Below are 46,191 nucleotides of genomic sequence, written 5' to 3' on the forward strand. Positions count from 1 at the left end.
GCGGCGTCAGATTCCCCGAAGGCGACCTTCACGGACCAAGGCCCCGACGGCTCCACGCATCCGCCACCCACCTCACCGGAACCGACGCGCACACATCCGCGCACACATCACTGTGGCTTTTCCGGGACTCCGGCGCCACCTTCGCGGGCATCTGGCCGGGTCTGTTTCCTGCCCCGAAGGAAACGTTTCCGCTCGTGCTCCGCAGGTGGCTTCATCGGCGTGGATGTCGTGGAGGTGGCCTTCGCGGGCGTGCGCTGTCCCGGGGTGGATGCCCTGAAGGGGCCCTTGGGGGAATGGGGTGCCGTGAAGGGAGCCTTCGGGGCATGGGGGTGGCGGTGTCGTATGCCGTGAGGGGCGGGATTGTGGCGTCAGATTCCCTGAAGGCGTCCTTCGGGGACCAAGCCCCGGGGCGGCTCCACGGTTCCGCCGCCCCTCGCACCGGAATCGACGCGCGCGCGTCAGCCGCGCATCATCGCTGTGACCTCCGGGGCGCCGCGAGCCCCGCCTCATGAGTGCCCGGCGGCACTCATGAGTGGCACCGCCGACGTTCACCAGAACCACATTCCCTACCCTCATCAGGGTGAACGCGGTTTCGGAGCTGGCCACCTCGGGGCCGCTGCTGCTCGCCGCCGGTGTCGCGCTGCTCGCCGGGGCGATCTCGTTCGCCTCCCCGTGCGTCGTCCCGCTGGTCCCCGGCTACCTCGCCTATCTCGCCGCGCTCGTCGGCGCCGAGGCGCCCGCGGTCAGCGCCGGTGAGGAGCGGAAGAAGGGCCGCTACGCGGTCATGGGGGCGTCGCTGCTGTTCGTGCTCGGGTTCACCGTCGTGTTCGTCGCGACGCTCGGCACGCTCGTCTGGCTGAGCGACGCGCTGACCCTCAACCAGGACCTCATCCAGCGCATCGGCGGCGTGCTCACGATCGGCATGGCGCTGGTGTTCCTCGGCTGGATCCCCTGGCTCCAGCGCGAGGTCCGGTCGCACCACGTGCCGCGCGGCGGACTGTGGGGCGCGCCGCTGCTCGGCGCGATCTTCGGGCTCGGCTGGACCCCGTGCCTCGGCCCGACGCTGTCCGCGGTCACCAGCATGGCCAGCGCGACCGGCGGCGTCGAAGCGCGCGGCTACCTGCTGATCCTGGTGTACTGCATCGGGCTCGGGGTGCCGTTCCTCGTCATCGCGCTCGGCGCCCGCTGGGCCGTGCGCGCCACCGACTGGGTGCGCCGCAACGGCCGCAAGGTCCAGATCTTCGGCGGGGTGCTGCTGCTGATCGTGGGCGTGCTGCTGGTCGCGGGCCTGTGGGGAGATCTGATGGGCTGGATCCGCAACGAACTCGCGAGCGAACTCGAGCTGCCGCTGTGACGACGACCGAAGCGCCCCCCGCGCAGCCGCGCAAGCCGTACCGCCCGTCGCCGCTCAAGCGCGTGCTCGCCTTCCTCCGCAACACCTGGCGCGGGCTGACGTCGATGCGCACCGCGCTCATCCTGCTCTTCCTGCTCGCGCTCGCGGCGATGCCCGGCGCGCTGCTGCCGCAGCGGGTGCTGAACGCGACGAAGACCGACGAGTACATCGCCGCGCACGGCTGGTGGGGCGAGCTCCTCGACCGGTTGCAGTTCTTCGAGGTCTATTCGAGCGTCTGGTTTTCCGCGATCTACCTGCTGCTGATGGTGTCGCTGATCGGCTGCCTGACGCCGCGCAGCTTCGAGTTCGTCAAGCAGATGCGCGCGAAGCCGGTGCTGACGCCGCGGAACCTGGCGCGCATGCCGCACCACCGGAAGGCCGAGCTGGACGGCGGCGTGGACGACGTGCTCGCCACGGTCCGCACGCGGCTGCGCGGCTGGCGCCGGGTCGAACGCGAGGAGCCGGGCGGGGTTCGCACCGTCAGCGCCGAGCGCGGCTACCTCCGCGAGACCGGCAACGTGATCTTCCACTTCGGCATCCTTGGCGTGATCGTGTTCTTCGCGCTCGGGAAGATGTACAGCTACGAGGGCGACGTGCTGGTCCAGGCGGACGGCTCCTCGTTCTGCAACTCCGGCATCTACGCCTACGACAACTTCCGGCCCGGCCTCAGCATCGACGGCACGAGCCTCACCCCGTTCTGCCTCAAGGTCGACGGGTTCAAGGCCGGTTACACCGCGGACGGGCAGCCGGAGCACTACGAGTCGGACATCCAGTACCAGGCGGGCGCCGATCTCGACAGCGGCACGTGGCGGCCCTACCACCTCGAGGTCAACGAGCCGCTGCGCACCGACGGCGACCGCGTCTACCTGATCAACCACGGCTACACGCCCGCGTTCACGGTGACCTACCCCGACGGCAAGTCGAGGACGATGAGCACCCAGTGGCGGCCGGTGAACCCGCAGACCTACCTGTCGGAGGGTGCGACGAAGTTCGACGAGCCCGGGATCGGGGACTCGGCCCAGCGGCGGTCGCGCCAGATCGCGGTGACCGGGCTGTTCGCGCCGACGCCGTTCCTGCACGGCAACGTGCTCACCTCGATCGCGCCGGGGCTCAAGGACCCGAAGGTCGCCGTCGACGTGCTCCGCGGCGATCTCGGCCTGGACACCGGGAAGCCGCAGTCGATCTACGAGGTCGACCAGCAGATGGTCGACGACGGCAGGCTCAAGAAGGTCGCGCGTGAGAACCTCGCCGTCGGCCAGTCGATCGCACTCGACGACGGCACGAAGATCCGGTTCGACGGCGTCAAGCAGTGGGTGATGCTCCAGGTCTCGCACGATCCGACGCAGGTGTACGTGCTGGTGTTCGCGGTGGCCATGCTGCTGGGTCTCGCGGCGTCGCTGCTGGTCAAGCGGCGGCGCGTGTGGGTGCGGGTGACCCCGGTGGACGGCGCCGAGGATGTACGACGTACCGTAGTAGAAGTCGGCGGGCTCGCCCGCACGGATCAGGCAGGCTACGGCGAGGAGTTCACCCGGATCGCGCGCGATCTCCTCGACGGGAAGAACGGGAACTGACATGCCGATCAACGAGAACCTGTCGCGCTTCAGCGACTACGCCTACACGACCGCGGTCGCGATCTACGTGCTCGCGTTGATCTTCCTGCTGATCGAACAGTCCTTCGGCGTGCGCGGCCGCCAGGCCGCCGAACGCGCCAAGACACGCGAACTCGCCGGCGCGGGCGGCCCCCCGGTCGTCGAAGAGGTGCCGTCGAAAGTCGCGAACACCGGCCTGATCCCGCCCGCGAGGGCGGCGCGGATCGGCCGGATGGGCGCCGCGCTCGTGGTGCTCGGCGTGCTGCTGCACCTGTCCGCGCTGGTGCTGCGCGGCCTCGCGGTCAGCCGCGCGCCGTGGGGCAACATGTACGAATACATCATGGCGGTCACCTTCGTCGCCATGGCCGCCTGGCTCGTCGTGATCAAGAAGTTCGACGTCCGGCACCTCTCCGGGTTCGTGCTGCTGCCCGTGGTGATCCTGATGTTCATCAACGGCACGATGCTCTACACGACCGCGGCTCCGGTGCAGCCGGCGCTCCAGTCGTACTGGCTGGTCATCCACGTCTCCGCGGCGATCCTCGCGTCCGGTGTGTTCCTGATCCCCGGCGTCGCGAGCGTGCTGTTCCTGTTCCGCTCCGCTTACGAGCGCGACAACGCCAAGTTCGCGAAGTTCGGCCCGAAGCTGCCGTCGTCCGACGTGCTCGACCGGGTCGCCTACCGGACCACCGTGCTCGCCTTCCCGGTGTTCACCTTCGGCGTGCTGTGCGGCGCGGTGTGGGCGGAGGCGGCGTGGGGCCGGTTCTGGGGCTGGGACCCGAAGGAGACCGTCGCCTTCATCGCGTGGGTCGTCTACGCCGCGTACCTGCACTCGCGCGCGACGGCGGGCTGGCGCGGCACCAGGGCGGCGGTCATCAACACCATCGGGTTCGCGCTCACCGTGTTCAACCTGTTCTTCGTCAACCTCGTCACCGCGGGCCTGCACTCGTACGCCGGGGTCAACTGACATCGCGCGCGCTTGCCGACTACCGTCGTCACTGAAGACCACCGGGCGACCGGCACGACCGGCGGGGCAGCGCGAGGAGGATGGCACTGGTGACGGGAACCAACGACGAATCGGTGCCTGGCCACCAGGAACAGGACGGCATCTCCGCGGACTCGCCGACGCAGTGGGCGCCGCCCCCGCCGCCGGAGCATTCGGCCCCCACCGCGCAACCGGGTGAATCCGGCCCGCTGTTCGCCGAGGACCGGACCGATTCCGCGCCGCATCCGCCCGCGCAGGCGGCCCAACAGCCACCCGCGCAGCAGGCGCAGCCCGCGCCGCCACCCGCCGACCCGGCGAAGCCGGCCGACCCGTCGTCCGGGCCGTTCCCGGTCGCCGGCAGCCAGCCGCAGTACGCGCCCGGCTACCCGGCGGCCCAGCCGCAGGCCGGGTACCCCGAGCAGCAGCAGCCCGTCTACCAGGAGCAGCACGGGTACACCGAGCCGCCGCCTCCCGGCCAGCAGCCGCCACCGCAGCCGCAGTACGCGGTGCCCTACGACCAGCAGCTCCCGCCGCTGCAGCCGCCGCAGTACGCCGCGCCCCCGCCGCAGCAGTACGAGCAGCAGCCATACGAGCAGCAGCAGGCCCCGCCGGGGTACCCGCCCCTGCCGCAGCCGACCGCGCAGCAGCAGGGCGGGGGCAGGCACGCGCTGGCCGGTGGTGACGACCTGACCAGCGCGCACCTGGTCAAGCAGGTCAAGCGGCGTCCGCAGTCGGGCTGGCGCAAGGCCGTCTACCTCGGCTCCGGCAAGCTCATCAACCCCGGTGAGAGCCCGGCCGACCGCCAGCAGCGCGAGCTGATCGCGCGCGTCAACCAGCCGCTGCGCGGGTGCTACAAGATCGCGATGCTGAGCCTCAAGGGCGGCGTCGGCAAGACCACCACGACCACCACGCTCGGCTCGACCTTCGCGTCGCTGCGCGGGGACCGGGTCGTCGCGGTCGACGCGAACCCGGACCGCGGCACGCTGTCGCAGAAGATCCCGATCGAGACCACCGCGACCGTCCGGCACCTGCTGCGCGACGCGGACAAGATCACCAGGTACAGCGACGTCCGGTCCTACACCTCGCAGGGTTCGAGCCGCCTCGAGATCCTGGCCAGCGAGCAGGACCCGGCGGTCTCCGAGGCGTTCTCGGAGGAGGACTACCGGCGCACGGTCACCCTGCTGGAGCACTTCTACAACATCGTGCTCACCGACTGCGGCACCGGCCTCATGCACTCCGCGATGAAGGGCGTCCTCGACGTCGCCGACGCGCTGGTCATCGTGTCCTCCGGCTCGGTCGACGGCGCGCGCAGCGCGTCCGCGACGGTCGACTGGCTCGACGCGCACGGGTACGGCGAACTGGTGAAGCGCTCGGTCGCGGTGATCAACTCAGTGCGCCCGAAGGGCGGCTCGGTCGACCTCGACAAGCTGTCCGCGCACTTCGGCGCCAGGGTCCGCGCGGTGTGCCGCATCCCGTTCGACCCGCACCTCGAAGAGGGCGCGGAGATCGAACTCGACCGGCTCCAGACCGGCACCAGGCTGAGCCTGCTCGAACTGGCGGCGACGGTCGCGGACGCGTTCCCGCGCAAGTAAGGGTAAAACCCACCTTTACCGTATCCGGGGTGTCCTCGGCGGAACCGCCGCGTTCGCGGCTGTGAAACGGGTCTCAAACGACGACGCCGCGCCGGTCCGGGGTGGACGGGCGCGGCGTGTCGGCTCCGCTGGGTTCAGCGGTCCTTCTCGTCGTGGGGCTTGTGCTGGTCCTCGGCGAGTTTACGCAGGAAATCCGGGTCGTCGTCCGGCGCGACGGAAGTGCGCCGGGAGGGCACACCCACTCGCTCCGCACCGAAGGCCCGCCAGAGAAGTACGGCGATGGTCAGCGCGCCGATCGCCGCGAGCAGGTAGATCATGCTCGGCTCCCTTCCGGTATGCCGCGCGGTCGTGGTCCCCCGAGGTTAACCCTTTTGTCGGGATTCGGGGACGCGGCACCCTCACGGTTCGCCTGCGATCTCGCCGCAACCGTGCCGGGACTTCTCCGGGGTGTCGCGCGCCGGGGACAACCAGCTCGCGTTCCCGGGACGAGAACGCGGCGCGGTGGGCTGTCAGACGGCGCGGGTCGGCTCGCTGGCGTCGGTGGTCAGCTCGGCGAGCAGTTCGTTGACCTCGGACTCGCGGAACCTGCGGTGCCCGCCGGGGGTGCGGATCGAGCCGATGCGGCCCGCGGTGGCCCACCTCGTGACCGTCTTCGGGTCGACCCTGAACAGCGCGGCGACTTCGCCCGGGGTGAGCAGACGTCCTCCCATGGTCGCGGTCATCTTCCGCCTCCTTTACGACTTCGGTGCTATACCGGAAATCGTCAACGGTCGTCCAGGCCGTCGGCACCGGTAGCCAACTAGGGCAATCGTGGCATCTCACCCGTCAGGTACTCGAACGGTTGGCTAAGAGTAAAGAGCCCTTAAAGGACTAAAGGGACATTTCTCGTCCGCCGCAGGTCAAGGGCTCGCGGGTGGTGCCGGGGGCCGGGATGGTTAGGGTCTGTCCATGGATTCGGTTGACCGGCGGATCATCGCTGCCCTGCGCCTCGACGGGCGCGCGACCTACGCCGAGCTCGGGCGCTCGGTCGGACTGTCCGCGTCTTCGGTGCACGAACGGGTCGGCAAGCTCGAAAGCGCGGGTGTGATCACCGGCTACCACGCGACGGTGGATCCCGGCACTGTCGGCCTCGGGGTGACCGCGCTGGTCGGCATCCAGCCCACCGACACCGCCTTCGACGACGACGTCGCCGAGGAGCTGGGCAAGCTCGCCGAGGTGGAGAGCTGCTACGCGGTCGCGGGCAACGACGCGTTCGTGGTGAAGGTCAGGGTCGCGACCGTCGACGATCTCGAGCGCAGCCTCGGCAGGCTGCGCCGCATCGACGGCGTCGCCCGCACGCACACCACGGTCGTGCTCTCGACCCGCTTCGAAGGCAGGCCGAACAACGTCGCTTTGGAGGCCAGGGAAGGCGGCGCGTAATCTCGACGGCGTGAGTGAAGCGCCCGATGAACGGCCAGCGAGCACCCTCGGCCGAGACCTGACGCTGTACGTGCTGGCGCGGTTCGCGATCGTCGCGGTGCTGGCCGTGCTGCTGGTCCTGGTCAAGGTCCCGCTGCTGGTCGCGCTCGCCGTCGGCCTCGTGGCGGGCCTGCCGATCGGCCTGCTCGCGCTCCGCAAGCTCAACGCCCGCGTCACCGCGGGGCTCGCCATGCGTAACGAGCGCCGCGCCCGCGAGCGCGCGAAGCTGCGTGCCGAGCTGCGCGGTGAAGTGTGAGCCTGCTGAAGAACCGCGCCTGGGTCCGTGAAGCCGTCCGCATCATCGAAGCGGACGCGAACCGCAGTGCCGACACGCACCTGCACACCTTCCCGTTGCCGCCCGAATGGGGCGTCGACCTCTACCTGAAGGACGAGTCGGTGCACCCGACCGGCTCGCTCAAGCACCGGCTCGCCCGGTCGCTGTTCCTCTACGGCCTGGTCAACGGCCAGATCGGCCCGGACACCGTCCTCATCGAGGCGTCGAGCGGCTCGACGGCGGTGTCGGAGGCGTACTTCGCGCGCATGCTCGGCCTCGAGTTCGTCACCGTGGTGCCGAGGAAGACGAGCCCGGAGAAGATCGCGCTCATCGAGTTCTACGGCGGCCGCTGCTACTACGTCGACGTCCCGCTGGCCATGTACGACGAGGCGGAACGGCTCGCGGCGGAGTGCGACGGGCACTACCTAGACCAGTTCACCTATGCCGAGCGCGCGACCGACTGGCGCGGCAACAACAACATCGCCGAGTCGGTGTTCGCGCAGATGCGGTCCGAGCGGCACCCGGTGCCGGCCTGGATCGTGGTCGGCGCGGGGACCGGCGGCACCAGCGCGACGTTCGGCCGGTACGTCCGCTACAAACGGCACACCACCAAGATCGGCGTCGTCGACCCCGAGAACTCGGCGTTCTACGGCGCGTGGCAGACCGGCGCGCTCGACTACGGGACGGGGATGCCGTCGCGGATCGAGGGCATCGGCCGCCCGCGCGTGGAGCCGTCGTTCGTGCCGGGCGTGATCGACGAGATGTTCCCGGTGCCGGACGCGGGCTCGATGGCGGCGATCCGGCTGCTGCGCGAGCGCACCGGCCTGTGGGCGGGCGGATCCACCGGGACGAACCTGTACGGGGCCTTCCAGCTGATCTCGCGGATGGTGGCCGAGGGGCAGGCGGGCAGCATCGTCACCCTGCTGTGCGACGGCGGTGACCGGTACGCGCACACCTACTACAACGACGAGTGGCTCGCCGAGCACGACCTCGACATCGAGCCGCACCGGCTTGCCATGGACGAGTTCATGACCAGCGGGAAGTTCCTGCCCGCGGGGTGAGGCGCGGTCAGCCCCCGTGCCCCGCGGTTTCCCGCGGGCGGGCGCGGACGTGCACGCGTTCGCCCTGGCGCCCGAAGAGGCTGAGCATTTCGACCGGCCCGTCCCCGGTGCTGCCGAACCAGTGCGGCAGCCGCGTGTCGAACTCGGCGGCCTCGCCGGGGCCCAGCACCAGGTCGTGGTCGGCCAGCACCAGCCGCAGGCGGCCGGAGAGCACGTACAGCCATTCGTAACCCTCGTGGGTGCGCAGCTCCGGCGTGCTCCGCTTGGCGGGCAGGATCATCTTGTAGGTCTGGATCGGGCCGGGCTGGCGGGTCAGCGGCAGCACGATGTTGCCGTTCGCGCGCCTCGGCCGCACGCGGACGCGCGGATCGCCGACCTCCGGCGCGCCGACGAGTTCGTCGAGCGGGACCTGGTGCGCCAGTGAGATCGGGAGCAGCAGTTCGAGGCTCGGGCGGCGCCGGCCGGACTCCAGGCGGGACAGGGTGCTCTTCGAGATGCCGGTCGAGGTGGCCAGCGCGTCCAGCGTGACACCCCGCTGGGTGCGCAGCCGCTTGAGCCGTGGCCCGACTTCGGTCAGTGCGCGGTCTACCGCGGCGGAATGCTGCACGCCGCGAGTGCAGCACGCCCGTCGCGAAAACGGCAACTCCTGTTGCTGTTACTGGAACTTGACCGTGCTCAGCCGATGGCGAGCGCGGCGGCGGTGAGGACCGCCCAGGCGAGCATCGCCAGCCCGGTGTCGCGCAGCGCCGGGATCAGCTCGCGGCCGTGCCCGGTGCGGATCGCCCTGACCGATTTGACCAGCATCGGCGCGGTGACCAGCGCGACCCAGGCGAACGTGCCCGTCGCGATCAAGGCCAGGCTGACCAGGTACGGCACGGCGACCAGCGCCAGGTAGAGGCGCCGCGTGCCCCGGTCGCCGAGCCGCGTGGCCAGCGTCCGCTTGCCCGCTTCGACGTCGGTCGGGATGTCGCGCAGGTTGTTCGCGGTCAGCACCGCGCACGAGAACGACCCGACCGCGACCGCGCAGCCGAGTGCGACCCAGCTCACGCGCCCCGCCTGCACGTAGACGGTGCCGAGCACGCCGGCCAGGCCGAAGAAGACGAACACCGCGATCTCGCCGAAGCCGTAGTAGCCGTAGGGCTTCTTGCCGCCGGTGTAGAACCACGCGCCGAGGATGCAGACCGCGCCCATCGCGAGCAGCCACCAGCGGCCGCTCGCCGCGACGAGCACCAGCCCGAGCACCCCGGCGAGGCCGAGGCTGGCGAGCGCGGCGGCGAGGACCCTCTTCGGCGCGGCGGTCCCGGAACCGACGAGCCGCAGCGGGCCGACCCGGTTCTCGTCGGTGCCGCGCACACCGTCGGAATAGTCGTTCGCGTAGTTCACGCCGACGATCAGCGCCAGCGCCACCAGCAGGGCCAGCAGCGACTGCCACCAGGTGAAGGCGTCGAGGGCGGCCGCGGCGCCGACACCGGCGACGACCGGGGCCACGGCGTTCGGCAGGGTGCGCGGCCGCGCGCCTTCGATCCATTCCGACACGGTTGCCATGACGATCATTCTTTCCGGGGACGCGCGGGGTCAGGGCAGCAGGGTGTCGCGAACCGAGCGCCGGTCCACCTTGCCCGGTCCGCGCAGGGGGAGCGCGTCGAGGAATTCGATCCGCTTCGGGGCCGCGGCGGCGCCGAGCGCGTCGCGGACCGCCGCGCGCAGTGGTGCGATGCCGGTTCGCGGGCCTTCGGCCACGATCGCGGCGGCCACGGCCTCGCCCCACTGCGGGTCCGGCACGCCGACCACGCAGGCTTCGCGCACGCCGTCGCAGGCGGCGAGCACGCGTTCGACCGCACCGGCGGGCACCTTCACCCCGCCGGTGTTGATCATGTCGTCCACGCGGCCGAGCACTTCCAGCCGCCCGTCGGCGTCGAACCGGCCTTCGTCGCTGGTCCGGAAGGCCCCGTCGACGAAGGATTCCGCCGTCTCGTCCGGCCGGAGCCGGTAGCCGCCTGCCAGCACCGGGCCGGAGATCAGCACGCGGCCCTCCGCCAGTGATACGTGCACGCCGTTCAGCGGCACGCCGTCGTAGACGCAGCCGCTGGCGGTTTCGCTCATGCCGTAGGCGGGCACGATCCGGACGCCCGCGTCCGCCGCGCGCTCGCGCAGCGCGGGCGGGGTCGCGGCGGCGCCCAGGATGATGCGGTCGAACGCGCGCGCGGCGTCCAGACCGGCGCCGCCCGCGTCGAGCAGGCGGACGAGCTGGGTCGGCACCATCGCGGTGTAGCGCGGGCCCGGGGACTTCAGCAGCGGCGCGGCGGCTTCGGCGAACCCGTCGGGACGGAACGGCCCCGGCGGCAGGATCGCGGGCTCGGTGCCCGCCAGCAGCGCGCGGACCAGGACCTGGAGCCCGCCGATGTAGCGGGCGGGCGTTGCCAGCAGCCAGTGCCCGTCGCCGCCGAGCCGCTCGTGGGTCGCGCGCGCGGACGCGGTCAGCGCGGCGGCGGAGAGCAGCACGCCCTTGGGGGCACCCGTGGAACCCGAGGTCGCGATGATCGCCGCGGTACCGGGTTCCACTGGCTCATCGGGCGCCATGCTGTCGCGCAGCGCGGGCGCCGACGGGTCGTTCGCGTCGAGCGGCAGGACGGCGGGGCCCCCGGCGAGCGCGTCGGAAAGGGCCCGGCGGAGGCGGTCGATGGATGCCGGTGCGTCGTCGAGCCAGACTTCCCGCACCGCCGACCTCCCGGATTCACCCGCCTCCGGCCGAGTCTAGATGGCGTGTTCGACGGCGTGCGGCAGGACGACGCGGGCGGCGGACTCGTCGATCCCGGCCTGGTGCCGGGTGACCTCGGGGCGGAACGCTTCTTCGTAGCGGGCGAAGGCGGCACGGTGGTCGCCGGTGGCGAGCCCTTCGGCGAGCGCGTCCGCGCCGAGCATCGCCAGGCTCGTGCCCATCCCGGTCAGGAACGACGCGCAGTACGCGGCGTCCCCGAGCAGCGCCACCCGGCCAGCGGACCAGGACGGCAGGTGGATCTGGCTGACCGCGTCGGCGTAGATGCCTTCCGCGGCCTCCAGTTCGGCCAGCAGCTTCGGCACCTGCCAGCCCATGCCCGCGTAGGCCTCGGTGACCAGCTTCTTCTGCTGCGCGGTCTCCCGGAGGTCGCCGGGGAACTCCCGCGGCCGGAACGCGAAGAACGCGGCGGCCTTGCCCCGGTAGCTGTACACACCCGCCGTGCGGCCCGGCTCCTGGTGCAGCACCCCCCGGTTTTCGCGGCCGAGCCCGGGATCCACCCCCACCGACGCCGAGTACAGCCCGAGATACCGCGCGAACGAGGACTCGGGGCCGAAGACGAGGCGGCGGACCGTCGAATGCAGGCCGTCCGCGCCGAGCACGAGGTCGAACCGGCGGGGCGCACCGCGCTCGAATTCGACGTCGACCCCGGCATCGTCCTGCGCGAGGGCGCGGATCGAATCGTCGAAAACGTATTCCACGTCGTTTCTGGTGGCGTCGTGCAGGATTCGAACGAGATCGTCGCGCTCCAGTTCCAGGTCGCCGGACACGGCCGGGTCGACCGCCAGCACCGTGCGGCCGTCCGCGTCGACGAAGCTGACGCCCTCCGTATGCGTCCGGACGGCCTCGACCTCGTTCAGGATGCCCATGCGGCCGGCGAGTTCCACGGTCCGGCCGCGCAGGTCGATCGGCCCGCCGCCGCCCCGCCGCCCGTCGGAGCGCTCCACCACCGTGCTGCGGATCCCCAGCCGGGAGAGCCTGTGGGCCAGTGTCGGACCGGCGATGCCCGCCCCGGAAATCAACACGTGCACGTCATTCCCCTTTGTTTTACTGACCGTCGGTCAGAACAACAGAAGGCTACGCTACTGACCAACGGTCAGGCAAGTCTAGGCTGAGCGGGTGCTGACCACGCGTGCGCGGATACTGGACACCGCCCGGCGGCTGTTCGCCGAGCGCGGCTTCCAGAACACCTCGGTGCGGGAGATCGCGGAGCGGCTGGGGCTGACGAAAACGGCCGTGCTGTACCACTTCCCGGCCAAGACGGACATCCTCGCCGCGCTCGCGGATCCCTACCTCGAAGACCTGGAAGCGGTGCTGGACTCGCCGAAGTCGCCGGACGGGGTCATCGAGGCACTGCTCGACGTACACCTCAAGCACCGCCACATGATGCGGAGCAACCTCATGACCGACGTGTCGCTGCAGACCAGCATCGCGCTGCGGTACGCCCGGATCATGATCAGGGCGAACCGCCTCATCGCGGGGGACGACCCGGATTTCGACGAGCGGATCCGCGCCGCCCAGACCGTCGCGATGCTGAGCGATCCGGTGATCGCCTACGCCGACGAGCCGCCCGAGAAACTCCGTGCCGCCGTCCTGCGCGGCGTCCGCGCACTGCGCGAGAACACCTAGCCGGTGCTTACGCGTAGGCGAGCGTGAGCGCGCGGCCCTGCGCCCGGCCCGCTTCGGCGGCGGGGCGGCGGGTGCCGGGGTCGAGCGGGTTGGTGCCCATCGCGGCGAACGACGCCTCGTCGGGGGCGACGACCGCGACCGACGTGCCGGAGGACCGCAGGTCGTCGATGACCTCGGGCAGCGGGTGCTCGGCGGGGAACGGCGACTCGACGCCCATCGGGGCGACGATCAGCACGCGGTTCGCGCCCGCCGCGTAGTCGGCGTTCTCGCCGGAGCGCATGCCGCCGTCCACGTAGCGCCTGCCTTCGATGGTGACCGGCGGCCAGATCCCGGGGACCGCGCAGCTCGCGGCGACCGCGTCGACGAGCGGGACGCCGGAGCCGCGCTCGAACACGCGCGGCTCCCCGGTCCCGGCGTCGACGGCCACGATCAGGATGCGCCGCGACGGCCACTCGGGGGAGGGCAGGCGGGATGCGATGGCGGCGCGCCGATCGGCTTCGGGCACGGTGTCGGCGGCCAGCGCGAACTCGCCGATGGCCCGCCGGACCTCGGCATAGGTCGGCTGGGTTTCGAAGATCGCCCCGAAGGCGCCGGCGAAGGCCTCGAGATCGAGTTCGGCCGCGATCTCCGCGGCCTGCAGCGACGGCTCGGTCTGGCGGGCGTAGAGGTCGCCGAGGGGGAGCCCGCTGCCGAGCTGGGCGGCGACGGCCGAGCCCGCGGACGTGCCGACGAGCAGGTCCGCGCCGGTGACATCGGTCCCGCGGTCGGCCAGCCCGGCCAGCAGCCCGGTGGTCCAGGCGATCCCGGCCACCCCGCCGCCACCGAGCACCAGCGCCTCTTCAGCCACGGTCCACTCCCTTTCGTCGACTTCCGTGACGACAGTTTGCCCGCGAAACGTCGTCGGGGCGGCTCAGCGGAGGAAGGCCAGCAGGGCTTCGGTGACCTGGCCGGGGTGGGTCAGCGCGGGCGTGTGGGCGGCCCCTTCGACGACGTGGACCGCGGTCGCCGACGGCAGGCGGTCGCGCAGCAGCTCCATCCGGTCGCGCGGCAGCGAACGGTCCCGCGAACCCCAGAGCAGCAGCGCCGGGCAGGTGATCTCGCCGAGCCTGCCGGAGACGTCGTCGCGGTCGAGCAGGCAGCGCGCGGTTTCGCCGAGCGGCAGGCTCGCGCGGGCACGCCAGCGCTCCCGCCACGCGGCCGCGTGCACGTCGTCGCCTCGGTGTCCATCAGCACCAGGCCGGTCACGCGCTCCGGCGCGAGCAGTGCCGTGCGCAGCGCGATGAAGCCGCCCTGCGAGATGCCGCCGACGGTCGCGGACGGCAGGCCGAGCGCGTCCATCATGGCCAGCACGTCGCGGGCGGCGTCCCAGTAGGTGAAGGGGCCGTCGACGTCGGGGGATTCGCCGTGCGCCGGCGCGTCCCAGCGGATCACCCGCCACCGCGGCGCGAGCGCTTCGGCCTGCGCGTCGAAGACGGTGTGGTCCAGGAAGTAGCCGTGCCCGAGCAGCAGCGGCGGTCCGGTACCGCCGGTGTCGGCGACGTGCAGTTCGCGTCCGTTGACCCGCATGTCAGTAGTGGTACGGGTAGCCGGACCAGTCCGGGTCGCGCTTCTGGAGGAACGCGTCGCGGCCTTCGACGGCTTCGTCCTGCATGTACGCCAACCGGGTGGCTTCGCCCGCGAACAGCTGCTGGCCCATCAGGCCGTCGTCGGCGAGGTTGAACGCGTACTTGAGCATGCGCTGCGCGGTCGGCGACTTGCCGTTGATCTCCCACGCCCAGGTCAGCGCCTCGGACTCCAGCCCGGCGTGCGGGACGACGGCGTTGACCGCGCCCATCGCGTGCATCTGCGCCGCGGTGTAGGCCCGGCCGAGGAAGAAGATCTCGCGGGCGAACTTCTGCCCGACCTGCTTCGCCAGGTAGGCCGAGCCGTAACCGCCGTCGAACGAGCCGACGTCGGCGTCGGTCTGCTTGAACCGCGCGTGCTCCTCGGAGGCCAGCGTGAGGTCGCACACCACGTGCAGCGAGTGCCCGCCACCCGCCGCCCAGCCGGGGACGACCGCGATCACCACCTTGGGCATGAACCTGATCAGCCGCTGCACCTCGAGGATGTGCAGCCTGCCCGCGCGCGCCGGGTCGACCGTGTCCGAGGTCTCGCCGTCCGCGTACTGATAGCCGGACCGTCCGCGAATACGCTGGTCACCACCGGAGCAGAACGCCCAGCCCCGGTCCTTCGGCGACGGCCCGTTGCCGGTCAGCAGTACCGCGCCCACGTCGGAGCTCATCCTGGCGTGGTCGAGCGCGCGGTACAGCTCGTCCACGGTGTGCGGGCGGAAGGCGTTGCGGACCTCCGGCCGGTCGAACGCGATCCGCGCGACGCGCTTGCCGGATCGGCTCTCAGCCGAGCGGTGGTAAGTGATGTCAGTGAAGCTGAACCCCTCGGCTTCGCTCCACACGGACGGGTCGAACAGCTCGGAAACCTGGGCGTCATCCACGTTTGGGAGAATAGGACGTGTGCGTGTGAGTAGGGAGACCACATCCGGCGACTCGTGGCTGCGCGGCCGCCGGTGAACCCGTCGACCGCACAGGCACGGGTCGTCGCCGACGAGCTCGTCCGCAACACCGTTTCGCACGTGGTGCTCTGCCCCGGCTCACGGAACGCGCCGCTGTCGATCGCGCTCTACGACGCCGCGTCGGCCGGGAAACTGCGGCTGCACGTGCGGATCGACGAGCGGGGCGCCGCCTTCCTCGCGCTCGGGATCGCCGCGCGCACCGGCCGCCCGGTCGCCGTCGTGTGCACCTCGGGGACGGCCGCGGCGAACTTCCACCCCGCGGTACTGGAGGCCGACCGCGCCGGGGTGCCGCTGATCGTGCTGACCGCGGACCGCCCGCCGGAGCTGCGCTCGGCCGGCGCCAGCCAGGTGATCGACCAGCAGAACCTCTACGGCAACGCGGTCCGCTACTACGACGAGCTCGCGGTCGCCGAGCGGCGTGCCGGGCAGAACGCGTACTGGCGCAGCCAGATCTGCCGCGCGTGGAACGCCGCGTACGGGGAATGGCGCTGCGGGCCGGTGCACCTGAACGTGCCGTTCCGCGAGCCGCTGGTGCCCGACGGGGGCGAGGACTGGTTCGAGTCGCTGGAAGGCAGGGCGGGCGGCGCGCGCTGGACCGAGCTGCCCGACTACGGCGCGCTGCCCGCGTTCGTGGTGCCCTCGGCGCGCTACGGCCTGGTCATCGCGTGCGACTCCGGGGTGCGCGCGGCGAGCGAGTGGGCGCAGGCGCACGGCTGGCCGGTGGTGTCCGAGACGGGTGGGCTCGGCCTGGCCGGCGACACCGCGATCGGCACCGGCGCGTGGCTGCTCGGCGTCGAGGACTTCATCGCGCGGCACAAGCCGGAGCAGGTGCTCTGCATCGGGCGGCCGACGGTGTTCCGGCAGGTGCAGGGCCTGCTCTCGGATCCGGACGTCGAGGTGCTGCTGGTGCGGCCCGATTCGGACTGGCCGGCCCCCGCGCACAACGTGCGGCAGGTCGGGCAGTGGTTCGCCGAGCCGACGAAACCGGCGGACCCGGACTGGCTGCCCGCGTGGCAGCGCGCCGACGCCGCCGCGAAGGCCGCGGTGGGCACCGCGATCGCCGAGGAGCCGTGGCCGAGCGGACTGCGGCTGGCCGCGGAGCTGGTCGGCGCGCTGCCGCAGGACTCGCTGCTGGTGGTCGGCTCGTCGAACCCGACGCGGGACGTGGCGCTCGCCGGCGGGATCCGGCCGGACGTGCTGGTGCACCGCAACCGCGGGGTCGCCGGGATCGACGGGATGGTGTCGACGGCGATCGGCGCGGCGTCGGTGCACCGGGGCCCGTCGTACGCGCTGGTCGGCGACCTGACTTTCCTGCACGACGCGAACGGACTGCTCGCGGGCCCGGTCGAGGAGCGGCCGGACCTGACGTTCGTCGTGCTGAACGACGACGGCGGCGGCATCTTCTCGCTGCTCGAACAGGGCGCGCCGGAGCACAGCGCGAGCTTCGAGCGGGTGTTCGGCACCCCGCACGGCGCCGATCTCGGCGCGCTGTGCGCCGGGTTCCGCGTGCCGCACGTGCTCGCCGAGACGCTGACGGAGTTCCGCGCGGCGTTGCGGCCGCGGCCGGGGCTCAGGGTGGTCGAGGTGCGGGTGGACCGCTCCCGGCACCGTGATCTGCACGCCCGCGTGCGTGCCGCGGTGTCCGCCGCGGTCGAGAACGCTTGAGCACCGTTCAGGAACGTTGGGACACGGTTCGGGGCCAGGTCGTCCCAGATGGCAAGACCCGCCCTTCGGACGGTGCTCGCCAGTCGATCACGGGGATAGGTTCAGCGCGCTTCGAGTGAACAGATGGAGGATTCGATGCGCGTCAGAACTCGTGCGGGTCTGGGGGCGATCGCCACTTCGGTCGCGACGGTCCTGCTCGCTTCCACCGCCAGCGCGGCACCCGCCCCGGGCGCCCCCGGCGCGGGGGACCCGTACTACCCCGGTGCCGGGAACGGCGGCTACGACGTCGCCCACTACGACATCCGCCTCACCTACCAGCCCGCCACCGACCAGCTCGCCGGGACCACCACGATCCTCGCGACCACGACGCAGGAGCTGTCGAGCTTCAACCTCGACTTCGGCCTGAAGGTCAACTCGGTGCGCGTGAACAACGCGCCCGCGAAGTTCGCGAACGACCCCAAGGACCCCAGCGAGCTGGTGGTCACCCCGGCCGCGCCGCTGGCCGCGAACCAGCCGATCACGGTCGCGGTCAACTACGCCGACACGCCGTCGAAGGTCGCCATCGACGGCGTCACCGCGTGGAAGAAGACGCCGGACGGCGCGCTCGCCGTCGACGAGCCGCAGAGCGCCGAGTGGTGGTACCCGTCGAACGACCACCCCACCGACAAGGCCACCTTCGACGTGTCGGTCGAGGTGCCCGACGCCGTCTCCGCGCTGTCCAACGGCACGCTGGTGAGCAAGACGAAGCACCGCGCGGGCTGGACGAGGTGGAACTGGCGCAGCACCAACCCGCAGGCCACCTACCTGTCCTCGCTCGAGGTCGGCAACTTCGAGGTGCACCAGGCCACCACGCCGGACGGCAAGCCGTTCGTCACCGCCTACGGCGCGGACCTCGGCCCGTCGCTCGACGCGGCGAAGGCCAGCGTGGAGCGCACGCCGGAGGTCAACGAGTTCCTGGCGAGCAAGTTCGGCCCCTACCCGTTCGAGGCGGAAGGCGGCGTGGTCACCACCGGCATCCGGTTCTCGCTGGAGGACCAGACCCGTCCGGTCTACGGCGCGCGCAACTTCGCGGCGGGCTCGAACACCACGCTCATCGCGCACGAGAACGCCCACCAGTGGTTCGGCGACAACGTGTCGCTCGGCAGGTGGAGCGACATCTGGCTGAACGAGGGTTTCGCGAGCTACGCGGAGTACCTGTGGTCGGAGCACGAGGGTGAGGGCACCACGGGCGAGCTGACCCAGTACCTCTACGACTCGCACGCGGCCGGCGACGCGTTCTGGCAGGTCCTTCCCGGCGCCCCCGGCGCGGACAAGCAGTTCGACGGTGCCGTCTACGACCGCGGCGGGATGGCGCTGCAGGCGTTGCGCACCGCCGTCGGCGACGACGCGTTCTTCACGACGCTGAAGACGTGGCAGCAGGTGAAGAAGGGCGGCCACGCGGTCATCCCGGAGTTCATCGCGCTCGCGGAGAAGATTTCCGGCAAGCCGCTGTACGACCTGTTCCAGACCTGGCTGTTCACCAAGGGCAAGCCCGCGGCGGGCCCGAACGGCACCGCGGCGAAGACGGCGGCCTCGGCGCGTTCGGCCGCGGCGCCGTCAGCGCCGAAGTCGCTGCCGCAGATCCTGGCGAACCACGAGGCGCTCGCGCGGGGCTGAGCCCTAGCGCAGCAGGAGCTGAGGGGGACCGGGCCGCCGGTCGCGGACCGCCCACCCGGGCGAGTCGGCGACCGGCGGTCCTATGCTCGGCACGTGGCGAACATCGAGCGGCGGCTGCGGATCGGCAGGCGGGTCGTGCTCGGCGCCGCCGTCGTCGTCACGGTGCTGTGCGCGGGACTGCTGTTCGCCGCGATCCGCAACGACCACGCGATCGAGAGCCACCTCGGCCGGGCTCAGGCCGACGTCGACTCGGTCGCGTTCGACCGCACGATCATCCGGTACGTCGCGCAGGACGGGAACCTGCACAGCCCGTCGACGGGCGTGCTCTACCCGAGCGGGCTCACCGCCGGTGACCTGGTGTGGGTCGAGTACGACACCACCGATCCCGATCTGGTCAGGGTCGCCGGGCGGACGGCGGAGCTGACCTGGGTGCCGCTGGGCAGCACGGCGCTGGTGACCTGGGTGGTGGCTGGCCCGCTGCTCTGGTGGCTCGGCCGCCGCCGGAAGAACCTCGGCGCACCGGGCGAACCGGCCGCCGAGGCCGTGGCCGAAGAGTCGCCCGCCGCATAACGACGGCGGGGAGTCAGCGGAAGAGGTCGAGTTCGAGCTGCCCGGCGGTGGCGAGTTCGCGGCGGCGCCGGTTGCCGAGGCAGCGGGCACAGGTGACCTCGTCGGCGGTGGGCACCAGGCCGCGGGCATCCCAGCCGTTGAGGCCCGCGCCGCAGGCGGGAAGCCAGCGAGCGGTGACTTCGTGGACCGTGCCCGAGGGGGCGCGGCCGCGGGCGCCGGGATGCGCGGCCGCCCACGCCAGCGGGTCCGGCAGCACCGGCGCGGTCGCGGGGCGCGCGTGCCGGAGACGGCGGCGGAAGACATCCAGCCCGGTGCCCCGGCGCAGCTCGGACTCCGGGAACAGCGCTGGCGAATCCGCGTCGGCCATACCACTCACGGTCGCACCGCGACCAGGTTCAGCGACAGCGTCCAACCGGGTAGCGCGGCCGCCGGAACGGCCTCGGCGCACCGGGAGGACCGGCCGCCGGGACCGTGACCGAAGAACCGCTCAGCGGCCGGGATGCGGCGGGTACTGCTGCTGCGGATACCCCTGCTGCGGCGGGTACGGCGGCTGGCCCTGCTGCGGCGGCGCGAACTGGCCGCCCTGCGGGAACTGCTGCCGCGGCGGGTGCTGGGCCTGCGGCTGGTGCTGGTACTGCTGCTGGGGCGCGAGCTGCTGCGTCGCCTGCGGGGGCTGCCCGCCCTGAGCGGTGTTCATGACCTGCTGCGCCTCGGCCTTGGTGGTCTTGTTCGCCGCACCGCAGAAGGTGCACTGCGTGAACCACTTCGAGCCGATCGGGAACAGCGGGATCCAGAACAGCGTGAACTTCTTGACCGCGTTGCGCACCACGTGCGCGGCCGGGTTCTGGCACTGGGCGCACACGAGCGTCGCGGTGCCGCGGTCGTGCACCTTCGTCCGCCAGCCGTAAATGATCATCGTGGAGCTCCTGGGTCATCGGGGGAGAACGCACCCTACGACGCGGCGGGCCCCGATGTGGCTCCCGCGGACGATTCGTGATCTCGGTGATGCCGATACCGCCGGATATGCCGGGTATGACCCGGAAGCCCAGCTCAGACGGCTGTTTCCTGCCACCACGCGAGCACTTCTTCGGCGACGCCGGGTGCCGCGACGAGCAGGCCGTCGGCGGGCAGCGCGGTGCCCTCGCCGCGGCGGTCGAGCACGTGCGCGCCCGCCTCGATCGCCATCGCGACCGAGCCCGCGACGTCCCACTCGTGGTAGCTGTGCAGCACGGCCGCGGCGGCGTGCCCGAGCGCGACCTGCGCGATCGAGAGCGCGGCCGAGCCGAGCACGCGCACGCCCGCGTGCGCGGCGGCGGCGCGTTCGATGAACCCGCCCATGCCCGGCCACGGCCCGCTGCGGGACAGTTCGGTGCAGACGATCGCGCCCGCGGTGGCGTACCGGTCGATCAGCCGCACGGGCTGCCCGTTCGCCCGCGCGCCGCGGCCGCGCGCGGCGGCGTAGATCTGCGCGCGGTACGGGTCGGCGACCACGCCGACGACCGGGCCGGACGCGTCGATCAGGGCGAGGCTGTAGGCGCACCACGGCATGCCGGCGACGTAGTTCGCGGTGCCGTCCACCGGGTCGACCACCCAGCGGTACTCGGCGACGTCGGCGCCGAGGTCCGCGCCGAACTCCTCGCCGACGACGGGGATACCGGGGAACTCCGCGGTCAGCACGCGGCGCGTGTGGCGTTCGAGGATGCGGTCGGTGTCGGTGACCCAGTCGAACGGCGAGTCCTTGGTGTCGGGGCGCGCGCCCCTGCCCGCGGTCGCGGTGATGACGTCGGTGGCGTCGTTCGCCAGCCGTCCGGCGATTTCGAGTGCGCGGGACAGCAAGCCGGGCTCGACCGGCTGGGACGGGCGGGAGGACAAGAGGGTCACGCCGCCTTAGTGTGGGCGTGCCCGGTGTCCGGCGGGCGTCGCGCAGATGACATGTGTTCGCTGATCCGCCGGCGGTCGGTGATCTTGAGCGGATCTTGAGCGGATCTTGAGCGCGCCGTCGGCAAAGTTGGGGAAGCGTTGGTGTCGGTGTCACGTGACGGTCGCCGTGCGACGAAACTGGCGTGCCACAGTGCGAGGCGTGCGAGTCGCGATAGTCACCGAAAGCTTCCTTCCGCAGGTGAACGGCGTGACGAACTCCGTGCTGCGGGTCGTCGAGCACCTGCGTGACCGCGCGCACGACGTGCTCGTGATCGCGCCGGGCGCCGGTCCCGGCGAGTACCGCGGCGCGCCCGTGGTGAGAATCCCGGCGCTTGAGCTGCCGGTGGTCAACTCGCTGCCGATCGGGCTGCCGACCAGGACCGTGCTCACCGCGATGACCCGGTTCCGGCCCGACGTGGTGCACCTCGCGTCGCCGTTCGTCGTCGGCGCGCGGGGGCTCGCCGCCGCGCGCAGGCTGCGGGTTCCCTCGGTCGCGGTGTACCAGACCGATATCGCCGGGTTCGCCACCGCGTACGGCCTCGGGCTCGGCGCGCGTGCCGCGTGGCGCTGGGTGCGGCGGCTGCACAGCAAGGCGGACCGCACGCTCGCGCCGTCCACGGAATCGATGGCCGAGCTGCGGGACCACGGCGTGCCCCGCGTGCACCGCTGGGGCCGCGGCGTGGACATCGGGCAGTTCTCGCCCGAGCACGGGGATCCCGCGCTGCGGGCGGCGCTCGCGCCGGACGGTGAGCTGCTCGTCGGGTTCGTCGGCAGGCTGGCGCCGGAGAAGGAGGTCGACCGGCTGGCCGCGCTCGACGGCGTCGACGGTGTTCGCGTGGTCGTGGTCGGCGACGGGCCGGAGCTGGAGAACCTGCGCGAACGCCTGCCGCGTGCGGCGTTCCTCGGCGCGAAGTACGGCGCCGAGCTCGCCACCGCGTACGCCAGCCTCGACGTGTTCGTGCACACCGGCACCCACGAGACGTTCTGCCAGGCCGTGCAGGAGGCGATGGCGTCGGGCCTGCCGGTGCTCGCACCCCGCGCGGGCGGCCCGAAGGACCTCGTGCTGCCCGGCCGCACCGGGTACCTGCTGGCACCCGGGCGCGCCGAGTTCGCGGCCGAGCTGGTGGACAAGGTCACCGCGCTGCGGGACCCGGCGTTGCGGGAGCGTCTCGGCCAGAAGGCGCGGCAGACCGTCCTCGGCAGAACGTGGCCCGCGGTGTGCCGCGAGCTCGTCGAGCACTACGAGGCGGTGCGGGGAAACGTGGCGCGAGCGGCGTGACATGCACATCGTCCAGCTGGCGAACTTCTACGGACCTCGCTCGGGTGGACTGAGGACGGCGCTGAACCACCTCGGCGCCGGGTATGTCGCATGTGGACACCGGGTGACGCTCGTGGTGCCTGGCCCGCGGTACGCCGACGAATGGCTGCCGACCGGTGTTCGCCGGTTTTCCCTTCCGGCGCCCCGCATCCCGGCGACCGGCGGTTACCGCGCGGTCGACCCGCACCGGGTGCGCGCGGTGCTGCGGCGGCTCGAACCCGACCGGCTGGAGGTGTCCGACCGGCTGACGCTGCGCGGGATGGGCACGTGGGCGCGCCGCCACGGCGTGCCGAGCGTGGTGATCTCGCACGAGCGGCTCGACCGGCTGCTCGAGCAGTTCCTGGTGTCGCCGCCGGTGGCGCGCCGCGTCGCCGACGCCGCGAACCGGAGGATGGCCGGCAGCTACGACACGGTGGTGTGCACGACGACCTTCGCCCGCGCGGAGTTCGACCGGATCGCCACGCCGAACGTGCTGCGCGTGCCGCTCGGGGTGGACCTGACGGCGTTCGCGCCGAAGCTGCGCGACGAGGGCTGGCGGCGCACGCTGTCCGGCGGCGCCGACACCTTGATCGTCCACTGTGGACGTCTTTCGCCGGAGAAGCACGTGGAGCGCAGCGTCGACACGATCGCGGCGCTGACCGGTGCGGGTGTCGCCGCGCGGCTGGTGGTGGCGGGTGACGGGCCGCGCCGCCGTGCGCTCGAACGGCGGGCGCGCGGGCTTCCGGTGACCTTCCTCGGCTTCGTCTCCGATCGCAGTGATGTGGCGAAACTGCTTGCCAGTGCGGATGTTTCACTCGCGCCCGGTCCACATGAGACATTCGGGCTCGCCGCGCTGGAGGCGCTGGCCTCCGGCACGCCGGTGGTGGTGTCCGCGTCCTCGGCGCTGCGGGAGATCGTCCAGCCCGGCTGCGGTGCCGCGGTCGACGACCACGCGCCCGCGTTCGCCTCCGCGGTGGCGGGCCTGCTCGAAAGCCCGGAGGACCTGCGGCGCGCGGCGGCGCGGGCGCGGGCGGAGGAGTTCGCCTGGCCGGTTTCGGTGCGCGGTATGCTCGCCGCCCTTGGTTGACGTGTGAACAGTTCATTCGTAAACTGTCGACTGTGGATGAATACCGGGAGCTGATGCGGTACCTGCACCGTGCCGCGCTGCTGAGCGAGCGCGCCGGTGAGCGGAGGTTCACCGAGCGGATCGGGATCGGGCGCACACAGTTCCTCGTGCTGCGGACCATTTCCGACGCGGCCGAGACGCCGTCGCAGCAGGCGATCGCCGATCTGCTCAGCCTCACGAAGGGCGCGGTCAGCCGTCATGTGGCGAACGCGCGGCGGGAAGGCTGGCTGACGATCGGGAGTTCGCCGGTGTCGCGCCGGGAAAACGCGCTCGAACTGACCTCGGCGGGGCGGGCGCTGGTCGAGCGGGGCCGTGCGGTGCAGGTGGAATACGAGGAGCTGTCGCGGCCGCATCTGTCCAAAAGGGACGTCGTCACCACAGGCCGCACGCTCAAGACCCTGTGCGAGCTGCTGGAACAGGAGGAGCGCCGATGAGCGGGCCGCGGATCGCGATCGTGCTCGGCAGCACGCGGCCGGGACGGCTCGGCGACCGCGTGTGCCGGTTCGTCGCGGCACGGGCCGCGCTCGTGCCCGGTGCCGCGTTCACCGTGCTCGACCTCGCGGACTACCCGCTGCCGTTCTTCGACGAAACGCTTGCCCCGCTGGCGAATCCGGACCGGGTGCCCGCGCCCTCGGTGCACCGGTGGTTGCAGGACGTGCGCGACGCCGACGGGTTTTACTTCCTCACCCCGGAGTACAACCACACGGTCCCGGCCGCGCTCAAGAACGCCTTGGACTTCCTTGCCCGCGAGGCGTACGGCAAGCCCGCCGCGATCCTGTCCTATTCGAGCACCCGGCACGGCGGCACCATCGCGGGCAACGAACTGCGGCTCACGCTGAGCAAAGTCGGCATGCTGCCGCTGCCGGAAAGCCTGCCGCTGGCGAACGCGGACCGCCTGCTCGCGGCGGACGGTACCGTCACCGAGGTTTCGGACTGGGCGGACCGGGTGGCCGCGTTCGTGCCGAAGGCACTGGCCGACCTGGTTCGCTACGCCGTCGCGCTGAAGACCGTCCGGGCGGCCTGACTCCTGGTTGACGACGCGAAGCGTGTTCCCTTAGTCTCCAGTTATTCCAATTATTGGACTAACTGGGAAGTGTTTATGATCTTGGTGACCGGCGCGACCGGAAACATCGGCAGGCACGTCGTGGGCGGGCTGCTCGCGCGCGGCCTGTCGGTCCGAGCGATGACGAGGGACCCCGCCGCGGCGGGGATCACGCCCGGTGCCGAAGTCACCCGCGGCGACCTGGCCGAACCGGCGGGGTTACCCCTGAACGGCGTCGAAGCTGTCTATCTGATGGCGATGGGCGGTGCGCCCGCCGAGGTCGTCGAGCGGTTCGAGCGGGCGGGGGTGCGGCGGGTGGTGCTGCTGTCCACGGCCGACGTGCTGGACGGGGTGCCCGTCCAGCCGGACGAGGTCGCGGTGCGGCACCACCGGTTCGAAGCCGCGATCGCGGCTTCCGGTCTCGAATGGACCTTCCTGCGGCCCAACGAACTCGCCGGGAACGCCCTGCACTGGGCACCCCAGATCGCCGAGGGCGATGTCGTGCGCGCGCCGTTCCCGCTCGCGTGCACGGTGCCGATTCATGAGCGCGATGTCGCGGACGTCGCTGTCGAGGCGCTTGTCGGCGACGGGCATCACGGCGCGAAGTACGCCCTCACCGGCCCGGCCGCGATCACGCACGCCGACCAGCTCCGGCTCATCGGCGCCGCGCTCGGCCGGTCCTTGACCTTCGCGGAGATCGCCGCAGACGAGGCCCGTGAGCAGATGACGCGGTACGCGCCGGCGCCGATCGTCGACGCGGTGCTCGGTCAGCTCGCCGCCGCGGTGGCAAGGCCGTACGTGCCGACCGGTGTAGTGGAGGAGGTCACCGGCAGGCCGCCGCGCGGTTTCGCGGACTGGGCCGCGGAGCACGCGGCCGACTTCGGGTAACCGCCGGGTATCCTGCGACCCGCGGACACGGCGGGAGCGGATACGGGTGGCGGGCGAACCGGAGCGGCTGGCTGAGGAGCTGATGCTGGCCGTGACCGATCTGCAGAACGTCACCGACGAGGTCGACCAGGCGGTGAGCGAGCGGCTCGGGCTCAACCGCACGGACGCGCGCTGCCTGGCCTACCTGGTCGCTCGCGGGCCGTTGAGCGCCGGTGACCTCGCCGCGCTGGCCGGGCTCGCGCCGAGTGCGCTGACCTTCGCCGTCGACCGGCTGGTCAAGGCCGGATACGCCGAGCGAGCGCGTGACGACGCGGACCGGCGCCGGGTGGTCGTCAAGGCCGCCGAACGGACGCACCGGATCGCCGCGGAGCTGTGGGGCGAGACCGTCGAAGAGACCGAACGGCAGCTCGCGGAGTATTCGCCGGGGCAGCTTCGGCTGCTGCTCGGTTTCGTCCGCGACCAGGTGGACCTGCAGCGGCGCCAGGTCGCGGTACTCCGCGACCGGCCCGAATAGTCCACTGTGGACTCGACGGGCGCGGGTGGGCGGGTCTCAGCGCGGCTCGGCTAGGCTCGCGCCATGTCGAGGGCGAGTCTGGACAAGGACCCACACGAGGTCGCCGCCATGTTCGACGGCGTCGCGTCCCGGTACGACCGGGCGAACTCCTTCATGACGTTCGGGTTCGACCGCCGATGGCGGACGACGACGTCGAGGGTGCTCGACGCCCGCCGCGGCGAGCGCGTGCTCGACCTCGCGGCGGGTACCGGGGTCTCGACCACCGAGTACGCGCGAGGGGGCGCGTGGTGTCTCGCCGCGGACTTCTCGGTCGGCATGCTGCAGGCCGGGCTGCACCGGGAGGTGCCGATGGTCGCCGCCGACGCGCTGCACCTGCCGTTCGCCGACGGCAGCTTCGACGCCGCGACCATCAGCCTCGGCATCCGCAACTTCGTCGACACCAAGGCCGCGCTCGTCGAGCTCGCGCGCGTGGTGCGGCCCGGCGGCAGGCTCGTGATCTGCGAAGTGTCGACGCCCACATTTCCGCCGATCAGGTTCGTCTACCGGAGGTTCATGCTGCGGCTGATGACCTGGGTCGGGCGCCGCTTCTCGTCGAACCCCGACGCGTACGCCTACCTGGCGGAATCCATGCTGGAATGGCCGAAGCAGCGCGACTTCGCGGAGATCATCGCCGCCGCGGGCTGGCGCGACGTCGAGTGGCTGAACCTCACGTTCGGCGTGGTCGCGGTGCATCGCGCCACGAAGCCCGAAGCGACCCCGCCCGTAGACTGACCAGCATGAGCGTTTCCTCCCGCCGTGGTGGCGACACCGACGCCGAGGTCATCGTCGTGGGCGCCGGTCCGGCCGGTTCGACCGTGGCCACCTACCTCGCCCGCGCCGGCGTGGACGTGTTGCTGCTGGAAAAGACCGCCTTCCCGCGCGAGAAGGTGTGCGGTGACGGGCTGACCCCGCGCGGCGTGAAGCAGCTCATCGACCTCGGCATCGACACCAGCCAGGAAGCGGGCTGGGTGCACAGCACCGGCCTGCGCATCCTCACCGGCGAGCTGACCCTCGAACTCGACTGGCCCGATCTCACCAGCTACCCGCCGTACGGTGTCTCGCGCACCCGCCACGACTTCGACGACCTGCTGGCGAAGACCGCGCAGAAGGCGGGCGCCCGGCTGTACGAGCGCACCACCGTCACCGGCGCGATCACCGACGAGCGGTCGGGCCGCGTGATCGGCGTCGAAGCCAAGGCGGGCCCCGACAAGACGCCGGTGAGCTACCGCGCGCCGCTCGTCCTCGCCTGCGACGGCGTTTCGGCGCGCCTCGCGCTGAGCGTCGGCATCGAGAAGCACGAGAAGCGGCCCATGGGCGTCGCCGTGCGGCGGTACTACAAGAGCCCTCGCCACGACGACCCGTTCATCGAAGGCCACCTCGAACTGTGGGACCGCAGCGACCCGCGCGACCCCAAGCTGCTGCCCGGCTACGGCTGGGCGTTCCCGCTCGGCGACGGCACCGTCAACGTCGGGCTCGGCATGCTCTCCACGTCGAAGGCGTTCCGCAGCACCGACTACCGCGCGCTCCTGAAGCAGTGGCTCGACGGGACGCCGGAGGAATGGGGCTACCGCGAGGAGAACGCGGTCGGCAAGGTCGGCGGCGCCGGGCTGCCGATGGGCTTCAACCGCACCCCGCACTACCGCGACGGCCTGCTGCTGCTCGGCGACGCGGGCGGCATGGTCAGCCCCTTCAACGGCGAAGGCATCTCGGCCGCGATGGAATCCGCGCAGCTCGCCGCCGAATTCGTGCTGCAGGCGCTCGCCCGCCCCGAAGGCCCGTCCCGCGAACGCGCGCTCGAGGGGTACCCGGTGGCGCTCAAGGACATGATGGGCGGCTACTACCGGCTCGGGAACCTCTTCGCCAAGGCCATCGGCAACCCCAAGGTCATGCGCGCCGCCACCAAGTACGGGCTGCGGATCAACAAGCTCATCCCGCTGATCTACAAGGGACTCTCCGGCTGCTACGACGCCAAGGGCGGCGATGGCGTGGACCGCCTGATCGCTAGCGCGGCACGGCTGACGCCTTCGCCGCGGTAATTTTATCGGTCGGCAAAATTTGCGCTGCCGGGGGCGCGGCTCTCGAGGTGACCCGCCGGTTGGTCGCGGGGCGCCCCCGCCATCGCAAATTTAGAGGGCCCAGGGGGCCCTGCGACCGACTGCACGCTTCCGGCGCGCGGGGCGCGCCGGGTCGCAGTGGTGGTCGGCCTGGCAATGGCCGGGCCTGACGGCCCGGACCTCGCGGCACTCGGGGGTAGGCGGGCGAGCGGAGTTTCGGTAGGTGGGCGGGTGTGCTGCTGGCTTCTGTAGGTGGGCGATGTGGGTGGGGCGCTGAGTGCAGTTAGCGGGCTAAACGTTGTCGGCGGGCGAGTGGGCGGACGGGGCCGGCATTTGGGGCGGTGGCGGCGCGGGGCATGGCGGGTGCGAAGGGAACGTTTGGGGCGTTGAGTGCCGTGATGGTGGCCTTCAGGGGCAAAAAAACGGGGGCGGAGTAGGTGCGGGTAAGGGGGAGCGCCCGCGATGTTGCGCCGCAAGTATTGATCATGCAGTGGGATAGCTCACATGACGCGTGTCCGGCTTGTACCCCTGCGCCGGGCTTTTCGTGCTGGTCTGCGGCTTGCGGGCCCCGAACGGGCCGCTGGAAGTTAGGTAAGCCTTATACCACGGGGGCTGGCGACAAGGATGTGAGTCGCGTCCTACACTCACCCCATGCTTTGTGAACCGCTTCACAACTTCGACGGATCGCTTGTGAACTATTTCACAAGCGCCGCCGCCAGGAAGGGAAGTGGCTGAACACAGCCAGTAAGGGTGCCCTAACCCTCGGACGTGTGACCTAGGTCCCTTAGGGTGCCGCCGAGGTAGTGCGTACAGATCACAGCGCGGAAAGGACGGCGAAACCCGTGCTGATGTTGGAAGTCACCGAGCAGGTGGCACAGGGGGCTCCGTCGCCGGGGCTCGGCATGTACCTCCCGCTCGTCCTGCTCTTCGTCCTCGCCACTGCGTTCGCGGTGCTCTCGGTGCTGCTGGGGCCCCTCGTCGGGCCGAGCAGGTACAACAAGGCGAAGCTCTCGGCGTACGAGTGCGGGATCGAACCCTCGCCGCAGCCCGTGGTGGGCGGCGGCCGGATGCCGGTCGCGTACTACATCACCGCGATGCTGTTCATCCTCTTCGACATCGAGATGGTGTTCCTGTACCCGTTCGCGGTCTCCGCCAACGCGCTCGGCATGTTCGGGCTGGTGGAGATCGTCCTGTTCATCGCGACCGTCGGTTTCGCGTACGCCTACGTGTGGCGTCGCGGCGGGCTGGATTGGAACTAAACGATGGGTCTCGAAGAAAAGCTCCCCAACGGCATCCTGCTGGCCAGCCTCGAAGGACTGGTGAACTGGGCGCGGAAGAACTCGCTGTGGCCGGCCACCTTCGGCCTCGCCTGCTGCGCGATCGAGATGATGACGGTCGGCGGCTCCCGCTACGACATCGCGCGCTTCGGCATGGAGCGCTTCAGCGCCACCCCGCGCCAGGCCGATCTGATGATCGTCGCCGGCCGGGTCACGCAGAAGATGGCGCCGGTGCTCCGCCAGATCTACGACCAGATGGCCGAGCCGCGCTGGGTGCTCGCGATGGGCGTCTGCGCCTCCTCCGGCGGCATGTTCAACAACTACGCCGTGGTGCAGGGCGTCGACCACATCGTGCCGGTCGACATGTACCTCCCCGGCTGCCCGCCGCGGCCGGAGATGCTGCTCGACGCGATCCTCAAGCTGCACGCCAAGATCCAGGACGAGCCCATCAACGCGCGCCGCGCGGCGCTGCGGGCCGCCAGCGGCGCGCGCACCGAGCTGGTCCCGTCTTCGATCAAGTACGCGAAGAAGAAGGGCTGACCCCCGATGCCTGACACCCCGGAAACCGGCGGCGAGCAGTCGAGCGCCGAGCGTCCCGGTGACGCCGCGGGCGGCGACGCGCTCCAGCCCGCCGGTACCCGTCCCGCCGAGGCCGCCGAACCCGTCGTCGCGGGCAAGCAGCGCAAGGGCATGTTCGGCGTCTCCGGCAGCGGTGACACCTCGGGCTACGGCGGCCTTCGCCTGCCAGCCCACACCGCGCCGCCCGCCGAGCGGCCCTACGGCGGCTGGTTCGACGAGTTCGCCGACGAGTTCTACGCCGCGCTCGCCGACAACGGCATCCCCGCCGAGGCCGTCCAGCAGGTGACCGTCGACCGCGACGAGATCACCTTCTACGTGCGGCGCGAGCACCTGCTGGAGATCTGCCGGACGCTGCGCAACGACGCGGGCCTGCGGTTCGAGCTGTGCAGCTCGGTCTCGGGCGTCGACTACGGCGTGGACGTGCCGCAGCGGCTGCACTCGGTGTACCACCTGACGTCGATGACCTACCGCAGGCGCATCCGCCTCGAGGTGACGCTCGACATCGAGGACCCGCACCTTCCGTCCATTGTGGAGGTCTACCCGACCGCCGACTGGCAGGAGCGGGAGGCATACGACATGTTCGGCATCGTCTACGACGGCCACCCGGCGCTGACCAGGATCCTGATGCCGGACGACTGGGACGGCCACCCGCAGCGCAAGGACTACCCGCTCGGCGGGATCCCGGTGGAGTACAAGGGCGCGGAGATCCCGCCCCCGGATCAGCGGAGGTCGTACTCGTGACCACTAGCGACACCACGGCGAGCGGGGCCACCGAGTACGAAGGCGCCGGAAGCGGCCCCGCCTACGCGGATTCGCGCGAAACCACCGAAGGCCGCGTCTACACGGTTTCCGGCGGCGACTGGGACGACGTCCTGTCCGACGCGCAGCACGACGAGCGCATGGTCATCAACATGGGCCCGCAGCACCCGTCGACGCACGGCGTGCTCCGGCTCGTGCTGGAGATGGAGGGCGAGACCGTCACCCAGCTCCGCTCGGTCATCGGCTACCTGCACACCGGGATCGAGAAGAACTGCGAGTACCGCACCTGGACCCAGGGCGTCACGTTCGTGACGCGCATGGACTACCTGGCGCCGCTGTCCACCGAGATGGCGTACTGCCTCGCGGTGGAGAAGCTGCTCGGCATCAAGGCGCCGCCGCGCGCCGAGCTGCTGCGCATCCTGCTGCTGGAGATCAACCGCATCGGCTCGCACTTCGTCTACATCGCCACCGGCGGCATGGAGCTGGGCGCCACCACCGCGATGACGCTCGGGTTCCGCGAGCGCGAGGTCGTGCTGCACCTGCTGGAGCACCTCACCGGGCTGCGGATGAACCACGCGTTCATCCGGCCGGGCGGGCTCGCGCAGGACATGCCGGACGACTACCACGAGGCCGTGACCGAGTTCGTCAAGACGATGGAAGAGCGCCTTCCGTTGTACGACAAGCTCTTCACCGGCCAGCCGATCTGGCGCAACCGGCTCAAGGACGTCGGGTACCTGCCGGTCGACGGGTGCCTCGCGCTCGGGATCACCGGCCCGGTGCTGCGCTCGGCGGGCCTGGCCTGGGACCTGCGCAAGACGCAGCCGTACTCGCGTTACGACGAGGTCGAGTTCGACGTGCCGACCTCGACCGACGCGGACTGCTGGGCGCGGTACCTGATCCGCGTCGAGGAGATGCACCAGAGCCTGCGGATCATCAAGCAGGTGCTGAAGATGCTGGAGCCCGGTGCGGTGATGGTCGAGGACAAGAAGGTCGCGTGGCCCGCCCAGCTCTCGATCTCCAGCGACGGCATGGGCAACTCGCTCGAACACGTCCGCAAGATCATGGGCCAGTCGATGGAGTCGCTCATCCACCACTTCAAGCTGGTGACCGAGGGCTTCCACGTGCCGGCGGGCCAGGCGTACGCGCCGGTGGAGTCGCCGCGCGGCGAACTGGGGGCGCACCTGGTGTCCGACGGCGGCACCCGGCCGCTGCGCGTGCACATCAGGGAACCAAGTTTCGTGAACCTGCAGGCGATGCCCGCGATGGCCGAAGGCGGCCTGGTCGCCGACGTGATCGCGGCGGTCGCTTCGATCGACCCGGTGATGGGGGGAGTGGACCGATGACCAACCCGACGGCAGTCCCGGAGCCGGGACCGCGCGGCGCGGCGACGACGCACGCCGCCGCGGGCCCCGACACCGACGTGGTGGGCATCGCGCCGGACCCGGCCGCGGCCGAGGGCATCCTCGCCGACGCTCCGGCGGAGGACATCTTCGGCGAGGACGTCCACACCAAGGCCAAGGACCTGATCTCGCGGTACCCGCAGTCGAGGTCGGCGCTGCTGCCGATGCTGCACCTGGTGCAGTCGGTGCAGGGCTACGTCAGCCAGGAGGGCATCGCCTTCTGCGGCAGGCAGCTCGGCCTGTCCGACGCCGAGGTCAGCGCGGTCGCGACGTTCTACACCATGTACAAGCGCCGCCCGTGCGGCGAGCACCTGGTGAGCGTCTGCACCAACACGCTGTGCGCGGCGCTCGGTGGCGACCGGATCTACCGAACCCTGCAGGAGCACCTCGGCGAGGACGGGAAACCGTTGGGGCACGAGGAAACCGTCGGTGAGCCCGGCGAGCCGGGGTCGCTGACCGTCGAGCACGCCGAGTGCCTCGCCGCGTGCGATCTCGGTCCGGTGCTCCAGGTCAACTACGAGTACTTCGACAACCAGACGCCGGAAAAAGCGGTCGCACTGGTCGACGCGCTGCGGGCAGGCAAGAAGCCCGCACCGACGCGCGGCGCCCCGTTGAGCGATTTCAAGGGCGCCGAACTGCAGCTCGCCGGGTTCTTCCCGGAGGACGAGGCGACCTACCGCGGTGACGTCGACGGCCCGTCGGCGGCGGTCGAGACGTTGCGTGGCGCGGCACTCGCGCAGGACCGCGGCTGGGTCGCCCCGGCGGCGCAGGACGTTCCGCTTCCCACGCTGCCCCCTAAAGACGGGGAGAAGAAGTAATGGCTGATCCGATCACGCCGGTGCTCACCAAGCGGTGGCTTTCGCCGGAGTCCTGGAAGCTCGAAACCTACGAGCGGCTGGAGGGCTACACCGCGGTGCGCAAGGCACTGCGGGGCACGCCGGAACAGCTCGTGCAGCTCATCAAGGACGCGGGCCTGCGCGGCCGCGGCGGCGCGGGTTTCCCGGCGGGCGTGAAGTGGTCGTTCATGCCCCCGAACGAGGACAAGCCGCATTATCTCGTGATCAACGCCGACGAGGGCGAGCCCGGTACCTGCAAGGACATTCCGCTGATGATGGCGGACCCGCACTCGCTCATCGAGGGCTGCGTCATCGCCTCGTACGCGATGCGGTCGCACCACTGCTTCATCTACGTGCGCGGCGAGGCACTGCACTGCATCCGCCGCCTGAACGCGGCGGTGCGCGAGGCGAAGCAGGCCGGGTACCTCGGCAAGAACGTGCTCGGCTCGGGTTTCGACATCGAGATCACCGTGCACGCGGGCGCGGGCGCCTACATCTGCGGTGAGGAAACCGCGCTGCTCGACTCGCTGGAGGGCCGCCGCGGGCAGCCCCGCCTGAAGCCGCCGTTCCCCGCGGCCGCCGGGCTCTACGCGGCGCCGACCACGGTCAACAACGTCGAGACGATCGCGAGCGCGCCGTTCATCGTCAACGCGGGCGCCGACTGGTTCCGCCAGATGGGCCGCGAGAAGTCGCCCGGCCCGAAGATCTACTCGATCTCGGGGCACGTCGAGAACCCCGGCCAGTACGAGTGTCCACTGGGGACGACGCTGCGCGAGCTGCTGGAAATGGCCGGGGGCATGAAGGACGGCATCCCGCTCAAGTTCTGGACGCCGGGCGGGTCGTCGACGCCGATGTTCACCGCCGACCACCTCGACACCCCGCTCGACTTCGAAGGCGCCGCCGAGGCCGGTTCGATGCTCGGCACCACCGCGGTGATGGTCTTCAACGAGACCGTTTCCGTGCCGTGGGCGGTGATGAAGTGGACCCAGTTCTACGAGCACGAGTCGTGCGGCAAGTGCACGCCGTGCCGCGAGGGCACGTACTGGCTCGCGCAGGTGCTGGAGCGCATGGTCGAAGGCCACGGCACCGAGGAGGACATCGACACCCTTCTCGACGTCTGCGACAACATCCTCGGCCGCTCGTTCTGCGCGCTCGGTGACGGCGCGGTGTCGCCGATCACCAGCGGCATCAAGTACTTCCGCGAGGAGTTCCTCGCGCTCTGTGAATTGAACAAGGGCGAAAAGAACAAGGCCAAGCCTGAACTGGTTGGAGCACAGGCATGACGGTGACCCAGGAGCCGACGAAGGCCGAGGAGACCCCGGTCCCCGAAGGCCACGTCAAGCTGACCATCGACGGCGAAGAGGTCATCGCACCGAAGGGCGAGCTGCTGATCCGCACCGCGGAACGGCTCGGCACGGTCATCCCGCGGTTCTGCGACCACCCGCTGCTCGACCCGGCGGGCGCCTGCCGCCAGTGCCTGGTCGAGGTCGAGATGGGCGGCCGCCCGATGCCGAAGCCGCAGGCCTCGTGCACGATGACGGTCGCCGACGGCATGGTGGTGAAGACGCAGCTCACCAGCGGGGTCGCCGACAAGGCCCAGCAAGGGGTGATGGAGCTGCTGCTCATCAACCACCCCCTGGACTGCCCGATCTGCGACAAGGGCGGCGAGTGCCCGCTGCAGAACCAGGCGCTCGCGCACGGGCGCGCGGAGTCCCGGTTCGTCGACACCAAGCGGACGTTCCCGAAGCCGCTGCCGATCTCGTCGCAGGTGCTGCTCGACCGCGAGCGCTGCGTGCTGTGCCAGCGCTGCACCAGGTTCTCCGCGCAGATCGCCGGTGACCCGTTCATCGAGTTGCTCGAACGCGGCGCGCACCAGCAGATCGGCACCGCCGAGACCGCGGACGTACTGGACCTGGCTTCGCGGACGAGTTCCGGCCAGCCGTTCCAGTCGTACTTCTCCGGCAACGTGATCCAGATCTGCCCGGTCGGCGCGCTGACCAGCGCCGCGTACCGGTTCCGGTCGCGGCCGTTCGACCTGGTGTCCGCGCCGAGCGTGTGCGAGCACTGCTCGTCGGGCTGCGCCGAGCGCACCGACTTCCGCCGCGGCAAGGTCACCCGCAAGCTCGCGGGCGACGACCCCGAGGTCAACGAGGAGTGGATCTGCGACAAGGGCCGCTTCGCGTTCCGGTACGCACAGGCAGGCGACCGGATCCGGCGCCCGCTGGTCCGCAACCCGGAAACCCGTGAGCTGGAAGAGGCTTCCTGGACCGACGCGCTGCGCGCCGCGTCCGAAGGGCTCGCGAAGGCCCGTGACGGCAAGGGCGTCGGCGTGCTCCCCGGCGGCAGGCTGACCGTCGAAGACGCCTACGCGTACTCGAAGTTCGCGCGGATCGCGTTGCGCACCAACGACATCGACTTCCGCGCGCGGGCGCACTCCGCCGAGGAGCTGGCGTTCCTGTCCTCGCGGGTCGTCGGCACGTCGCCGGACAACGGCGTCACCTTCGGCGAGATCGAGCGCGCCCGCACCGTGCTGTGCGTCGCGTTCGAGCCGGAGGAGGAGGCGCCGATCGTCTTCCTGCGGCTGCGCAAGGCGGCGCGCGCGAACCGCACCAAGGTCGTCCACTTGGGACAGTGGACCACCTCGTCGGTCCGCAAGACCTTCGGCGAACTGCTCGCCTGCGTGCCCGGCGAGGAGGCGGCGGCGCTGGACGCGATCGCCACCCACGCCAAGGACCTCGACGAGGCGCTCGCCTCCGAGGGCGCGGTCATCCTCGTCGGCGAGCGCGCCGCCGAGGTCCCGGGGCTGTTCTCCTCGGTGCACGCGCTGGCTGAGCGCACCGGCGCCCGCGTCGCGTGGATCCCGCGCCGCGCGGGGGAACGGGGCGCGCTGGAGGCCGGCGCGCTGCCGGGGCTGCTCCCCGGCGGCCGTCGCGTGGACGACGACGCGGCCCGCGCCGAGGTCGAAAAGGCTTGGGGCGCAACGCTTCCCGCGCAGCCGGGCCGGGACCTCACCGGAATCGTCGAGGCGGCGGCGACGCACCAGCTCGACGGGCTGCTCGTCGGCGGCGTCGACCCGGCCGACCTGCCGGACCCGGCGCTCGCGCTGCGGGCACTGGGCAACGCGGGGTTCGTGGTGAGCCTCGAACTGCGGGTGAGCGCGGTCACCGAGCACGCGGACGTGGTGCTCCCGATCGCGCCCGCGGTCGAGAAGTCCGGCAGCTACCTCAACTGGGAAGGCCGCCGCCGCGAGTTCGACATCACCCTGGAAGGCACCGGCGCGCTGCCGGACTGCCGGGTGCTCGACACCCTCGCCGTCGAGATGGACGTCGACCTCTACACCCAGACCACCGCGGCCGCGGCGGGTGATCTCGCCCGGCTCGGCGCATCCGCCGCGCCAAGGGCTTACGAGCCCCCCGCTCCGGGCGCGAGCCGCGCGCAGCCGGGCGAAGGCGAAGTGGTCCTCGCGACCTGGCGGCAGCTCCTGGACAACGGCTCGCTGCAGGACGACGAGCCGCACCTGGCTGGCACGCGCCGCAGGGTCATGGCCAGGCTGTCCGAAAGCACGGCGAACGGGCACCGGAGCGTGACCGTCTCGACCGGCCGTGGCTCGATCACGCTGCCGGTGGAGGTCGCCGACCTGCCCGACGGCGTGGTGTGGCTACCGTCCAATTCGGACGGCAGCGCGGTACGGCGTGACCTCGGTGCCGGGCACGGCGCCGTGGTGTCACTCAGCGGAGGTGAGCGATGAGCCCGCTGCTGGCTCAGGCAGGACCGCTACTGGCGCAAGGACCGGAGCCGATGACGCGGGCGCAGCTGCTCGCGGACGACCCGTTCTGGCTGATCCTGCTCAAGGCCGTGGTGATCCTGCTGATCGGCCCGATCCTGACGATCTTCCTGATCGTCTGGGAGCGCAAGGCGGTCGGCCGCATGCAGAACCGGCCCGGCCCTAACCGGGTCGGCCCCGGCGGGTACCTGCAGTCACTGGCCGACGCGATCAAGCTCCCGTTCAAGGAGCAGATCATCCCGGACACCGCCGACCGCAAGGTGTACTTCCTGGCACCGGTGCTCTCCGCGGTGCCGGCGCTGATCGCGCTGGCCGCGATCCCGTTCGGGCCCGAGGTCTCGATCTTCGGCGAGCGCACCGTGCTCCAGCTCGTCGACCTGCCGGTCGGCGTGCTGGTGATCCTCGCCTGCTCGTCGATCGGGGTGTACGGGATCGTCCTCGCCGGCTGGTCGTCCGGGTCGCCGTACCCGCTGCTCGGCGGGCTCCGCTCGGCGGCGCAGGTGATCTCCTACGAGATCGCGATGGGCCTGTCGATCGTCGCGGTCATCCTCTACTCGGGTTCGCTGTCGACCGGCGCCATCGTCGACGCGCAGCAGAGCGGCTGGTACTTCTACCTCCTGCTCCCGAGTTTCGTGATCTACGTGATCTCGATGGTCGGCGAGACGAACCGCGCGCCGTTCGACCTCCCGGAGGCCGAGTCGGAGCTGGTCGGCGGGTTCCACACCGAGTACAGCTCGATGAAGTTCGCGATGTTCTTCCTCGCCGAGTACGTCAACATGGTGATCGTCTCGGCGTTCGCGACGACGTTGTTCCTCGGCGGCTGGAAGTTCCCGTTCGTCTCGGCGGACAACGTGCTCAACACCGGCTGGTGGCCGGTGCTGTGGTTCTTCGCGAAGACCTTCCTGCTGCTGTTCGGGTTCATCTGGCTGCGCGGCACGCTCCCGCGGTACCGCTACGACCAGTTCATGAAGCTGGGCTGGAAGGTACTGGTCCCGGCGAACCTGGTGTGGATCCTGGTGATCGCGACGGTGCGCGCGGTGCAGAACACCGGCGGCTTCTCCACCGGCAAGGGCCTGGTCATCGGCGGCGTGGTGGTCGTGGTGATCGTGCTGCTGGCGCTGCTGCTGCCGGAGAAGGAAATCCGCGACACCGAAGCCGTGCCGGTGACCGGCAGCGACTACCCGCTGCCCCCGCTCGACCTTGCGGTCCCGGAGACGACGCCGCGCCGCAAGGCGCTGCGCGCGAAGGCACGCACGAGCAAGAAGCAACCCGAGGCCGTGTCGGCGGCGGGAAAGGACGGCACTGATGGGGTTCTTTGATCCCGTAAAGGGCTTCGGCGTCACCTTCGGGATGATGTTCAAGAAGGTCGCCACCGAGGAGTATCCCGAGGCAGGCGCCCCGGCCGCCCCGCGCTACCACGGGCGGCACCAGCTCAACCGGCACCCGGACGGGCTGGAGAAGTGCGTCGGCTGCGAGCTGTGCGCGTGGGCGTGCCCCGCGGACGCGATCTTCGTCGAAGGCGGCGACAACACCGAGGAAGCCCGCTACTCGCCGGGCGAGCGGTACGGCGCCGACTACCAGATCAACTACCTGCGCTGCATCGGCTGCGGGCTGTGCATCGAGGCGTGCCCGACCAGGTCGCTGACGATGATCAACTTCTACGAGCTCGCCGACGACGACCGCCAGCGGCTCATCTACACCAAGGAAGACCTCCTCGCCCCGCTCCTGCCGGGCATGGAGCAGCCGCCGCACCCGATGCGGCTCGGCGACAACGAGCAGGACTACTACGTCAACGGCCCCGAACTCGCCAAGGGACGCGGCGTGCCCGAGGGTGACACCGCCGAACCCGCTGAAGGCTCTTCAGAGAAGGCGATGCAATGATCGCCAGTTTCCTCGCGCAGGCCCCGACACTGTCCACTGCGGTCACAACGGGTGAAGCGATCTCGTTCTGGATCCTCGCGCCGATCGCACTGGCGGGCGCACTGGGCATGATCTTCGCGCGCAACGCGGTGCACTCCGCGCTGTGGCTCGTGCTGACCATGCTGACGCTCGGGATCCTCTACATGATCCAGAACGCGCCGTTCCTCGGGTTCACCCAGATCATCGTCTACACCGGCGCGATCATGATGCTGTTCCTGTTCGTGCTGATGATGGCGGGCCGGGATTCCTCGGACTCCGTGGTCGAAGTGCTGCGCGGGCAGCGGCTCGCCGCGGCCGTGCTCGGCATCGGCATCGCGGGCATCGTCGTCGGCGCGCTGGTGCGGTCGCTGTCGAACGTCACCCCGGCACCGCCGCTCGACCCGGCGACCCCGCAGGGCGGCGGTGCGGGCGGGCTCGGGCGGCTGATCTTCACCGACTACCTGTTCCCGTTCGAGCTCACCTCGGCGCTGCTGATCACCGCCGCGATGGGCGCGATGGTGCTGGCCTTCACCGACCGGCACGCCAAGGGCGGCAAGCGGTCGCAGAAGGAACTCGTCGAAGCGCGGTTCCGCGGCGAGTACGAGCGCCCGTCGCCGAAGCCGGGCCCCGGCGTGTTCGCCACCGCCAACTCCGTCGCCACCCCGGCGCTGCTGCCGGACGGGTCGGTCGCGCCGGAGTCGCTGTCCGAGCTGATCGAGAACACCGCGGCCATCCGCCTCGACGCCGAGCGCAAGCAGGTCAAGGGCGAGGAGGCCAAACCGGACGCGCACGCGCTCGTGGGCACCGAGGAGGGTGAAGAGAAGTGACCCCCACCTACTACCTGCTGCTTTCGGCGCTGCTGTTCGCGATCGGCGCGGTCGGCGTGCTGGTGCGGCGCAACGCGATCGTGGTGTTCATGTGCGTCGAGCTGATGCTCAACGCGGTGAACCTCACGCTCGTCACGTTCGCCAGGATCAACGGTGGCCTCGACGGCCAGGTGATGGCGTTCTTCGTGATGGTCGTCGCCGCGGCGGAGGTCGTGGTCGGGCTGGCGATCATCATGTCGATCTTCCGGACCCGGCGCTCCGCCTCGGTCGACGACACGAACCTGCTGAAGTACTAGGGCCTAGGGGAAAACCTTGACCGCATCATCGTGGCTGTTGGTGGCCTTTCCTGCCCTCGGCGCGCTCATTCTGCTGGTTGGCGGGAAACGGACGAACGGCTGGGGGCACCTGCTCGGCTGCGCCACCGTCGTACTGTCCTTTGTGTACGGTGTGGTGCTGTTCTTCGGCACCACCGGCGAGGACGCCGCGAACCGGGTCACCGACACGAAGCTGTTCTCGTGGATCCCGGTGGACGCGCTGCAGGTCGACTTCGGGCTGCGGATCGACCCGCTGTCGGTGACCTTCGTCCTGCTGATCACCGGCGTCGGCGCGCTGATCCACTTCTACTCGATCGGCTACATGTCGCATGACGCCGAGCGGCGGAAGTTCTTCGCCTACCTGAACCTCTTCGTCGCCTCGATGCTGGTTCTGGTGCTGGGCAACAGCTTCGTGACGCTGTACCTCGGCTGGGAGGGCGTCGGCCTCGCCTCGTACCTGCTGATCGGCTTCTGGCAGGAGCGCCCGGCCGCGGCCACCGCGGCGAAGAAGGCGTTCCTGATGAACCGCGTCGGCGACGTCGGGCTGGCGATCGCGATCTTCCTGATGTGGAAGTACGTCGGCAGCACCGGCTACACCGAGGTGTTCGCCGCGGTCGGGAACATGCCGGCGGGCGTGGTCACCGCGATCGGGCTGCTGCTCCTGCTCGGCGCCTGCGGCAAGTCGGGCCAGTTCCCGCTGCAGGCCTGGCTCCCGGACGCGATGGAAGGCCCCACCCCGGTCTCCGCGCTCATCCACGCGGCCACCATGGTCACCGCGGGCGTCTACCTCGTCGCCCGCTCGAACCCGATCTTCAACGAGACCGCCGACGCGAGGCTGGTGGTCACCCTCGTCGGCGCGGTCACGCTGCTGATCGGGTGCGTCATCGGCTGCGCCTACGACGACATCAAGAAGGTGCTCGCCTATTCGACGGTGAGCCAGATCGGCTACATGATGCTCGCCGTCGGCCTCGGCCCGTTCGGCTACGCACTCGGCATCATGCACCTGCTCACGCACGGCTTCTTCAAGGCCGGGCTGTTCCTCGGCGCCGGTTCGGTCATGCACGCCATGAACGACGAGGTCGATATGCGGAAGTTCGGCGGGCTGTGGCGCAAGATGCCGATCACCTTCGTCACCTTCGGCCTCGGCTACCTCGCGCTGATCGGCTTCCCGTTCCTGTCCGGCTACTTCTCGAAGGACGCGATCATCGAAGCCGCGTTCGGCCAGGAAGGCTGGAAGGGCTGGGTGTTCGGGCTCGCCGCGATGCTCGGTGCCGCGCTCACCGCGTTCTACATGACGCGGCTGGTGCTGATGACCTTCTTCGGCAAGGCCCGCTGGAAGGACATCAAGAGCAGTGACGGCAGGGACTTCCACCCGCACGAGTCGCCGTCGAGCATGACCGTGCCGATGATCGTGCTGGCGATCGGCTCGGTCGGCGCGGGCGCGTTCTTCGCGCTCGGCGACCGGCTTTCCGAATGGCTCGCCCCGTCGCTCGGCCCGCTGGAGGAGTTCGAGCACACGGTGATCCCGCACGCGGCCATCCCGTGGCTGACCGTCGCGCTGTCCGCGCTCGGCGTCCTCGTCGCCTGGCTGGTCGTCGGCAGGCGCGACACCCCGGTCGAGCGCCCGGAGAACGTGTCGTTCCCGGTCCGCGCGGCCCGCAAGGACCTCTACGGCAACGCGCTCAACGAGACGCTGGTCGCCCGTCCCGGCACCTGGCTCTCCCGCGCGCTGGTGTACGTGGACAACCGGGGCGTCGACGGTGTCGTCAACGGGATCGCCGCCGGGCTCGGTGGCGGATCCGGGCGCCTGCGCCGCATGCAGACCGGTTTCGTCCGCTCCTACGCACTGTCGATGCTCGGCGGTTCGTTCCTGATCATCGCCGCGCTCCTGTTGGTGAGGTTCTCATGACCTGGCTGTTAGTCCTCATCCTGTTGCCGCTCGTCGGCGCGATCGTCCTCAGTGGACTTCGCGGCGACGACAAGCTGGCGACCAGGGTCGCGCTCGGCTTCGGGATTCTGGAGCTGCTGCTGATCATCCCGCTGTGGGCGAGCTACCGCCCCGGTGGGCCGCGGTTGCAGCAGACCACGTCGATGGACTGGATCCCCGGGTTCGGCATCCACCTCTCGTTCGGCATGGACGGCATCGCGCTGGTGATGATCGCGGTCATCGCGCTGCTGGTGCCGATCGTGATCGGCGCACTGTCCTCAACGGACAAACTGCCGGAAGGCCGCAGCGCCGGCGGGTTCCTGTCGCTGATCCTGGTGCAGCAGGCGCTGACCATCGCGGTGTTCGCCGCGACCGACGTGTTCCTGTTCTACGTGCTGTTCGAGATCATGCTGATCCCGATGTACTTCCTCATCGGCGGCTACGGCGGCGCGAACCGCCAGTACGCGGCGGTGAAGTTCTTCCTGTACTCGTTCCTCGGCGGCCTGATCATGCTGGCCTCGGCGATCGGCGCGTACTCGCTCGCGTCGGACAAGCTCGGCCAGGGCACGTTCGACTGGGCGACGCTGGTGACCGTGGTGCGGGACGCGCCCGCGAGCACGCAGATCTGGCTGTTCCTCGGCTTCTTCCTCGCCTTCGCGATCAAGGCGCCGCTGGTTCCGCTGCACACCTGGCTTCCCGACGCGGCGGGCCAGGCGCCGATCGGCGTCGCGGTGCTGCTCGTCGGCGTGCTCGACAAGGTCGGCACCTTCGGGTTCCTGCGCTACTGCATCCCGATGTTCCCCGAAGCCAGCAAGACCCTGGCCCCGCTCGTGCTGGTGCTCGCCGTGCTCGGGGTGCTCTACGGTTCGATCCTCGCCGCGGGCCAGACCGACATGAAGCGCTTCATCGCGTACGTGTCGATCGCGCACTTCGGGTTCATCGCGCTGGGCATCTTCTCGTTCCCGACCTCGGGCAGCGAAACCGAGACGTTGTCGTCGGAGCCCGCGATGGTCGGCTCGGTGTCGTACATGCTCAACCACAGCCTCGCCACCGGGATGCTGATCGTGGTGGTCGGCATGATCGTGCGGCGCGGCGGGTCGACCCGGATCTCCGACTACGGCGGGATGGCGAAGGTGACGCCGGTGCTCGGCGGCATGCTGCTGATCGCCGGACTGTCCACTTTGTCCCTGCCGGGCACGAACTCGTTCATCAGCGAATTCCTGGTGCTGCTGGGTTCCTTCACCACGCGCCCGGTGTACGCGATCCTCGCGACGATCGGCATGGTGCTCGCCGCGGCGTACGTGCTGTGGCTCTACCAGCGCGTGATGCAGGGCCCGGTCCGCGGTGACGCGATGCTGGGCGCCGGCGGAGGGCCGGGTACCGCGATCGCGCCGGAACTCGGGGCCAAGAAGGGCATCCGCGATCTCGGGGGCAAGGAAATCGCCGTGCTGGCCCCGCTGGTCGTGCTGATCATCGGGCTCGGGGTCTACCCGAAACCCGTGCTGGACACGATCACCCCATCTGTGCAGGCAACCCTGTCCTCGGTTGTCCAGCAGGGAGGCAAGTAACCCATGCTCGACCTTTTCCTCGCGCAGCCCGCGCAGCAGATCACCGCGCCGCCCATCGCGTACGCGGCGATCCTGCCGGTGCTGATCGTGTTCGGCGCGGCGTGCATCAGCGTGCTGTTCGAGGCGTTCCTGCCCAAGCACATGCGCTGGCCCGGCCAGGTCTTCCTCAGCGTCGTCACGATCGCGGCGGCCGGTGTCGCGCTCGCGCTCTACGCCACCGCGGACAGCACGCCCAAACAGGGCGTCACCACGTTGAGCAGGGCGATCTCGGTGGACGGGCCCGCGCTGTTCCTGTGGGGCACGCTGCTCGCGCTGGCACTCGGCGCGGTGCTGCTGATCGCGGACCGGTCGGTCGAGCCGGGCGGCGCGTTCGTCGCGCAGGCGGCGATCCGGCCCGGCACCATCCAGGACCGCGCGCAGGCGGGCACCACCGGCATGCAGACCGAGGTCTTCCCGCTGACGCTGTTCGCGCTCGGCGGCATGATGACCTTCTGCGCGGCCAACGACCTGCTCACCATGTTCATCGCGCTCGAGGTGCTCAGCCTCCCGCTGTACCTCATGTGCGGCCTCGCTCGCCGCCGTCGCCTGCTCTCGCAGGAGTCGGCCGTGAAGTACTTCCTGCTCGGCGCGTTCTCGTCGGCGTTCTTCCTGTACGGCATCGCGCTGCTCTACGGCTACGCGAACTCCGTCAAGCTCGCCGACATCGCGACCGCGGCCGCGGGCACCGACCGCTCCGACACGATGCTGTTCGCCGGGCTGGGGCTGTTGATCGTCGGCCTGTTGTTCAAGGGCTCGGTCGGCCCGTTCCACACCTGGACGCCCGACGTCTACCAGGGCGCGCCGACCCCGGTCACCGCGTTCATGGCGGCGTGCACCAAGGTCGCCGCGTTCGGCGGGATCCTGCGCGTGCTCACCGTCGGGTTCGAGTCGACGAGCTGGGAATGGCGCGGCGTGCTGTGGGGCGTCGCGATCATCTCGATGATCATCGGCGCGGTGCTCGGCCTCACCCAGACCGACGTCAAGCGCATGATCGCGTACTCGTCGATCGCGCACGCCGGGTTCCTGCTCGTCGGCACCATCGCGATGACCGAGAAGGGCCTGTCCGGCACGCTGTTCTACCTGCTGGCCTACGGCTTCACCACGCTCGCGGCGTTCGGCGTGGTGAGCCTGGTCCGCGACTCCAACGGTGAGGCGACGCACCTCTCGGCATGGGCGGGGCTCGCGAAGCGGTCGCCGCTGCTGGCCGGCGTGTTCACGTTCCTGTTGCTCGCGCTGGCCGGGATCCCGCTGACGAGCGGATTCGTCGGCAAGTTCGTGGTGTTCTCGGCCGCGCTGTCCGACGGCATGGCGCCGCTGGTCGTGATCGCACTGGTGATGAGCGCCGTGGCGGCGTTCTTCTACCTGCGGGTGATCGTGCTGATGTACTTCTCGGAGCCGTCCGAGACGGGGCCGACGGTTTCGGTGCCGGGTGCGTTCACCACGGTCGCGATCACCCTGGGCGTGATCGTCACGCTGCTGCTGGGCGTGGTCCCGTCGTTCGCGCTGAACTGGGCGGGCGCGGGCGGCTTCGCGCTCTGATCTCCGTTCCCGGGGCCCGGCGCTATGCCCCGGAAGGCGTCCTTCGCGGCATCAGGGTCCCCGAAGGGCGCCTTCAGGGCATCTGACGCCGCGGACTCGCCCCTCGTGGTGAACGGCGTGGCAAGGGGCATGCCCTGAAGGTGACCTTTGCGGCGTCGGATTCCCGCAAGGCGCCCTTCAGGGCATGTGGCCCGCGGAAGCCGAGCGCGTGAAGGGCGGGATCGGGGCGTCCGGCGCCCCGGAAGGCGTCCTTCGCGGCATCAGGGTCCCCGAAGGACGCCTTCAGGGCATCTGACGCCGCGGACTCGCCCCTCGTGGTGAACGGCGTGGCAAGGGGCATGCCCTGAAGGTGACCTTCGCGGCGTCGGATTCCCGCAAGGCGCCCTTCAGGGCATGCGGCCCGCGAAAGCCGAGCGCGTGAAGGGCGGGATCGGGGCGTCCGGCGCCCCGGAAGGCGTCCTTCGCGGCATCAGGGTCCCCGAAGGACGCCTTCAGGGCGTGGCAGCGCGCGATCGATATCCGGTCGCGTATTCGGATACGGATCTGTATTTTCGGGGCATGTTGACGTATCGGGTGCTGGTCACCGGCAAGTTCGACCGGCCGGACGAGGAGACCAGGGCACGGCTGCTGGCGGAGCTGGGCAAGGACGGCTTCCCGCGGCTGAAGTTCACCGAGGAGGGCTCGCTGGCCTACAGCGAGCACCTCGGCTCCTTTTCGTTCCGCTGCGTGGTGCGCACCGATCCCGGCCCCGGCGCCGACCAGGACGCGAAGGACCAGGCCGAGCTGATGGCGATGGAGTGCCTGGATGCGCACGGCTACCCGTACCGCGACCTGACGTCCGCCCCGACCTGCATGGACACCATCAAGATCAAACGCAAGCGCTGAATCGCCTCCCGGGCGGGCGCTCGCGTTATGCCCCGAAGGTGACCTTCACGGCATCTGACGCCGCGCTCTCGCCCTTCGCGGTGCGCGGCATGGTGCTGCTTATGCCCCGAAGGTGCCCTTTGCGGCGTCAGATTCCCTCAAGGGCCCCTTCGGGGCATGCGGCCTGGAGCAGGGCAAGCCCCGAAGGCCAGGTCCGCGAAGGGCAAGCCCCGAAGGCCGGATCCGCGAAGGGCAGGCCGCGAAGGCCAGATCCGCGACACTCACGTCTCTGAGGGCCCCCTTCCGGGGCGTCAGCACGGAAACGAGAAAGAGACACGAGCTGCGAAGTCCCGGCGCATGCCCTCAAGGACGCCTTCGGGGACATAGATGCCCCGAAGGACGGGCGGATTCATGCGGTGGTCGCAACATGCTCTATTTAGGACAGTAGCATGGTGAGTTTTTCTTTGGGGGTGAGCCAGTTGAGG

General features: G+C 70.6%; 46 protein-coding genes and 1 pseudogene. 34 read left to right on the plus strand and 13 right to left on the minus strand.

Going from position 1 to position 46,191, the window contains the following annotated elements; translation table 11 throughout:
- Nucleotides 1–580 precede the first annotated feature (580 nt).
- The 4 genes from ABD256_RS39625 (at nucleotide 581) to ABD256_RS39640 (ending at nucleotide 5,556) form a co-directional block, all read left to right on the plus strand.
- The gene (locus ABD256_RS39625; RefSeq protein ID WP_344430744.1) at nucleotides 581–1,354 is read left to right on the plus strand and encodes a cytochrome c biogenesis CcdA family protein; all 774 of its coding nucleotides are present in this window, start codon (nucleotides 581–583) and stop codon (nucleotides 1,352–1,354) included.
- On the plus strand, nucleotides 1,351–2,964 hold the full coding sequence (gene resB / locus ABD256_RS39630; RefSeq protein ID WP_344430746.1) for a cytochrome c biogenesis protein ResB: 1,614 nt from the start codon (nucleotides 1,351–1,353) through the stop codon (nucleotides 2,962–2,964). The genes ABD256_RS39625 and resB overlap by 4 nt, the downstream gene beginning before the upstream one ends.
- A gap of 1 nt (nucleotide 2,965) precedes the next feature.
- Nucleotides 2,966–3,946 carry a c-type cytochrome biogenesis protein CcsB gene (gene ccsB / locus ABD256_RS39635; protein WP_344430748.1) on the plus strand — a complete coding sequence of 327 codons (981 nt, stop codon included), beginning with the start codon at nucleotides 2,966–2,968 and terminating at the stop codon, nucleotides 3,944–3,946.
- Nucleotides 3,947–4,035: 89 nt separating this feature from the next.
- Nucleotides 4,036–5,556 (plus strand): MinD/ParA family ATP-binding protein, encoded by a 1,521-nt coding sequence (locus ABD256_RS39640; protein WP_344430750.1) that lies wholly within the window; start codon nucleotides 4,036–4,038, stop codon nucleotides 5,554–5,556.
- Between the two features lie 134 nt (nucleotides 5,557–5,690).
- Here ABD256_RS39640 and ABD256_RS39645 read toward each other — a convergent pair whose 3' ends face one another.
- Both ABD256_RS39645 and ABD256_RS39650 read right to left on the minus strand, forming a co-directional pair.
- Nucleotides 5,691–5,873 (minus strand): hypothetical protein, encoded by a 183-nt coding sequence (locus ABD256_RS39645; RefSeq protein ID WP_344430752.1) that lies wholly within the window; start codon nucleotides 5,871–5,873, stop codon nucleotides 5,691–5,693.
- Nucleotides 5,874–6,065: 192 nt separating this feature from the next.
- Complete coding sequence (locus tag ABD256_RS39650; RefSeq protein WP_215548137.1) at nucleotides 6,066–6,278, minus strand: BldC family transcriptional regulator; 213 nt, start codon at nucleotides 6,276–6,278, stop codon at nucleotides 6,066–6,068.
- Nucleotides 6,279–6,504: 226 nt separating this feature from the next.
- Here ABD256_RS39650 and ABD256_RS39655 point away from each other — a divergent pair, with 226 nt between their 5' ends.
- From ABD256_RS39655 to cds1, 3 genes are read left to right on the plus strand one after another with little or no spacing between them, the layout of a single operon-like run.
- Nucleotides 6,505–6,975 (plus strand): Lrp/AsnC family transcriptional regulator, encoded by a 471-nt coding sequence (locus tag ABD256_RS39655; protein WP_344430760.1) that lies wholly within the window; start codon nucleotides 6,505–6,507, stop codon nucleotides 6,973–6,975.
- A gap of 10 nt (nucleotides 6,976–6,985) precedes the next feature.
- On the plus strand, nucleotides 6,986–7,270 hold the full coding sequence (locus tag ABD256_RS39660) for a DUF4229 domain-containing protein (protein WP_344430762.1): 285 nt from the start codon (nucleotides 6,986–6,988) through the stop codon (nucleotides 7,268–7,270).
- The gene (gene cds1 / locus ABD256_RS39665; protein WP_344430764.1) at nucleotides 7,267–8,349 is read left to right on the plus strand and encodes an L-cysteine desulfhydrase Cds1; all 1,083 of its coding nucleotides are present in this window, start codon (nucleotides 7,267–7,269) and stop codon (nucleotides 8,347–8,349) included. Before ABD256_RS39660 ends, cds1 begins: the two co-directional genes overlap by 4 nt.
- A gap of 7 nt (nucleotides 8,350–8,356) precedes the next feature.
- On the opposite strand, the gene ABD256_RS39670 is transcribed toward cds1, so the two are convergent.
- The 4 genes from ABD256_RS39670 to ABD256_RS39685 form a co-directional block, all read right to left on the minus strand.
- Nucleotides 8,357–8,956: a helix-turn-helix domain-containing protein gene (locus ABD256_RS39670; RefSeq protein WP_344430766.1), complete on the minus strand. Its 600-nt coding sequence runs from the start codon at nucleotides 8,954–8,956 to the stop codon at nucleotides 8,357–8,359.
- 68 nt (nucleotides 8,957–9,024) lie between these two features.
- Entirely contained in the window at nucleotides 9,025–9,894 is an 870-nt protein-coding gene (locus ABD256_RS39675) for a 1,4-dihydroxy-2-naphthoate polyprenyltransferase (RefSeq protein WP_344430768.1), read from the minus strand.
- Nucleotides 9,895–9,924: 30 nt separating this feature from the next.
- Nucleotides 9,925–11,067: an o-succinylbenzoate--CoA ligase gene (menE, locus tag ABD256_RS39680; RefSeq protein WP_344430770.1), complete on the minus strand. Its 1,143-nt coding sequence runs from the start codon at nucleotides 11,065–11,067 to the stop codon at nucleotides 9,925–9,927.
- Nucleotides 11,068–11,103: 36 nt separating this feature from the next.
- On the minus strand, nucleotides 11,104–12,156 hold the full coding sequence (locus tag ABD256_RS39685) for an FAD-dependent monooxygenase (RefSeq protein WP_344430772.1): 1,053 nt from the start codon (nucleotides 12,154–12,156) through the stop codon (nucleotides 11,104–11,106).
- 88 nt (nucleotides 12,157–12,244) lie between these two features.
- Between ABD256_RS39685 and ABD256_RS39690 the strand changes: the two genes are divergently transcribed.
- Nucleotides 12,245–12,754: a TetR/AcrR family transcriptional regulator gene (locus tag ABD256_RS39690; RefSeq protein ID WP_344430774.1), complete on the plus strand. Its 510-nt coding sequence runs from the start codon at nucleotides 12,245–12,247 to the stop codon at nucleotides 12,752–12,754.
- Nucleotides 12,755–12,761: 7 nt separating this feature from the next.
- Here ABD256_RS39690 and ABD256_RS39695 read toward each other — a convergent pair whose 3' ends face one another.
- The 4 genes and pseudogenes from ABD256_RS39695 to ABD256_RS39710 all read right to left on the minus strand — a co-directional run bounded on the left by ABD256_RS39695 (nucleotide 12,762) and on the right by ABD256_RS39710 (nucleotide 15,245).
- The gene (locus ABD256_RS39695) at nucleotides 12,762–13,601 is read right to left on the minus strand and encodes a patatin-like phospholipase family protein (RefSeq protein WP_344430776.1); all 840 of its coding nucleotides are present in this window, start codon (nucleotides 13,599–13,601) and stop codon (nucleotides 12,762–12,764) included.
- Between the two features lie 63 nt (nucleotides 13,602–13,664).
- Nucleotides 13,665–13,961, minus strand: a complete 297-nt coding sequence (locus ABD256_RS39700) for an alpha/beta fold hydrolase (RefSeq protein WP_344430840.1) — start codon at nucleotides 13,959–13,961, stop codon at nucleotides 13,665–13,667.
- A 23-nt stretch (nucleotides 13,962–13,984) separates the two neighbouring features.
- A pseudogene (locus ABD256_RS39705) lies at nucleotides 13,985–14,320 on the minus strand (alpha/beta fold hydrolase); the annotation flags it as partial.
- A gap of 1 nt (nucleotide 14,321) precedes the next feature.
- Nucleotides 14,322–15,245 carry a 1,4-dihydroxy-2-naphthoyl-CoA synthase gene (locus tag ABD256_RS39710; protein ID WP_344430778.1) on the minus strand — a complete coding sequence of 308 codons (924 nt, stop codon included), beginning with the start codon at nucleotides 15,243–15,245 and terminating at the stop codon, nucleotides 14,322–14,324.
- Nucleotides 15,246–15,317: 72 nt separating this feature from the next.
- On the opposite strand from ABD256_RS39710, the gene menD reads away from it, so the two are divergent.
- From menD to ABD256_RS39725, 3 genes are all read left to right on the plus strand, one after another.
- Nucleotides 15,318–16,988 carry a 2-succinyl-5-enolpyruvyl-6-hydroxy-3-cyclohexene-1-carboxylic-acid synthase gene (menD, locus tag ABD256_RS39715; RefSeq protein ID WP_344430836.1) on the plus strand — a complete coding sequence of 557 codons (1,671 nt, stop codon included), beginning with the start codon at nucleotides 15,318–15,320 and terminating at the stop codon, nucleotides 16,986–16,988.
- A gap of 135 nt (nucleotides 16,989–17,123) precedes the next feature.
- A complete protein-coding gene (locus tag ABD256_RS39720) occupies nucleotides 17,124–18,644 on the plus strand; it encodes a M1 family metallopeptidase (protein ID WP_344430780.1) in 1,521 nt (506 codons plus the stop codon).
- Between the two features lie 93 nt (nucleotides 18,645–18,737).
- The gene (locus ABD256_RS39725) at nucleotides 18,738–19,214 is read left to right on the plus strand and encodes a DUF3592 domain-containing protein (protein ID WP_344430782.1); all 477 of its coding nucleotides are present in this window, start codon (nucleotides 18,738–18,740) and stop codon (nucleotides 19,212–19,214) included.
- A 13-nt stretch (nucleotides 19,215–19,227) separates the two neighbouring features.
- Here ABD256_RS39725 and ABD256_RS39730 read toward each other — a convergent pair whose 3' ends face one another.
- The 3 genes from ABD256_RS39730 to ABD256_RS39740 form a co-directional block, all read right to left on the minus strand.
- Nucleotides 19,228–19,581, minus strand: a complete 354-nt coding sequence (locus ABD256_RS39730; protein WP_344430784.1) for a hypothetical protein — start codon at nucleotides 19,579–19,581, stop codon at nucleotides 19,228–19,230.
- A gap of 120 nt (nucleotides 19,582–19,701) precedes the next feature.
- A complete protein-coding gene (locus tag ABD256_RS39735) occupies nucleotides 19,702–20,130 on the minus strand; it encodes a zinc ribbon domain-containing protein (protein WP_344430786.1) in 429 nt (142 codons plus the stop codon).
- A 134-nt stretch (nucleotides 20,131–20,264) separates the two neighbouring features.
- Entirely contained in the window at nucleotides 20,265–21,095 is an 831-nt protein-coding gene (locus ABD256_RS39740) for an inositol monophosphatase family protein (RefSeq protein WP_344430788.1), read from the minus strand.
- A gap of 199 nt (nucleotides 21,096–21,294) precedes the next feature.
- Here ABD256_RS39740 and ABD256_RS39745 point away from each other — a divergent pair, with 199 nt between their 5' ends.
- The 23 genes from ABD256_RS39745 to ABD256_RS39855 all read left to right on the plus strand — a co-directional run bounded on the left by ABD256_RS39745 (nucleotide 21,295) and on the right by ABD256_RS39855 (nucleotide 45,727).
- A complete protein-coding gene (locus ABD256_RS39745) occupies nucleotides 21,295–22,413 on the plus strand; it encodes a glycosyltransferase family 4 protein (protein WP_344430790.1) in 1,119 nt (372 codons plus the stop codon).
- Between the two features lies 1 nt (nucleotide 22,414).
- Nucleotides 22,415–23,518 carry a glycosyltransferase gene (locus tag ABD256_RS39750; RefSeq protein WP_344430792.1) on the plus strand — a complete coding sequence of 368 codons (1,104 nt, stop codon included), beginning with the start codon at nucleotides 22,415–22,417 and terminating at the stop codon, nucleotides 23,516–23,518.
- A gap of 32 nt (nucleotides 23,519–23,550) precedes the next feature.
- Complete coding sequence (locus ABD256_RS39755) at nucleotides 23,551–23,991, plus strand: MarR family winged helix-turn-helix transcriptional regulator (RefSeq protein ID WP_344430794.1); 441 nt, start codon at nucleotides 23,551–23,553, stop codon at nucleotides 23,989–23,991.
- Nucleotides 23,988–24,581: an NADPH-dependent FMN reductase gene (locus ABD256_RS39760; protein WP_344430796.1), complete on the plus strand. Its 594-nt coding sequence runs from the start codon at nucleotides 23,988–23,990 to the stop codon at nucleotides 24,579–24,581. The genes ABD256_RS39755 and ABD256_RS39760 overlap by 4 nt, the downstream gene beginning before the upstream one ends.
- A 75-nt stretch (nucleotides 24,582–24,656) precedes the next feature.
- Nucleotides 24,657–25,487, plus strand: a complete 831-nt coding sequence (locus tag ABD256_RS39765) for an SDR family oxidoreductase (protein ID WP_344430798.1) — start codon at nucleotides 24,657–24,659, stop codon at nucleotides 25,485–25,487.
- Nucleotides 25,488–25,533: 46 nt separating this feature from the next.
- Entirely contained in the window at nucleotides 25,534–26,001 is a 468-nt protein-coding gene (locus ABD256_RS39770) for a MarR family transcriptional regulator (protein ID WP_344430800.1), read from the plus strand.
- Between the two features lie 63 nt (nucleotides 26,002–26,064).
- Nucleotides 26,065–26,772, plus strand: coding sequence for a demethylmenaquinone methyltransferase (locus tag ABD256_RS39775; RefSeq protein WP_344430802.1), 708 nt, complete (start codon nucleotides 26,065–26,067; stop codon nucleotides 26,770–26,772).
- Between the two features lie 5 nt (nucleotides 26,773–26,777).
- On the plus strand, nucleotides 26,778–28,076 hold the full coding sequence (locus ABD256_RS39780) for a geranylgeranyl reductase family protein (RefSeq protein ID WP_344430804.1): 1,299 nt from the start codon (nucleotides 26,778–26,780) through the stop codon (nucleotides 28,074–28,076).
- Between the two features lie 866 nt (nucleotides 28,077–28,942).
- On the plus strand, nucleotides 28,943–29,353 hold the full coding sequence (locus ABD256_RS39785; RefSeq protein ID WP_344430838.1) for an NADH-quinone oxidoreductase subunit A: 411 nt from the start codon (nucleotides 28,943–28,945) through the stop codon (nucleotides 29,351–29,353).
- A 3-nt stretch (nucleotides 29,354–29,356) separates the two neighbouring features.
- A complete protein-coding gene (locus ABD256_RS39790) occupies nucleotides 29,357–29,911 on the plus strand; it encodes a NuoB/complex I 20 kDa subunit family protein (RefSeq protein ID WP_344430806.1) in 555 nt (184 codons plus the stop codon).
- 6 nt (nucleotides 29,912–29,917) lie between these two features.
- Nucleotides 29,918–30,691 carry an NADH-quinone oxidoreductase subunit C gene (locus ABD256_RS39795; RefSeq protein ID WP_344430808.1) on the plus strand — a complete coding sequence of 258 codons (774 nt, stop codon included), beginning with the start codon at nucleotides 29,918–29,920 and terminating at the stop codon, nucleotides 30,689–30,691.
- A complete protein-coding gene (locus tag ABD256_RS39800) occupies nucleotides 30,688–32,052 on the plus strand; it encodes an NADH-quinone oxidoreductase subunit D (RefSeq protein ID WP_344430810.1) in 1,365 nt (454 codons plus the stop codon). The genes ABD256_RS39795 and ABD256_RS39800 overlap by 4 nt, the downstream gene beginning before the upstream one ends.
- The gene (gene nuoE, locus ABD256_RS39805; RefSeq protein ID WP_344430812.1) at nucleotides 32,049–32,927 is read left to right on the plus strand and encodes an NADH-quinone oxidoreductase subunit NuoE; all 879 of its coding nucleotides are present in this window, start codon (nucleotides 32,049–32,051) and stop codon (nucleotides 32,925–32,927) included. The genes ABD256_RS39800 and nuoE overlap by 4 nt, the downstream gene beginning before the upstream one ends.
- On the plus strand, nucleotides 32,927–34,228 hold the full coding sequence (gene nuoF / locus ABD256_RS39810) for an NADH-quinone oxidoreductase subunit NuoF (protein ID WP_344430814.1): 1,302 nt from the start codon (nucleotides 32,927–32,929) through the stop codon (nucleotides 34,226–34,228). The genes nuoE and nuoF overlap by 1 nt, the downstream gene beginning before the upstream one ends.
- Nucleotides 34,225–36,693 (plus strand): NADH-quinone oxidoreductase subunit G, encoded by a 2,469-nt coding sequence (locus ABD256_RS39815; protein ID WP_344430816.1) that lies wholly within the window; start codon nucleotides 34,225–34,227, stop codon nucleotides 36,691–36,693. Before nuoF ends, ABD256_RS39815 begins: the two co-directional genes overlap by 4 nt.
- The gene (nuoH, locus tag ABD256_RS39820) at nucleotides 36,690–38,048 is read left to right on the plus strand and encodes an NADH-quinone oxidoreductase subunit NuoH (RefSeq protein WP_344430818.1); all 1,359 of its coding nucleotides are present in this window, start codon (nucleotides 36,690–36,692) and stop codon (nucleotides 38,046–38,048) included. The genes ABD256_RS39815 and nuoH overlap by 4 nt, the downstream gene beginning before the upstream one ends.
- Nucleotides 38,035–38,610, plus strand: a complete 576-nt coding sequence (nuoI, locus tag ABD256_RS39825) for an NADH-quinone oxidoreductase subunit NuoI (RefSeq protein WP_344430820.1) — start codon at nucleotides 38,035–38,037, stop codon at nucleotides 38,608–38,610. The genes nuoH and nuoI overlap by 14 nt, the downstream gene beginning before the upstream one ends.
- Entirely contained in the window at nucleotides 38,607–39,455 is an 849-nt protein-coding gene (locus ABD256_RS39830; protein WP_344430822.1) for an NADH-quinone oxidoreductase subunit J, read from the plus strand. The genes nuoI and ABD256_RS39830 overlap by 4 nt, the downstream gene beginning before the upstream one ends.
- Nucleotides 39,452–39,751, plus strand: a complete 300-nt coding sequence (gene nuoK / locus ABD256_RS39835) for an NADH-quinone oxidoreductase subunit NuoK (protein ID WP_215548101.1) — start codon at nucleotides 39,452–39,454, stop codon at nucleotides 39,749–39,751. Before ABD256_RS39830 ends, nuoK begins: the two co-directional genes overlap by 4 nt.
- A 16-nt stretch (nucleotides 39,752–39,767) precedes the next feature.
- Nucleotides 39,768–41,678: an NADH-quinone oxidoreductase subunit L gene (gene nuoL / locus ABD256_RS39840; RefSeq protein ID WP_344430828.1), complete on the plus strand. Its 1,911-nt coding sequence runs from the start codon at nucleotides 39,768–39,770 to the stop codon at nucleotides 41,676–41,678.
- On the plus strand, nucleotides 41,675–43,264 hold the full coding sequence (locus tag ABD256_RS39845; RefSeq protein ID WP_344430830.1) for an NADH-quinone oxidoreductase subunit M: 1,590 nt from the start codon (nucleotides 41,675–41,677) through the stop codon (nucleotides 43,262–43,264). Before nuoL ends, ABD256_RS39845 begins: the two co-directional genes overlap by 4 nt.
- 3 nt (nucleotides 43,265–43,267) lie before the next feature.
- Entirely contained in the window at nucleotides 43,268–44,842 is a 1,575-nt protein-coding gene (gene nuoN / locus ABD256_RS39850) for an NADH-quinone oxidoreductase subunit NuoN (protein WP_344430832.1), read from the plus strand.
- A gap of 558 nt (nucleotides 44,843–45,400) precedes the next feature.
- A complete protein-coding gene (locus ABD256_RS39855; RefSeq protein ID WP_344430834.1) occupies nucleotides 45,401–45,727 on the plus strand; it encodes a DUF6204 family protein in 327 nt (108 codons plus the stop codon).
- Nucleotides 45,728–46,191: the final 464 nt, after the last annotated feature.

Source organism: Amycolatopsis minnesotensis (genome assembly GCF_039529815.1).
Classification (GTDB): Bacteria; Actinomycetota; Actinomycetes; order Mycobacteriales; family Pseudonocardiaceae; genus Amycolatopsis; species Amycolatopsis minnesotensis.

Coding starts and splice junctions, on each gene's coding strand:
- ABD256_RS39645 (WP_344430752.1), bottom strand. CDS start 5,873: ATGATCTACCTGCTCGCGGCGATCGGCGCGCTGACCATCGCCGTACTT.
- ABD256_RS39830 (WP_344430822.1), top strand. CDS start 38,607: ATGATCGCCAGTTTCCTCGCGCAGGCCCCGACACTGTCCACTGCGGTC.
- ABD256_RS39845 (WP_344430830.1), top strand. CDS start 41,675: ATGACCTGGCTGTTAGTCCTCATCCTGTTGCCGCTCGTCGGCGCGATC.
- nuoH (WP_344430818.1), top strand. CDS start 36,690: ATGAGCCCGCTGCTGGCTCAGGCAGGACCGCTACTGGCGCAAGGACCG.
- ABD256_RS39780 (WP_344430804.1), top strand. CDS start 26,778: ATGAGCGTTTCCTCCCGCCGTGGTGGCGACACCGACGCCGAGGTCATC.
- ABD256_RS39815 (WP_344430816.1), top strand. CDS start 34,225: ATGACGGTGACCCAGGAGCCGACGAAGGCCGAGGAGACCCCGGTCCCC.
- ABD256_RS39675 (WP_344430768.1), bottom strand. CDS start 9,894: ATGGCAACCGTGTCGGAATGGATCGAAGGCGCGCGGCCGCGCACCCTG.
- ccsB (WP_344430748.1), top strand. CDS start 2,966: ATGCCGATCAACGAGAACCTGTCGCGCTTCAGCGACTACGCCTACACG.
- ABD256_RS39790 (WP_344430806.1), top strand. CDS start 29,357: ATGGGTCTCGAAGAAAAGCTCCCCAACGGCATCCTGCTGGCCAGCCTC.
- nuoE (WP_344430812.1), top strand. CDS start 32,049: ATGACCAACCCGACGGCAGTCCCGGAGCCGGGACCGCGCGGCGCGGCG.
- ABD256_RS39655 (WP_344430760.1), top strand. CDS start 6,505: ATGGATTCGGTTGACCGGCGGATCATCGCTGCCCTGCGCCTCGACGGG.
- nuoI (WP_344430820.1), top strand. CDS start 38,035: ATGGGGTTCTTTGATCCCGTAAAGGGCTTCGGCGTCACCTTCGGGATG.
- nuoN (WP_344430832.1), top strand. CDS start 43,268: ATGCTCGACCTTTTCCTCGCGCAGCCCGCGCAGCAGATCACCGCGCCG.
- ABD256_RS39795 (WP_344430808.1), top strand. CDS start 29,918: ATGCCTGACACCCCGGAAACCGGCGGCGAGCAGTCGAGCGCCGAGCGT.
- ABD256_RS39760 (WP_344430796.1), top strand. CDS start 23,988: ATGAGCGGGCCGCGGATCGCGATCGTGCTCGGCAGCACGCGGCCGGGA.
- ABD256_RS39735 (WP_344430786.1), bottom strand. CDS start 20,130: ATGATCATTTACGGCTGGCGGACGAAGGTGCACGACCGCGGCACCGCG.
- ABD256_RS39855 (WP_344430834.1), top strand. CDS start 45,401: ATGTTGACGTATCGGGTGCTGGTCACCGGCAAGTTCGACCGGCCGGAC.
- ABD256_RS39750 (WP_344430792.1), top strand. CDS start 22,415: ATGCACATCGTCCAGCTGGCGAACTTCTACGGACCTCGCTCGGGTGGA.
- ABD256_RS39775 (WP_344430802.1), top strand. CDS start 26,065: ATGTCGAGGGCGAGTCTGGACAAGGACCCACACGAGGTCGCCGCCATG.
- nuoF (WP_344430814.1), top strand. CDS start 32,927: ATGGCTGATCCGATCACGCCGGTGCTCACCAAGCGGTGGCTTTCGCCG.
- ABD256_RS39720 (WP_344430780.1), top strand. CDS start 17,124: ATGCGCGTCAGAACTCGTGCGGGTCTGGGGGCGATCGCCACTTCGGTC.
- ABD256_RS39730 (WP_344430784.1), bottom strand. CDS start 19,581: ATGGCCGACGCGGATTCGCCAGCGCTGTTCCCGGAGTCCGAGCTGCGC.
- ABD256_RS39785 (WP_344430838.1), top strand. CDS start 28,943: ATGTTGGAAGTCACCGAGCAGGTGGCACAGGGGGCTCCGTCGCCGGGG.
- ABD256_RS39765 (WP_344430798.1), top strand. CDS start 24,657: ATGATCTTGGTGACCGGCGCGACCGGAAACATCGGCAGGCACGTCGTG.
- ABD256_RS39650 (WP_215548137.1), bottom strand. CDS start 6,278: ATGACCGCGACCATGGGAGGACGTCTGCTCACCCCGGGCGAAGTCGCC.